Raw genomic sequence first — 54575 nt, 5'->3', positions numbered from 1 at the left:
GCCGCTCCTGCTCGTCCCAGAACCGGATGGCCAGCGCGATCACCTCCTCGCCCGATCGAGTCAGGATCAGGCGTCGGAGACGGGCGTCGGCCGGGTCAGCCTCGACCATCACATAGCCCAGGGCGATCAGCTCGTCGGCCATCTGCTTGCCGGCCTGACGGCTGACGCCGAGGTGAGCCGCCAGATCCGCCGCCGTCGCTCCGCCGGTCGATGCGATCAGCTGGAAGGCGAACCCATGCGCCGGCCGCACCGCCGGATGGCCTTCCGCGGCCAGCGCCTCATGCACCGCCCCGGTCATGACCCGGGAGCTCATCAACAGCAGGATTGCGAGGTCCATCCGTCATTCTGTCAAGTTACTTGACAAGGTTCAATGGCGCCGAGAATGTCAAGTTTCTTGACATTATAGGGGAGGCCGCGATGGCCCAGTTGCGCCGGGAACATGCAGCGGTGTTCGAAACGCCGAATGGCGTCATGCTGCAGATCGTCAGTCCATCGGCCCTGTCCACCGACGTGGCGGTCTGGGAGGTCGAGATGAAGGCGGGAGCCGCGGGGCCCGAGCATCGAATGTCCCGCGATCAGGTCCACCGCTCGCTTCGCGGTCGCTGGCGAGTCGTCGTGGATGGCCACACCGAGCTGGTCGAAGAGGGCGAAGCCATCTTCATCCGCGCGGGAACGCTGCGCCGGATTGCGCCGGAGGGAGAAGGCGGAGCGCGAGCGTTGGTCGTCGGCCTGGCGGGCGGGCGAGCCACGATGCCCGACGGCCAGGATCGGGGCGTTCCGCCCTGGAGCGATTAGCCGCCCGAACTCCCGGATGTGGCTTGAAGCGGGGGATGCAACGCCTACCCTGTCGAAATGAACGCTCGATCTCCCACCGCCGCCGTCCTGATCATCGGCGACGAGGTGCTGTCCGGACGGACGCAGGACACTAATCTGAACACCATCGCCCGGTTTCTGGCGGCGCTGGGAATCGACCTGATGGAGGCGCGGACGGTCGGAGACCGGAAGGCGCAGATTATTGAGGCGCTGAACGCTCTGCGGGCTGGCCACGACTATGTCTTCACCACCGGCGGGATCGGGCCGACGCACGACGACATCACCGCCGACGCGGTGGCGACGGCGTTCGGCGTGGGACTGCCGGAGCATCCGGAGGCGCTGGCGATCCTTGAGCGGCGCTATGGAGCGGAGTTCAACGCGCCACGGCGGCGGATGGCGCGGATTCCGGAGGGTGGAACCCTGATCGCCAATCCGGTGACGGACGCGCCGGGCTTCCAGATCGGCAATGTCTTCGTCATGGCCGGGGTCCCGAAAATCATGACGGCCATGCTGGAGGATGTGGCGCCGCGGCTGAGGACCGGCGCGGTGGTGCATGCGCGGACCGTCCGGGTGACGGGCGTGGGCGAGGGGAGCGTGGCCGACATACTGAGCGCGGCGGCGCGGGCGAACCGGGACATCAGCTACGGCAGCTATCCGTTCGGGCACGGGTCCGTGGGCGAGATCGGGACCAATCTGGTGGTGCGGGGCCGGGACGCGGAGGCGGTCGAGGCGGCTGTGGCGGCGTTGCTGGAAGACCTGGAGACCGCGGGCATCGAGGCGGCGGCTGTCTAGGCTCCGGCGCGGCCGGTGAAGGCCTCGACCACCGCCTGATACGCCGGGTTCGGCCGCCCCTCGGCGTCGAGGAGGAGAGCGCTTTCGTCGGGGCGGTTCTTGCCTTCTTCGCGGACCAGCCAGCTGTCGTTGTCGCGCAGGCCCCAGGTGGTGAAGGCGTAGCGCTGGCGTTCGGGCAGGGTCATGAAGGCCTCGGCCAGTTCGCCGACGCGGGCGACCTGTTGGGCGCGGCGTTCGGCGGTGGAGCGCAGGTCGGGTCCGCGCCCTCCGTCGCGCTGCATCGGGAAGTCCAGCTCGGAGACGTGGATCGGCAGGCCGAGGGAGGCTGCGTCGCGGAAGAAATCGCGGATCTGTCCGGCCGGGATTTCGATGTTCAGGTGCGACTGGGTTCCGATGCCGCCGATCGGGGCGCCGAGCTTCAGCAGGCGTTCGACAAGGCGGAGGAAGGTCGTTCCCTTGGCCGGGATGTTCTCGAGATTGTACTCGTTGAGGAACAGGAGGGCGTCGGGATCGGCGGCATGGGCCTGTTCGAAGGCGCGGACCATGTAGCCGTCCATGCCGAGGGCGCGGCTCCAGTGGCAGTCGCGCAGGCCGTCGCCGTCCTCGGCCACCGGCTCGTTGACCACGTCCCAGCCGGCCATCCGGCCGCGATACCGGCCGACGAAGGTCGAGATGTAGCGGTCGTATTCGGCGGCGAAGCGGGCGCGGGGGAGGTCGTCGTTGAAGACGTCCGACCCTTGGGAATACCAGATCACCGTGTGGCCGTGGACGCGCAGGCCGTTGTCGCCCGCGAAGGCGACCATGCGGTCGGACGGCTCGAAGTCGTAGGAGAAGCCGGGGCCGAGGGTGCGCTCCATCTTCTGCTCCCATTCGGGCGTCAGCTGGGAGCAGTGGCGCAGTATCTGCTCGACCCAATCGGGCTGGTCGAGCTGCCCGGTCATGCCGGTCGCGCCGAAGGGAGCGGGGACGAGGGACTTCAGCGGCGGGGCGAGGGGACCGGCCGCCGGCTGGATGGCGGCGAAGCGGTCGCAGGCGGCCAGCGCGATAGGGGCGGCGAGGAGGGCGCGGCGATTCAGGCGGGGCGGGTCAGCCCGCACGGCGCCTCAGGCCCAGTTCGTCGAAGGCGGCGGTTTCGCGCTTGCCGGCGGCGATGACGCGGTTGAGCCGGGTGGTCTCGGCGACGTGCTCGAACTTCTTGAGCTCCTCGAAGGCGCCGGTGAGGGCGTCGCGGGCCCCTTCTTCCTCGGCCTCGATCTCGACAACGTCGGCTTCGGCGGCGGATTTGCGCAGTTTCCAGCCGTTCAGATAGGCCTGCAGCAGCAGGCCGGCCTCGGCGTCCTCGCGGGCGCGCTCCTGTTCGATTTCGGCCTCGGCCTCCAGCACGGCGATGCGCATTTCGGCGGAGGCGCGGCGGGCGGTGATCTCGGCGAGGCGCTTCTGCAGCGTTTCGACCTCATAGTTGGAGATGCGGATCAGGGATTGGGCCCATGCGGTCATGTTGCGTCTCCGGTCATTGGACCATTCCTTGATTCAGAATGGTTTCCAGACGGTCAAAGGAATCGGCCAGTCGCGTCACGTCGTGGTGATCCTGGCCGAGGAAGGCCTCGAGGGCGGGGTTCAGGGCGATGGCGCGGTCGACGATCGGGTCCGCCCCGGTGCGGTAGGCGCCGATCTTGATCAGCTCTTCCATGTTGGCGTAGGCGCTGAGGCACTGGCGGGCGCGGCGGTTCAACTCGCGCTCGGGCGGGGTCTGGCAGCCGGGCAGGGTCCGGCTGACCGATTTCAGCACGTCGATAGCCGGGAAGCGGCCGCGTTCGGCGATCTTGCGGTCCATGACGATGTGGCCGTCGAGGATGCCTCGCACGGCGTCGGCGATGGGCTCGTCATGGTCGCCGCCGTCGACCAGCACGGTGAACAGGGCGGTGATCGGGCCGGCGGTGGTGCCGTCCGGACGGACGGGGCCGGGGCCGGCGCGCTCCAGCAGCTTGGGCAGTTCGGTGAAGACGGTCGGGGTGTAGCCCTTGGTGGTCGGCGGCTCGCCGGCGGCGAGGCCGATCTCGCGCTGGGCCATGGCGAAGCGGGTGACCGAGTCCATCAGGCACAGGACCTCGAGGTCCTGGTCACGCAGATACTCGCTGATCGCCATGGTCATATAGGCGGCCTGTCGGCGCTTCAGGGCAGGTTCGTCGGAAGTGGCGACGACGACGATGGCGCGGCGCAGGCCTTCCTCGCCCAGGGTCTCCTCGATGAACTCACGGACCTCGCGTCCCCGTTCGCCGATCAGGCCGACGACAACGACATCACAGGTCGCCTGACGCGCCAGCATGGACAGCAGCACCGACTTGCCGACGCCCGAGCCGGCGAAGATGCCGAGACGCTGGCCGCGGCAGGTGGTGGTGAAGACGTCCATCGAGCGGACGCCGAGGTCGAGCCGTTCTCCGACCCGGCCTCGTGAATGGGCGGGGGGCGGAGGCGCGCGCAGGGGGTAGGCGGCGGGGCCGACGGGCAGGGGCCCCTTGCCGTCGATGGGCTGGCCGAAGGCGTCGATGATCCGGCCCAGCCATGCGGTGGTCGGGCGCACGCTGGCGGCCGAGGAGACGATGCGGATGTCGGCCCCGGGCGCGACGCCCTCCACCGGGCCGAACGGCATCAGCAGCGCCTTGGCGTCGCGGAAGCCGACCACCTCGGCGGGGAGGGGCGACAGATGGCGGCGTTCGATCTCGGCCCGGGCGCCGACGGAAAGGCGGGAGAGGCCGCCCCTGGACTCAATCAGCAGGCCGTTCACGCCGGCGACCTTGCCGGTCACGACCAGCGGATCGATCGCTTCGACGGCGGCGGCTAGATTGCGCAAGTGAAGGCCCCGGAACAGGCGTTCAGGGATGCGTGATCGTGGTTAATGGGTGGTGAAGACGAGGGGGCGGCGACTAGACCTCGACCTCCAGCGTCACGCGGGGGCAGTCGCCGGCAGAGAGCCCTTCGCGGCGTCGGACGTCCAGCTTGACCGGGAGGACAAAGGCCCCGCGACCCTTGTCCGGAAAGATGGATGTCCGCCAGCGGGTCTCGCCGATTCCGGCCAAGACGCGCATCGATCCGAAATTCCGCGCCGGCCCCCGCAGAACCCTGAGACCCTCGCTGATGTCGGGCGGCACGGTGATGAAATGCCAGCCGCCGGTCCCGGCGGTGTAGAGCCAGACCTCGGCCTCGAATTCGTAGATCATGCGGCCCCCAGGTCGGCCTGACAGCGTTGAGGCGGGATCCGGTCAGGGTCAAGACGGTTGCGCCCCACTTGCGGCCGCCGCATTCGACCTATCTTTAGAGGCCACCGCACGGAGATCCGCCATGTCCGCCGCCTACGATCCGTCCCGCCACCTGAAATCCGGACGGGGCAAGGTCTATCCGTCCATTCTCGACACCATCGGCGACACCCCGCTGGTGGGACTGCCGCGGCTTTCGGCGGAGTACGCACCCAGGGCCACGGTGCTGGCCAAGCTGGAGTTCTTCAATCCGATCGGATCGGTGAAGGACCGGATCGGGGTGGCGATGATCGATGCGCTCGAACAGGCCGGAAAGATCGGGCCGGGGGCGGTCCTGATCGAGCCGACCAGCGGAAACACGGGCATCGCCCTGGCCTTCGTGGCCGCGGCCAAGGGCTACCGTCTGATCCTGGTCATGCCAGAGAGCATGTCGATCGAGCGGCGCAAGATGCTGGCGCTGCTGGGGGCCGAGCTGGTGCTGACGCCGGCCGAGAAGGGCATGAAGGGCGCCATCGCCATGACGCAGGAGCTGCTCGACAGGACGCCGGGCGCGGTGAGCCCCTCGCAGTTCGAGAACCCGGCCAATCCGGCCATCCACCGCGTCACCACGGCCGAGGAAATCTGGAACGACACGGCCGGCGGGGTCGACATTGTCATCTCCGGCGTCGGCACCGGTGGGACCATCACCGGGGTCGGCCAGGTGCTGAAGGCGCGCAAGCCCTCGGTGCGGATGATCGCGGTCGAGCCCACGGCCTCCCCCGTGCTCTCGGGCGGGGAGCCGGGGCCGCACAAAATCCAGGGCATCGGCGCGGGCTTCATTCCGGCGATCGTCGACCGCTCGGTCATCGACGGCGTTGAACAGGTGTCGAACGAGGACGCTTTTGACATGGCCCGCAAGGCGGCGCGCGTGGAGGGGATTCCGGTCGGCATCTCGTCTGGGGCCGCCCTGGTCGCGGGCTTCCGGCAGGCGGCGCTGGAAGAGAACGCCGGCAAGACCATCGTCGTCATCATCCCCAGTTTCGCGGAACGCTATCTGTCCACGGCGCTGTTCGAGGGACTTTAGGGCGATTGTTGCGGCGGTGTTTCGGTCCGGTTTCAGCGGCGGGGCCGAAGGCAGGCGCGACCTGACTGAAGCTTAACTTGCCAGAACGACCGCGGCGCGGCGCACTGAGGGCTCGTCCCGATGGAGCCGTCATGCGCATTCTGACCGCCTGCCTCAGCCTGCTCGTCGCCACGCCCGTCATCGCCCAGTCCCCCGACGATCTCACGTCCCTGTCGGATGAGTTCGATGGGACCGGCCTGACCGGCTGGACCCGGTTCGACGAGGCCATGGGCTGGCCCGACAAGATCAAGGCGATCGACGTCGGCGCGACGACGCCGGGCGCGCTGCACATCGAACCTTACCACTCGGCCTGGGTGCGCGACCTGAACGCGCCCTTCCTGTTCCGCGAGGTGCGGGGGGATTTCGACGTGCGGGCGCGAGTGCGGGTGCGGGGCCGCGCGGGCGAGATACCGGGCGGGACCTGGTCGCTGGGCGGGCTGATGGCGCGCGTGCCGAACCGGTCGAGCGCGGGGCAGTGGGCGCCGAGAGCCGAGAACTGGCATTTCATCACCACCGGCGTGGGCGCGGTCGCCGGCGAGCCGATGACCGAGACCAAGGGCACCTACAACAGCTATTCCTCGCTGAAGCTGAGGCCCTTCCCGAGCGGCTGGGTCGAGCTGCGGCTGGTGCGGGTGGGCATGGTGCTGATCGCCCTGGCGCGACCCGAAGGCGAGACGGAATGGCGAGTGCGCGACCGCTTCTACCGGATGGAGAACAATCCGGTGATGCAGGTCGGACTGATCGCCTACACCACCAGCGACGACGTCCCGCCGGGACCGGAGAACCCCGAGGTGATCAACCGCGAGGTCAATCGCGAGGCGGCGGTGGACATGATGCTGGAGGCCGACTGGATCCGCTTCAGTCGGCCGCGCCCGCAGGTGTCGCCGGACTGGTACGGCCAGGTCAGCGCCCATCCCCTGGCGGACCCGAACCTGCCGGAGGCCGAGCTGCTGGCCCTGCTGGGTGACTGACGATCAGTTGAACGGTCGTTCAAAAGACTGTTGAGTCGGCCCTGGGCCGGCCCGCTGCGGGCCGGCTATGGGAGACCCCTGATGAACCGGTCCATGCTCGCCCTTCTCGGCGCCCTGAGCCTGCTGACGGGCGCCGGCGTGGCGGTCGCCCAGGTCGCGCCCGTGCCCGAGGCGCAGTCAGGTCCCGCCGCCTATGCGCCGTTCGAGGCGATGATCGGCAAGAGCTGGCGGGGCGCCGGCACAGGCGGCGCCGGCGTCGAGGACATCCAGCGCTGGGACTGGGCCCTAGGCGGCCATGCAGTGCGAGTGGTGCATTCGGTCAAAGGCGGCGCCTATGCCGGGGAGACGCTGATCTTTCGCGACAAGGACAGCGGCGATTACATCTTCCACTACTTCACCACTGGCGGCTTCCACACGACGGGAACGATCAGACCCACGGGTCCGGGCGCCTTCGCCATCGACGAGACGGTGCACGGCGCGGACGGGATCGAGCGCCTGAGGTCGACCACCGCCCTCGGCGCCGACGGCGTCTATCGGGTCCGCTCCAGCATGGAACGGGACGGCCAGTGGGTCGAGGCGGGCGGGTTCGACTATCGCGAGGATCCAACGGCCACCCCCGTGATGCCGCCGGCGCCGCAGGTGAACGACGGCGATTCAGACGTCACAGGCGGTTAACCGGCGAGGCTTAACCTTCGCGCCGACATGTCCGAGCCCGCTCCCACGCCCGAGGAGGCCGCGCCGCAAGGCAGCTTCCGCGCGCGCCATGCGCTGCTGAAGCGCCTGGCCGACGTGGTTTCCCTGCCGACCAGCCGCGTCAACGCCTTTGAGCGCGCCGTGACCGGCGATCTGCTGGTGGAGATGCTGCGCCTCGCCTCGCCGGAAGACCGCAAGCGCGTGGCCGCGCGGCTGGCGCCCCTGGCGGAGCTGCCCAACGCCCTGGCCCGGATGCTGCTGCGGGACGAGCCCGACATCGCCGGGCTGCTGATCGAGCAGTGCGCCTCGCTGTCGGACGCCGATCTGGTCGCCTGCGCCCGCGACGCGAGTGTCGAGCACCGCTTCCTGATGGCCAACCGGCGCGCCCTGTCGGAAGTGGTCACCGAGACCCTGCTGAGCTTTGGCGAAAGCCAGGTGATCGAGGCTGTGCTGAGGAACACCTCGGCGCGGTTGAGTCAGGTCGCCGTCGAGGGGGTGGTCAGTCTGAGCCGCGCCGACCGTGGGCTGTGCGCACATCTGCTGAAGCGGCCGGAGCTGAGACCGTCGGGCGCCTATGTGATGTTCTGGTGGAGCGGGCCGGACGATCGGCGCACCATCCTGCAGAGGTTCGCCGTGTCCCGGGAAGTCATGCAGGAGGTGGCCGAGGACGTCTTCGCGATGGCCGCCGAGGAGAACTGGCAGGACCCGGTGTCGCGCAAGGCGCTGCAGTTCATCGAGCGCCGGCAGAGAAACCGGGCGGCGATCGACAAGAGCCCTTACAGTAGTCTGGAACAGGCGGTCGAAGCCGCCGCGACCCACGGCCTGACCCGCGAGGTGGCGACGGAGATCGCCTATCTGTCGGGGATCAAGCCGCTCACCGGGGCCAAGATTCTGGGCGATTCCGGCGGCGAGCCGCTGGCCATACTGTGCAAGGCCACCGGGCTGGCGAAGTCTGACCTGGCGGGCCTCTGGCGCTCGATGCGGCGGCCCGAGACGGCAGCCGATGGTTCGCCCGATCCCGCCTGGGAAAGGGTCCAGGTCACCTATGAGATGCTGGCCGTGGATCGGGCCCAGACGGTGCTGCGATACTGGAACTGGTCTTTGTCCTCGGCGCTGACGCCGGCTCTACTCAGGGCGATTCGTGAGGGCGAGGAAGACGGCGTCGACGACTATTCGGCCCCCGAACGGGCGGCGATGCTGGCGCTGGCGGAGAACTTCGGTCGCTGATCGCGACGCCTATTCCCGGGCGTCTAGTCTGATAAGATGCACAGTCCAGACTAACGAATACGCTATTGCGTGAATCGTGGTTCGTCTCTATTCACCCGCTCCACGGGCTGACGGTCGACGTTCGGCTGAAGCGATCAGATCACAAAGGTGAGGCCGCGCGTATGGAAGACAATTCGCAACTGCTCGAGATGACCGCCGATATCGTGTCGGCCTATGTCGGCAACAATAATGTCCAGGCGACCGAAGTCCCGGGCCTGATCTCCAGCATTCATGCGGCGCTGTCGCAGGTTTCGAGTGGCGCGGTCGAGCCCGAGCCCGAACCCAAGGAACCGGCGGTGCCGGTGCGCAAGTCGATCACGCCGGACTTCCTGATCTGCCTGGAAGACGGGCGCAAGTTCAAGTCGCTGAAGCGTCACCTGCGCACCAAATACAACATGAGCCCCGAGGAATATCGGTCCAAGTGGGGCCTGCCGAAGGACTATCCGATGGTCGCGCCGAACTACGCCAAGGCGCGCTCGGACCTGGCCAAGCAGATGGGTCTCGGCCAGGGCGGCCGCAAACCCGCCCGCGCCGCCGGCCGCGCCGCCAAGAAATAGACCGGTCCCAGGACGGACTGGAGCGCCCGCCCCGACCACGGGGCGGGCGTTTTGCTGTGCGACGTCAGGCCGCCTGGGCCCCGCGGCGCATGCGCCAGAAGCGCAGGGTGCGAAGGGCGGCCTCGCGGGTCAGTTCGGCGTACATGCGAGCGTAGGAATGGGCCTTGGCCATCGCGTCGCCGTCGTCGTTCAGCAGCACCACCGCATAGGTGAGGAACAGGGCCCGATCGAGATCGGCGGCCTTGCAGACCACGGCGAGGGCGTCGAGTTCGCGTCGCTCGACGATCTGGCGAGCCGTGTGGAAATCGATGTCGGCCAGTTGGGCCAGGGCGATCAGGAACGACGTCCGGCCGCCGCTCCTGTCGCCCGAGCGCAGGAAGCGGGCCAGCATCTGCGGCGTGAGCTGGCCAGCCGCCCTGAGTTCCTCGACATAGGCGGAGCACTCGGCGTAGTCCGCGGGCAGGGCGCCGTCGTCGGTGGCGACGCGGGCCCGGCCGGCGGCCAGGGCGCTCTCCAGCAGGGCGGTGTCCATGCTGGCGTTCTGTTCGAGAATGCGGCTGCGGAGGCGCGCCTCGACGACGAAATACATGTCGTTCAGCAGGTCGGCGGGGAGGCTGGCGCGCGAGACGGTGGCTTCGTGCAGGGCCGGATTGACCTTGGCGCGTTCGACGGCCGCTTCCGAGGCCTTTCGCGACAGCCGGGCGCCGTCGTTGCGCAACAGCGTCCCGAGGGTTTCGTCGTCACCGCGCTCGACGATCACGTCGGAGACGGCCTCGGACACCGACGGACGGGCGGAGACGGCGCGGAGATGATCCTGGCCGTGGCGGCGGACCACGCCCAGCAGATCCTCGTCGGTCAGCACGGGCGACGCGGCGAGGACGGCGCCGGCGACGGCGGCCTCGTCGTTCGCCAGGCGGCGGATCAGGGTGTGCGGAGCGTCCGGCGCGTTGGCGAAGCGGGCGGCCAGCTCAGCCCGCACCGCGGTCTCCATGTCGTCGGCCAGCTTGACCAGGACGGCGTCGTAAAGGGTGTCCTCGGCCGCCGTGCGGGCCGAACCGCCGAAGAAATGGTCGGTGAGCTCCCGCAGCAGGGCGCGGCGCTTCTCGCTGGAGTCCTCCTCCGCGAGGGCGATCAGGTCCGGGAGACGCGACAGGGTCGGCGCGTCCGTCACTGGTGATCCCCGTCCGACGCCGCGGGCATGGCCCGCATGTTGCCGTTGCGGTCGCGGATCAGTGTGGGGCCCTGGTCCGGCTCGGCGAGGTCCTGGGTGGCCGGGGTCTCCGTCATCGACACGACGAGGGCGTCGACATAGGTCGGCTCGGGCATGACCAGGGCGTCCGGCTCGCGTCCGTTCTGGCGGTGGACGGAGTAGTAGCGGGCTCCGCCTCGGGGGGGCTGCTGGCCGGAGTTGGCCACGTCCGCGACGCGGGTCGGTTGGGCCGTGGCCGGGGCCTGAGCCGGGGCTTCGGCGCGCGGGGCGGGTTCGGGTGAGGAGGTCGCCGGAGCCGGGGGCGGAGTCGAGCGCTGGAGATTGAAGATTGGAGCGTCGCGGCGCGGGGCCATCGGGTCCGCCGGGACGCCGGGGGCGGCTTCGCTCGCCGGAGGGGCGGCCGGATAGATGGCCTCGGCGGGGACCGGCTGGCCGCCGCTCCGATCCGGCACGTAGGCAGGCGCGGGACGGGTTGGGGACGGCGCGGGCGGGGGCGCGGACAAGGCCATGGCGACCGCGGGAGCCAGGGCCGGTTCGGGGGGCGGGGCGGCCGGCCGGAGCCAGGCGTTCGCCGGCGTCAGGGTTCGCCGCGCCGGTCCGGGCGCGGGGGTCAGGCCCGAGGGAGCCGGGGCGGGCGCCGCTGCGCCGCCGTGCGGAATGACCGGATTGGGGCGGCGCAGTTCGCGGCCAACAGGGATGGGGGCGGGGACGGGCGCGGTCGGGACGCGGGCGTCGACCGGCGTCGCCTCGCTGCGTCCCGGCCAGGAAAGGGTTCGCGGGCCGGATTGGGCCGCCGCGGCGTCGGCCAGCAGCAGGCCGCCGGCGGCGGCGAGGATGACAGGGAGTGTCGAGGCGCGGCGCAAGGGCAGGCTCCGGGCGCGGGAACTGGATCGACACGGTAGCGGTCCGGGACTTAACCCCCCGCTAACGGGGCGCGACGCTTCAGGCCATTCGACGGCGCACGGCGCGCTCGAGGGCGCCGACCGCTGCGTTGAGTGCCAATCCCATGACCATCAGGCAGACGAGCGCCGCGAGCATGTCGGCCGTGCGCAGGCGGTTGCCCGACTCCAGAAGCCGCCACGCCAGACCCTGGGTGGCGCCGGAGCCGGAGACGAACTCGGCGACCACCGCCCCGATCACCGCCAGCCCGGCGGCGACTCCGAGACCCTCCAGCACGAAGGGCAGGGCGACGGGGAGGCGCAGCCGGATCAGCCGTTGAACGGGCGAGGCGCCGTAGAGGTCAAACAGCCGCTCAAGGTCGGGATCGGCGGACCGGAGCCCGGTCAGCACACCGGAGAACAGCGGGAAGAAGGCCACAGCCGCCGCCAGCGCGACCACGGCGCGGTCGGCGTGATCCAGCCCGGCCCAGATCAGGACGAGCGGCGCAATGGCCACGACCGGCGTGACCTGCAGGGCGACGGCGAGCGGGCGCACCGCCTGTTCGGCGGAACGGTTGAGCGACACAGCCAGCGCCAGGCCGCCGCCGAGAACGAAGGCCAGCAGCAGGGCCTGAAAGGCCATCCAGAAGGTGGCGGCGGCGGAGGAGAGCAGCAGCGGCGCCCGATCGACGAGCGCGAGGCCGACGGCGCTGGGCGGCGGGAGCAGGTAGGCGGGCACGTGCAGCACGCGGCAGGCGATTTCCCATGTCGCCAGGAGGAGGGCGGTCAACAACAGGGGCGGAAGGAGGCGGGTCATGCGTTGCTCCCGGCAGAGGCGGTCATGCTGCGGGCGAGTTCGGCGGCGAGCCGCTCGACCGTCGAACGATACGCCTCGTTCCCCCGCCAGTTGTCCGGTCGCGGCAGGGGGCCCGGGAGGGAAAGGCTGGCCGCCACTCGGCCGGTCCCGGAGTCGAGCACCACGGCGCGATGCGCCAGATAGACGGCTTCCTCGATATCGTGGGTGACGAACACCATGGCCGGACGCGGCGAGCGGCCGGTCCACAGCCGGTGCAGGTCCTCGATCAGCCGGCGACGGGTGATGCTGTCGAGGGCGGCGAACGGCTCGTCGAGCAACAGCAGGTCCGGCTCGGTGACCATGGCCCGCGCCAGCGAGGCGCGCATGGCCATGCCGCCGGACAACTGTCGCGGGCGGGCGGTCAGGCGGTCGCCGAGGCCGACGGCGGCCAGCTGCGCCGCCGCCTGGCGTCTGGCCTCTTCGCGAGGGACGCCAGCCAGATCGAGGGGCAGGGCCACATTGGCCTGGATGTCGGCCCAGGGCATCAGGGTGGCGCTCTGGAAGACGAAGCCCGTGCGACCCCGTCCGGCGCCGCCGGCCACAGCCCCCTCGGAGGGCGATTCAAGGCCGGCGAGCAGTCGCAGGATCGTGGACTTGCCGGCGCCCGAAGCGCCGACCAGGGCGAGGATCTCGCCGGGAGCGACGGCCAGGTCGAGCGGCCCCAAGGGCGGCCGGCCCGGGTAGCGGACGACGACGTTGCGCAGCGCCCCCGCGAACGCCGCGTCGGTCTCAGCCACGGCCGGGCAGATACTGGGTCGTGAAGGCCTGACGCCAGTCGAGGTTGGGCGGATAGACCCCAGCTTCAGACGTGACCTCGAAGAAGGCCTGCCAGCGTTCGGCGGTCATGGTCCCGAGGCCGTAAAGCGCCGCGTCGCCGCCGTCGACGATGCCGTTTTCCTTCAGCCGGGCCCGGGCCTGATCGAGCACGTCCTGGGTCATGTCCGGATTCTCGCGGCGGATCAGGGCGTCCGCGGCCTTGCCGTCGCCCTGGATGTAGTCACGCCAGCCCTCGGCCGAGGCGGCGATGAAGCTGCGCAGGGCGCGGGCGTTGTCGCGGGCGAAGGCGGTCGGGGCGAGCACCATGGTGGCGTAGGAGGGATAGCCCTCGTCGGCCAGCAGGAAGACCTTCGGCGTGAAGCCGGCCTCCTTCTCGATCGTATAGGGCTCGCTGGTCAGATAGCCCTGCTGGACCGCCCGCTCGTCGGCGAGGAAGGGGGCGAGGTTGAAGGTGTATTTGCGGACCTGATCGTCAGTGAAGCCGTATTTCGCCTTGAGCCAGACCCAGAAGGCGTTGATCGAGGCGTCGGCCAGCAGGATCGGGCGGCCGCGCAGGTCGGCGATGGAGTTGAGCGACGGATCGGGATGGGCGATCAGGACCTGGGGGTCCTTCTGGAAGAAGGCGGCGACGGCCTTCACCGGGGCCCCTTCGGCGACGAGGTTCATCGGGATGAAGCTGTTGGAGCCCATGCCGAGTTCGACGGCGCCCGAGGCCAGCAGCTGGGGCACGTTCACGTTCGGCCCGCCCTGGATGATCTGCACGTTCAGGCCGCGCTTCTCATAGGCGCCCGAGGCGAGGGCCTGATAGAAGCCGCCATGCTCCGCCTGGGCGCGCCAGTCGGTGGCGAAGCGGAGCCGCACCCGGCCGTCGTCGTCGACGGGGGCCTCGGAGCGGCCGCAGGCGGCGAGGGCGGTCGTGGCCGCAAGCGCGCCCGCGCCGGCGATCAGGGCGCGGCGATCGGGCAGAGAGATGCGATTCCCGCGACGGTTCATGGCCTTGGTTTACGGCCGGGCCGGAGGGAAGGGAAGGGCGGTGAAATCCGGGCCGGCCTAGGGTCGGGCACGGACTTCCTGCACCAGCCGTCCGGCGAGTTCGCGCAAGGCGATGGGCCGGGGATCGGCATTCTGGCCGCCGCCGAAGAAGCTCGACATCATCTGCATCGCCATGAGTCCGCCCTGGGCCGCGGGGTCCTTGGCGGCCTTGAGTTCCAGCTCGCCTGTGACGGGGTCGACGACGGCGCCGGCCAGCCAGTCGTCCTCGGGCGCGACTTCCGCGCCCTGCTGCATCTCGCGAAGCATGGTCAGGGTGTTGGTGCTGCGCGCGTGGCGGGCGGCCGTCTCGACCGGCCCGGCGCACAGGTAGTCCATCAGGAAGGCCGCGGCGTCGGCGGCCCCGGTGCTGGCCCGGACGGCGTCGGCCGCATTCTGGCGCAGGCAGGCCTCGGCGTTCTTCACAGCCGGCGGCGGCTCCGCTTGCCGGGCGGCGGCGGGCGTTGACGCCAGGACGGCGGCAAGGGTCAGGATCAGGCGCATAGGAAGGGTCCCCCTCGAGCAGGGATAACCTAGGCGGGAAGGTTTCAGGTTGTCGACGGGATTCGTGAGTCCGGCATGCGCCGGAATTGAGCGAGGGGACGAAGGTCCCCGCAAGCGGTTCTCCTCGTCCCCTCGCCAAGTCCGGGTTGGACTTGGCCATTGAGGTTCAGGACCCTGGCGTCAGCATCAGCGAGGCGAACCTCGACGATGGTCGGCTGTATCCTGTCGCGCTCCTGGTCTCCGGCGTTCCACGAGGTCGAGCCCCGCGCCGTCCATCGATCCCGATCCGGTTCCCTCCGGTCTTCCAGGGCCGAAGCCTTTCGAAGGGTCCTTTGGGCCTTGATCCTGTCTCCCGTCCGTTAAGGTCGAAACCCCCCGGTGCGTTCGATCAGAGAGCCGGGTCGGTCCGCTTTGAGCCCCGGGTCTCCCCGGATTTCCGCGCCGCCGTGTCCCTCGGCCTGTTGACGTTCGCGCCAAATCCGTTAGACGGCAAGCGCCCGAATCCGGCCGGCTGTGCGGAACCGCTGCGGCCCCGGTGGACAACCCTGTGCATATCTGTGGGCGGACCAAATTCGCGGAAGCGAATCAGGGGTTTGATTTATCCACAGAAAGCGGGCGTCAGGCGCCCAGCGCTTCCCGTTTCGCCTCCAGCTCCAGCCATTCCTCCTCGGCGGCGGCCAGCAGGGTGCGGGCGCGCTCGGCGTTGGCGGTGGCGCGGTCGAAGGCCTTGCGATCGCGGGCGTACAGGCCGGGGTCGGCGAGGGTCGCCTCGTGGCGGGCGATGTCGGCGGGGAGAGTGGCGAGCAGCCCCTCCAGCTCCTTCAGCCGGTGGGTGTCCTTGAAGGTCATCTTGCCCGGTTTCTTCGGGGCGGCCGGCGCGACCGAGGCCGGCGCGGGCGCGGCCTCCGCCCGGCGCGCCGCTTCCTTGTCCTGCGGGCGCGGATTGGCTCCGGGCTTGAGGAAACCGGGGTTCTGACGAATGAAGTCGGTCCATCCGCCGGGCGTCTCGACGATGTCGCCACGGCCGTTCATGGCGATGGTCGAGGTGGCGAGGCGGTCGACGAAGTCGCGATCGTGGCTGACCAGGATCAGGGTGCCGTCGTAAGACTCCAGCAGCTCTTCCAGCTTGTCGAGGGTGTCCATGTCGAGGTCGTTGGTCGGCTCGTCGAGGACCAGCATGTTGGCCGGCTTGGCCAGGGCGCGGGCGAGGAGCAGGCGGTTGCGCTCACCGCCGGACAGGGTCGAGATCGGCTGGCGCAGCTGGCCTTCCTGGAACAGGAAGTCCTTGGCGTAGGCGGCGACGTGTTTGGACACGCCGCGCACGAGGATGGAGTCGCCGCCCCCGGGGGTCAGGGCGTCCCACAGGGTCATGTCGGACCGCAGGCCCTCGCGGGACTGGTCGAGGTAGACCGGGTCGAGGTTGGCGCCGAGGCGGACCGTGCCGGAGTCGGGTTGGATCTCGCCGAGCAGGATCTTCACGAGGGTGGTCTTGCCGGCGCCGTTGGGGCCGACGATGGCGAGGCGGTCGCCGCGGATGACGCGGGTGGTGAACGGCTTGATGACCGTGCGGTCGCCGAAGGCCTTGGTCACCCCCTTGAGATCGGCGACCAGCTTGCCCGACGCGGCGCCGGAATCGACGCCCAGATTGAGCTCCCGGGGCAGGTCGCGGACGCGTTCGGCGCGGTCGGCGCGCATGGCGTTGAGAGCCCGGGCCCGGCCCTCGTTGCGGGTGCGCTGGGCCGTGATGGAGCGGTAGAAGGTATAGGTCTCGCGCTCGATGGCCTTGTTCAGGCGGCGCAGGGACTCGGCCTCCTCTTCCATGACCTTGTCGGCCCAGTCGTCGAAGGCGGCGAAACCCTTGTTGAGGGTGCGGACCCGGCGGCCCTCCAGCCAATGCACCGCCTGGGTGGTGCGGTTCAGGAAGGCGCGGTCGTGGCTGACCACGAGCACGGCGAAGCGGGCGCTGAGCAACTCGTTCTCGAGCAGTTCGATCGCGAGGATGTCGAGGTGATTGGTCGGTTCGTCGAGGAGCAGGAGGTCTGGCTCCTCCGCGAAGGCCCGGGCCAGGGCGGCGCGGCGGATCTCGCCGCCCGAAAGATTGACGGCGGCCTTGGCCGGATCGAGGCCGAAGGTGGTCAGCCAGGCCTCGGCGGTCCACGGCTGGGCGCCGCCAGAGATGGCGTAGTCGAGTAGGGTCTCGCCGGTGATGACCGGCTCCTGCGGCACATAGGCGAAGCGGGTCCCGGCCTGCACCGATCGGTCCCCGGCGTCGGGCTCGATCAGGCCCATGACCAGCTTCATAAGGGTCGACTTGCCGGCGCCGTTGCGGCCGACGAGGGCGGCGCGGGTGCGGGGCTCGATGGCGATGTCCACCCCGTCGAACAGCGGGCGTGGCCCGTCCTGCAGGCGGACGTCCTTGAGCGCGACGAGAGGGGGTCTTCCGGGGGACTTGGCGGCCATGAGGCGGGGGCTATAGACCGGGCGAGGCGGGTTCGCCACCCGCCAGAGCGCCGCTCGGCCGAGGCGACCGGCGACAGGGCGGGCCGATCGGCGTATGAGGCCGCCCATGGAACGACCCTTCTGGCAAACCAAACGCCTCGAACAGATGACGCGCCCGGAATGGGAAAGCCTGTGCGACGGCTGCGGCCTGTGCTGCCTGGTGCGGTTCGAGGACGAGGATACGGGCAAGGTCGTGCCCACGCGGGTGCACTGCAAGCTGTTCGACCCGGTTCGTTGCACCTGCTCCGACTACGCCAACCGCAAGCAGCATGTGCCCGACTGCATCAAGCTGACGCCGTGGAACATTGAGGCGCTGGAGTGGATGCCGAAGTCCTGCGCCTACCGCCGCATCCACGAGGGTCGGGGTCTCGCCGGATGGCACCCGCTGGTGTCCGGGGATCCGGAGAGCGTGCACGAGGCCGGCGTGTCGGTGCGGGGCCAGACGATCTCGGAACTGGTCCTGAAGGATCCGGAGGACGCGCTGGATTTCGAGGCGCCGGAGTGGAACGAGGAGCGGGGCGGCGAGCCGCGCTGACCGAACGGCCGCACTGCGCCCGGCCCGCGTGACGCTGTGCTGGCAATTCCTGGATTTATAGTCGGATTGGCGAGAAATAGCCCGGCGTTATCAGCTGGATGGCATTTTCTCGAAGCTGTTTTCCATCCGGGCAACGCTGCCGGGGTATGATGTGGGCAGGTCGGAAAGCCAGCTGAACCGCCGCGGGAAGCGGGGGACGGTTCGAGGCAGGGGGCCGGCCTGATCGGCGCTTCGCCGGCTCTTCCTGGAGATCACCATGCTGAATTGGCGGCGGCCCTTCGGGGGACGACGGGGCGTTGTCGCGCCCGAAATCAAGGACAGTCGGGCCGGTCCCCTGATCGCCCTGACGAGTGCGGGCCGCCCGCGGTGGACGCCGCGGGACTATGCGAACCTGGCCACCGAGGGCTTTGGTCGCAACGCGATCGCCTATCGCTGCGTCCGGATGGTCGCCGAGGCCGCGGCCTCGACGCCGCTGACCGTGTTCGTCGACGGGATCCGGCAGGATGACCATTCGCTGGTCCGGCTGCTGGCCCGGCCCAATCCGGAGCAGTCCGGCGCGGAGTGGCTGGAGGCGCTGTATGGCGCCCTGCAGACGGCGGGGAACGCCTATGCCGAGGCCGTGGGCGACGACGCGCCGGTCGAGCTGTGGACCCTGCGACCGGACCGGGTGAAGGTCGTGCCGGGGCGAGCCGGCTGGCCCGACGCCTATGAGTATTCGGTCGATGGCCGCGCGATCCGGATCGGCCGTCAGCCTGACGGCTGGATGCCGGTGATGCATCTGAAGCTGTTTCACCCGAGCGACGATCACTACGGATTCTCGCCGCTGGAGGCGGCGGCTTCGGCCATCGATGTGCACAACGCCTCGGGCGCCTGGAACAAGGCGTTGCTGGACAATTCGGCGCGCCCGAGCGGGGCGCTGGTCTACGGGGCGAAGGATGGGGAGCGGCTGACGGTCGAGCAGTTCGAGGCGCTGAGGGCGCAGATCGGGGACGCCCACGGCGGATCGCTGAACGCCGGAAGGCCCATGATCCTGGAGGGCGGGCTTGACTGGAAACCGATGAGCTGGACGCCGGCGGACATGGACTTCATCGCCGGCAAGCATGCGGCGGCGCGCGAGATCGCCCTGGCCTTCGGGGTGGCGCCGCAGCTGCTGGGGATCCCCGGCGACGCCACCTATTCGAACTATCGCGAGGCCAACGCCGCCTTCTGGCGCGGCACGGTGGTTCCGCTGGTGAGAAAGACGGCCGCGGCGCTGACGGGGTGGCTCGGAAACCGGTTCGGGGACGCGAGGATCGAAGCCGATCTGGACGCCGTACCGGCGCTGCAGCCCGAGAGGGACGCGCTGTGGGCGCGGCTGGAGGCGGCCAGCTTCCTGACCGACGAGGAACGGCGACGGATGGCGGGAGTGGGCGCGTGATGGAAATGATGCGGAAGGTTCCGGTGGCGGTGATCGCGGCGCTGGCGGTGCAGACAGCCGGGGCGCTGGTCTGGGCCGGTGGGGCGGCGGCGCGGATCTCGGCGCTGGAGGGACGGATGGGCGAGCACCGGCAGGTGGCGGAGCGGCTGGCCCGGCTTGAGGAACAGAGCAAGGCCACCCGGGCGGCGGTCGAACGCGTCGAGAGGCGGCTGGAGCGCGGCCGATGAGCGGGCGTTCGCCGGAGGCCGGAGCCGCGAACCGGGCCGACGCTCTCCGCGAGGCGGGCGGATTGCCGATCGAAGGGTACGCGTCGTTGTGGGGCGTGGCCGATCTGAACGGGGACGTGGTGGCTCGGGGCGCGTTTGCGAACACCCTGGCGGTTAACGGAGCGCCGGGCGTTCGCATGCTGCACCAGCACGAGGGCCGCGCGCCCGTCGGCGTCTGGGACGAGATGCGCGAGGATGATCGCGGCCTGTGGGTGCGCGGGCGGATCATGGACTGGTCCGCGGAGGCGCGGTTCGCAACGGCGCTGTCGATGGCCGGGGCGCTGGACGGGCTGTCGATCGGCTTCCGCAGCCAGAGGGCCCGCCGGGAGGGCCGGCTGAGGGTGCTGGTTGAGGTGGATCTCTGGGAGGTGTCGCTGGTGACGTTTCCGATGCTGCCGGCGGCGCGGTTCAGCGTGACTTCGCGAGGCGTCGAGCGGACGTAACCCGGGTGCTCACATGCTGGAGCGCCGCGTGAGGCTCAGAACTGGGACGGGCGGACCTCGAACCCGCCAAGGGTTTTGGCCGCCCCGGCGAGGGCGCGCTTGGCCGCCGGCTTTCGGAGCAGGGCGCCCAGCCAGAAGGCGCCGATCAGCACCAGAACAACGGAGACGCGGGCGAACACCACGGCCAGGAGCGCGACCACGGCGGCGGCCACCCAGATTCCGATCAGGAGCGATTTGGTCGCCTCGCGATCGGCGTCGGGCTGCGGCGCTTCAGGGGCGACACCCTTCACCAGAGGCTGAGGCCGGTCGTCCTGAAGCCGTTCGAGCGGGCCGATATTGACGAGGCGCGGCTCCAGGGCCGGGGCCGGGTCAGGATCGTCGTGCTGGTGCAGGGCGAGCAGCGGGCTGGGGCGCATCTGGGCGGCGGGGTCGAAGGCGATCGACTCGCCCTGATCGTTGAGGGTGAAGACCTGGTCGAAAGGGATGCACTCGAAGTCGAGGGCCCGGGTGTCCTGGCCATAGGCATCGCCGTGCAGGGCGAGCAGGCGGCCTTCCCTGAGTTCGGCCTGAAAGGCGATCGGGTCGGGAAGGTCGCCGACCATGGCGTGAACCGTGCCGAACAAACCGGTGGCCCGCTCGGCCGACAGGGGACGGCGAGAGCTGACGATGATCTCGCTGAACAGGCCGGAGCCGGTGTTGCGGCGCGTGCCGGGCAGGCTCTCCTCGAACTGACCGGCGAGGTCCGGCGCGATGTGGCGCAGATCGTGAGCCAGGGCGGCCATGACCTCGCGCTCGAGCCGGGTGAAGCGGTCGCTCATGCGGGACGGCGCCGACGACCGGGCAACGAGATTCTTTCCATGGGGCTGCTCACGCCCCGACCCTAACCGCAACCCGCGGTTCCTGAAAACCGGAGACACCATGAAAGAGACCAAGACGGCCTCGGGCACCCCCGAGGCGCGCGCCGCCATGCATGAGATGATGGCGGCGTTCGAGGCGTTCAAAGGGGCGAATGACGCCCGGCTGGACGAGATCGAGCGCAAGGCCTCCGCCGACACCCTGCTGGAGGAGAAGGTGGCGCGGATCGATCAGGCGGTGAGCAGCGCCCAGGCGCGGCTGGACCGGGTGGTCAGCGAGCGGCGGAGGCCGGAGCTGGGGCAGACCCCCTCCGTCCCGGCCGTCGGCCGAGCCACCTCCCCCAACGGGGGAGGATTGGAGGAGAAGTCGGCGTTTGACGGGTATCTGAAGACGGGGCAGTCGGTCGGGCTGGAGCTGAAGGCGGGCTTGTCGACGGCGTCGAACTCGGCCGGCTATGTGGTGCCGGAGCAGACCGAGCGAGCCATCGAGCGGCGGCTGATGGCCGGATCGCCGATGCGGGAGATCGCCAGTGTGCGCACCGTAGGCGCCGGCGTGTTCCGCAAGCCGGTCTCGACGGCGGGCCTGGCTGCCGGCTGGGTGGCCGAAACGGCGGCGCGGCCGGAGACGGATCCGGCCACCCTGGCGCTGCTGGAGTTCCCGTCAGCCGATCTGTACGCCAGCCCGGCGGCCACCCAGAGCCTGCTGGACGACGCGCTGATCGATCTGGACGAGTGGCTGGCGTCGGAGGTCGAGGACGCCTTCGCGGCGCAGGAGACCACGGCCTTCGTGACCGGCGACGGGGTCAACAAACCCAAGGGGTTCCTGAGCTACGACATCGTGGCCGAGAGCGCCCATGAATGGGGCAAGATCGGCTATGTCGCCTCGGGCGCGGCAGGGGCGTTCGCGCCGTCCAGCCCGACCGACCGGCTGATCGACCTGGTCTATGCACCCAAGGCCCGGTACCGGCCCAACGGCCGCTTCGTGATGAACCGCAAGACGGTGTCTGCGGTGCGCAAGTTCAAGGACAGCGACGGGGCCTATATCTGGCAACCGGCGCAACGACCCGGAGAGACCGCCAGCCTGCTGGGCTATGCGGTGACCGAGATCGAGACCATGCCCGACGTGGGCGCGGACGCGGCGGCCATCGCCTTCGGCGACTTCCAGCGCGGCTATCTGATCGTCGACCGGGCCGGCGTGCGGGTGCTGAGGGATCCGTACTCGGCCAAGCCCTATGTGCTGTTCTACACCACCAAGCGGGTCGGCGGCGGCGTGCAGAATTTCGACGCCATCAAGGTGATGAAGTTCGCCGCGAGCTGAGGGTCGAGGCCACAGGCAACAGGCAACAGGGAGCGGTTGGGCTGGGGGGGACTCCGCCGCCTGCACCCTGACGCCTGTTGCCTTTCCTTCCACAGACAATCGAGGTTTCCCATGACCGCACCCGTCCTGCTGGCGGAGGCGAAGCTGTTCCTGCGCGTCGAGCACGACGCCGAGGATGCGCTGATCCAGACCCTGATCGACGCTGCCCAGGCGAGGGTCGAGGGCGATGTGGGGCTGACGCTGGAGTCGACATCGCCGGCGCCGCTGCGGCTGGCGGTGCTGATGCTGGTACTGCGCGCCTATGAGCGAGGCGACCCCGACATGTCCATTCAGCCGGTGGAGGCCTGGATCGCCCCCTATCGCGGGGTCCGGCTGTGAGGGTGCTGGCGGCCCTGTTCGAGGGCCTCGAAAGCCAGACGCCCTATGGCGGACGGGCGGTGAGCTGGGAACCGGTCGGATCGGCCTGGCTGAAGACGGGCCCGCGTCGGCGGCGAGAGAACAGCGAAGCGGGCGGCGCGCGCATCCTTGAGGCCATGACCGCGGAAGCGCGGGCCGACGCGCGGCTGACGGCGGGGCGAATGCTGCGCTTCGGCGGGGGCGACTGGCGCATCCGCTCGGTCGAGACGGTCGGCGGGCAGGCCATCCTCAATCTGGAGCGAGTTTGATGAGTCACGAACTGGCGCTGCAGAAAGCGCTGATCGCGCATCTGGCGGGCGACCCGGGCCTGGGGGGGCTGCTGGGCGAGCCGCCGCGGATCTGGGACGCGTCGCCTGACAGACCGGGCTTTCCGCATCTGCTGATCGGCCGTTCCGAGAGCCGGCCGGTCGCCGCGGAGGGAGGCGGCGTCGAGCACGCCCTGACCCTCACGGTGGTTTCGCAGTTTCGCGGAACCGAGGAGGCCAAGGCCGTGCTGGCCGCGCTGCGGCTGAGCCTCGCCGACGCGGTCCTCGCCGCCGACGGGGTGCGGACGGTCAGCCTGAGATTGGCGTTTGCGGACGTCTATCCGGCCCCGGACGGGAAGAGAACATTTGCGGTGCTGCGGGTGCGCGCCGTGACGGAGGAGGACTGAGATGGCGGCGCAACGCGGCAAGGACATTCTGTTGAAGATGGAGGGCGCGCCGGGGGTGTTCACAACCGTCGCCGGGCTGAGGGCGCGGACGATTTCGCTGAACGCGCGGACGGTGGATGCGACGGATGGCGACAGCGCGGGACGCTGGCGCGAACTGCTGGGCGGCGCCGGGGTGAAGTCGGCGGCGGTGGCGGGGCAGGGCATCTTTCGGGACGCGGCCTCGGATGCGTTGATCCGCGAGGCCTTCTTCGATCAGTCGGCTCGGACATGGCGGTTGATCGTGCCGGATTTCGGCACGCTGGAGGGGCCGTTCCTCGTCGCCGCCCTGGAATACGCCGGCGAGCACGAGGGCGAGGCGACCTTCGCCATCAGCCTCGCGAGCGCGGGCGAAGTGACGTTCGGAGCGGCGTGATGGACGCCAACGGAGCGAGGGGCGAAGTCGTGGTCTCTCTGGCCGGCGCGGAGCGGCGCCTGTGTCTGACGCTGGGCGCGCTGGCCGAGATGGAGACCGCCTTGGGCTGTGACGGCTTGGCGGGGTTGGCCGAGCGGATGCGGGCCTTGTCGGCTCGGGACCTGATCCCGGTGCTGGCGGCGCTGTTGCGGGGCGGGGGCGAAAAGGCGCTGGCGAGCGCGTTGGAGGAAGCGGCGGTGGATCCGCGGGAGGCGGCGGAGGCGGTGGCGAAAGCCTTCGCGGCCGCGACGTGAAAACGCCCTGGGGGCCGATGCTGCGCGGCGCGGCCCGCGCCGGCGTGACGCCTCCGGATTTCTGGAGGCTGTCGCTGAAGGAATGGCGGCTGCTGGCCGAGGCGCCGGTCGACGGCCTGCCTCTGGGGCGGCGGGAATTCGAACGAATGGCGGAGGCCTGGCCCGATGACCGATGAGCTGGAAACCAACGGCGTCGATTCGGTCCCGCGTCGCGCGGCCGAGGCGGCGGCGGCGCTGGAAGGGCTGAGGGAGCCAGCCCAGAGGGCGGCGGCGTCGATCGAAGGCGCGTTCGACCGGGCCGGCGCCAGCCTGAGCCGGTCGCTGTCCCGGGCGGCCGCGGATGGAGAGATATCGCTGGCCGAACTCGCGCGTGCGGTGCTCGGCGCAATCAACGCCGCGGCGGGGCGAAGCGCGGGTGGTCTGTCCGGAGCCATCGCCCAGGCCGCGGGGGCGCTGTTCTCCGGTGCACGCGCCGACGGCGGGCCGGTGAACGCGGGCGGCGCCTATCTGGTCGGCGAACGGGGACCCGAGCTCTTTCGCCCCTCGGGGCCCGGCGTCGTAGAGCCGGTCGGCGCGCCTGGGGTGACGGTCAATGTGCGGGTCGAAGGGGGCGCCGAGGGCCTGTTGAGATCCGAGGCGCAGATCGCCCAGGCGCTGGCCCGGGCCGTCTCGCTCGGCGCGCGCCGGCTGTAGGCAGCGTCACGACCAATCCCGAATTTCCGGAGTTCAATCATGGCCTTTCATGAGGTGAGGCTGCCCGCGCGCCTGGCGTTCGGGTCGACCGGGGGCGTCGAGCGGCGCACCGAGATCGTGACGCTGGGTTCTGGGTTCGAGCGTCGCTCGACGCCCTGGGCGCAAGGGCGCCGGCGCTATTTGATCGGCGCGAACCTGAGGTCGCTGGACGACATGGCGACGTTGACGGCCTTCTTCGAAGCTCGCCGTGGACGGCTGTACGGGTTCCGGTTCCGGGACTTCGCCGACTTCAAGTCCTGCACGCCGGGCGGCGAGGTCACGCCGTTCGATCAACCGCTCGGCCTCGGCGACGGCGTCCGGACCAGCTTCGAACTGGTCAAGCGGTACGGCGAGGTCGAGGCGAGCGCCGATCGCCGTATTCACAAGCCCGTCGCGGGGACGGTGAGGGTCGGCCTGGACGCCGCCGAGCTGGACCCGGCGGCCTTCGATGCCGAGCTGTCGACAGGCGTGGTCAGCCTGCACAGTCCCCCGGCGGCCGGCGTGACTGTCACGGCGGGGTTCGAGTTCGATGTCCCGGTCCGCTTCGACGCCGACAGGATCGACGTGACGCTGGAGAGCTTCGCAGCGGGGCGGATGGCGGCGGTTCCCCTGATCGAGGTGAGAGTCTGAGATGCGCCCGGTTCCGGAAGAGCTGGCGGCCCGCATCGAGAGCGGGGCCTCGACGCTATGTCACGTCTGGCTGCTGAGGCGGGTCGACGGCGTGGCGGCGGGGTTCACCGACCATGACCGAGATCTGGAGATCGACGGCGTTCGGTGCCGGGCCGCGAGCGGCTGGACCCTCGGGGCGGCGGACAGCGGCGTCGGCCTGACCCCGGGGGCGGCCGTTGTCGCCGGCGTCCTGGATGACGACGGGATCCCGGAGGCCGATCTAGAGGTGGGCCTGTTCGACCACGCCGACATCGCCCTGTGGCGGGTGGATTGGCGACGACCCGATTTGAAGGTGCGGTTGTGGGTAGCGAAGCTCGCCCGGGTGCGGCGAGAGGGCGACCGGTTCACCGCGGAGCTGGAAGGCCCGCTGGCGGCGCTGGAGCGGGTCGTGGGGCGCACCTACGGCCGGGATTGCGACGCGCAACTGGGGGACGGCCGGTGCCGGGTCGACCTCGCGAGTTTTCCCGGCGCCTCGTGTGACAAGCGCTGGGCGACCTGCCGGCACGTGTTCGGCAACGCCGCCAACTTCCAGGGCTTTCCCGACATTCCCGGGGATGACTTTCTGGCGGCCGCACCGGTTCAGGGCGGGCGTAACGACGGCGGGAGCCGGCGATGAGGGGCCGGGTCGTGGCGGTTGCCCGCACCTGGCTGGGCACGCCATATCAGCACCAGGCGAGTCTGCGCGGCGGGGGCGCGGACTGCCTCGGGCTGTTGCGCGGCGTGTGGCGCGAGGTGTTCGGCGCCGAGCCGGAGCCGACACCTCCCTACAGACCGGACTGGGCGGAGGTCGGGGGCGAGGAGACGCTGTTGCACGCCGCCCGGCGCTGGCTGACCGAAATCCCCGTGGAGGCGGCGCGCGCCGGCGACGTGCTGCTGTTCCGCATGGCGCCGGGATCGCCGGCCAAACACTGCGCCATCCTCAGCGCCGGAGCCGTGGCGGACGACCGTGAGCCGCGGATGATCCACGCCTACTGGGGCCGGTCAGTGGTCGAGAGCTGGATGGGCGTGTGGTGGCGGCGACGGCTGGTGGCGGCCTTCGCCTGGCCACGCCGTCGGAAGGACCGGGAGATCGACTGATGGCGCAGGTGGTGCTGGGCGGCATCGGGACGGCCGTTGGCGGAAGCGTCGGTGGCGTCATCGGGGCCACCCTCGGCGGGATTCTGGACAGCAGCCTGGTGGCGGGGCTGGAACCCCCGCGCCAGAAGGGGCCCCGGCTGAATGCACTGGCCCTGCAGGGGGCGGCGGAAGGCGCGCCGATGGCCTGCGTCTTCGGTCGCGCCCGAGTCACTGGGCAGGTGATCTGGGCGGCCCGGTTTCTGGAAGGACGAAAGACCTCCGCGGCCGGCAAGGGGGGACCGCGCACGGTCGAGTACGACTATTCCCTGAGCTTCGCCGTAGCGCTTTGCGAAGGGCCGATAGACGGCGTCGGGCGGATCTGGGCCGACGGGCGGCCGATGGACTTGGGTGGGATCACGATGCGATTGCATCACGGGACGGACGGTCAGGCGCCGGATCCGCTGATCGAGGCCGTCGAGGGATTAGCTCCGGCCTACCGCGGCACGGCCTATGTGGTGTTCGAGGACCTGCCGCTGGGACCCTACGGCAATCGACCGCCGCAGCTCGCTTTCGAGGTGTTTCGCCGGCCGCAGGGCCCGGAACCGACCCTGGAGGATCGGCTGGAGGGCGTCTGCCTGATCCCCGGAGCGGGAGAGTTCGTGTTGGCGACCGAGGTGATCATGCGTCGGGAAGGCCTGACGCGGACAAGCCCCGACAACGTGCATTCCGGCGCCGGGCGAGTCGATCTCGCCGTGTCTCTGGATCAACTTCAGACCCAGCTGCCCAATCTGAAGCGGGTGAGCCTGGTGGTCGGCTGGTTCGGCGATGACCTGCGCGCCGGTCACTGCGCCATCCGGCCGGGCGTGGAGCGCCGGGACAAGCCGACTGAACCGGCGAGTTGGTCGGTCGCGGGTCTGGTCCGTGAGGACGCGCACCTGATCTCGCAGAGCGGGGGCGGGCCAGCCTACGGCGGCACGCCTTCGGACGGGAGCGTTCGGCAGGCGATCGCCGAGTTGAAGAGCCGGGGTCTCGAAGTGACGCTCTATCCCTTCGTCTTCATGGATGTGCCGGCAGGCAATGGTCTGCCGGATCCGTACGGCGGGGCGGAGCAGGCCGCCTATCCATGGCGCGGCCGGTTGAAGGGCGAGCACGGCGCGGCGGCGAACGGGGACGTCGCGGGGGTCTTCGGCGACGCCGATGGCTGGGGACTGCGCCGGCTGGCCCTGCACTACGCCGCGCTGGCGGCGGAGTGCGGAGCCCACGGGCTTCTGATCGGATCGGAGATGCGGGGTCTGACATGGACGCGCGACGCCGATGGTCATTTCCCCGCGGTTGACGCTTTCCGGGCGCTGGCGGCGGAATGCCGGGCCATCGTCGGATCCTCGGCGAGGCTGTCCTACGCCGCCGACTGGTCCGAATATTCCGGCTGGCGCGACGGCCCCGACGTGGTCTTCCACCTGGATCCGCTGTGGGCCGACCCGAACGTCGATTTCGTGGGCGTCGACTGGTATCCACCGCTCGCCGACTGGCGGGACGGAGATGGTGGTCTGGACGGCGGCGTATTCCGGGGGCCGGACGATATCGACAGCCTGGCCGCGCAGGTCGCGGGCGGCGAGGGTTTCGACTGGTTCTATGCCTCGCCGGCGGATCGGGCCGCTCAGGTTCGGACGCCCATCGCCGACACCGCGCACGGCGAGGACTGGGTGTTCCGGCCCAAGGACCTGAAGGGCTGGTGGTCGCACGCTCATCATGACCGGCCCGGCGGCGTGAGGAGCGCGGCGCCGACGGCGTGGGTCGCGGGAATGAAGGCGGTCCGGCTGACCGAGTTCGGCTGCGCTGCGGTCGACAGGGGCGCCAATGCACCGAACCTCTTCCAGGACGCGAAGAGCGCCGAAGGCGGGCTGCCGCCGTTCTCCACGGGGGGCCGCGACGACCGCATGCAGCGACGTGCGCTCGAGGCCGTTCTGGCCCATTTCGCCGAGCCTTCGAACAACCCGGTCTCGGCGGTTTACGACGGGCCCATGCTTGAAGCCGCCGACGCCTGGTGCTGGGATGCCCGCCCGTGGCCCGAGTTTCCGGCCCGGCCTGATGTCTGGGCCGATGCCGGGGCGTGGCGGACGGGGCACTGGCTGAACGGGCGGCTGGGCGGGGGAACCCGTAATCTGCTTGCAGAGATCCTCAAGCGGGGCGGCCTGTCCGAGGCTGAGTTCGAGATCGGCCAGCCAGAGGGCGAGGCGCAGGGCTACGTCATCGACCGCCCCATGCGCACGCGTGACGCCCTCGAGCCGCTGATGGCGGCTCTCGGCATGGTCGCCGCGGAGCGCGGGGGCCGCGCCGCGGTCTTCGGGAACGAACCCGGCGTCCTGAACCTGACGCCCGAAGGCCTCGCCATTCCCGCAGAGGGCGGTGGCCTGCGGGCGGACCGGATGCTGGAACCGCGCCCCGGCGCGGCCCGGGTGCGGTTCATCGACGGCGACGCCGACTACCAGACCGGCTCCGTCGTCGTTCGGACGGCGGGGGAGGGAAGCTCTGTCGACGCGGACCTGCCGGCCGTCTGCTCCCGATCACTGGCGAAAGCCGCGGCGGAGAGAGCTCTTGAAACCGGGCGGCAAGACCGGCTTACGGTCCTGCTCGGCTCGCTGGAGGCGCTCCTTCTCGAGCCGGGGGACACGGTGTCGGTTCTCGGCGACGACCGGGCCTGGAGAACCATGCGGATCGACCTGGACGAAACGCCATCCGCTGTGCTGGAGCCCGTTTCCACCGTGCGGCCGGGGGAGGACGATGGAATCCCGACCGGGGGTGATGGCTCGGTCGTGGCGGGCGCGCCGTTTTTCCGGGTGATCGACCTGCCGCCTCTCCTGGACGGCGGCGGCGATTCACGGCCGATCGTGGTGGTTGCGGCGGACCCGTGGCGGCCGATGCGGGTTTTCGCGGGGGCGGACGCCGCGAGCCTGACGGTGCGCGGGGATGTCGCCGAGGCCGCAACTGTCGGGCGGCTGGTTGGTGAATTTGGCCCGGGGGTCCGGCATCGCTGGGACGAGGTCAACAGCCTTGATGTCCGGGTCGAGGGACGGCCGCCCCAAAATCTGTCGACAGCCGCTGTGCTGGCGGGCGGCAACGCCGTGGCGATCGAGACCTCGGTGGGCTGGGAGATCGTGCAGTTCCGGAACGCCGAACTAATCGCGAGCGAGACCTGGCGTCTGACCGGGCTGCTGCGCGGACAGCAGGGCACGGAGGAGGCGACCGCGGCGGGAGCCGCCAGCGGTGCGATCGTCGTTTTTCTGGACCCGGGGCTGGAGCGGGTGGCGTCGCCGCCGGCCGAGCGGGGACTGCCGTTGCTCTGGCGAGCGGCTCCTGCTGGAACGCCGCCCGGCGGCGCGGCCGCCAGCGAACTGATCTTCGCGCCGGTCGGTCTGCATGACCGCCCGTGGAGTCCGGCGCACCTGCGTTGCACCCCGCGTCCGGATGGCGGCTTCGACCTGTCCTGGACGGCGCGCCTACGCCTGGGCGGTGATCGATGGGACGGGGAAGCGCCGGCCGTGGACCCCCTGCGTTTCCGCGTCGAGGTCCTGAATGAGGAGATCGCGATCCGGACGTTTGAGGTCGAGGGCGAGGCGGCGATCTATCCGGACGCTCAGGCAGCGGCGGATTTCCCGGACGACTTCGACAACGCTGATGTGGCCGTGGCGCAGTGGAGCGACGGCTACGGTTGGGGCGTTCGCGCCCGCACCGCGCTGATCTGAACGGGGTTGAAACGCAGATTTGGGACAGGCGGCTTTGCGCGAAGATGCGAATGCCCTAACTGACGGACTGGACTTGGTACGGCAGGAGCGAACTCGAACGTGGCGGGCGATCCCTACAAGGAACTGGGCGTTTCGAGGGGCGCGAGCGCGGACGAGATCAAGAAGGCGTTCCGCAAGCTCGCCAAGGAGCTTCACCCGGACAAGAATCCCGGCAATCGCGAGGCGGACGAACGCTTCAAGCGGGTGACGGCGGCGTTCGATCTGCTCGGGGACGCCGAGAAGCGCGCCAAATTCGACCGAGGCGAAATCGACGCGGACGGCCGCGAGCAGTTTCGCGGTTTCGGGGGCGGGGGCGCGCGGGGCGGCCCCGGCGGGAGCCCGTTCGGTCAGGGTGGTCAGCGCGGCGGCTTCGAGAACATCGATCTGGACGAACTGTTCGGCGGCATGTTCGGCGGCGGGGCCCGCCCCGGCGGACCGCGCGGCGGCTTCTCCGCCCGCGGCGCGGACGTCAAGGCGACACTGGAGATCAGTCTCGAGGATTCAATTTCGGGCGCGACCCGGCGGATCCAGTTCTCGGACGGGCGCACGCTCGATGTGACCATCCCCAAGGGGGCGGCCGATGGGCAGGTCATCCGCCTGCGAGGCCAGGGCGCGCCGGGCGCCGCGGGCCGCAGCGAGGCCGGCGACGCGCTTATCACGCTGAAGATCGCCCCCCATCCAATGTTCCAGCGGGACGGCGCGGACCTGACCATGGACCTGCCGGTGTCGCTGCCCGACGCCGTACTGGGCGGCAAGGTTCCCGTTCGAACCCCGGAGGGCACGGTCAATATGACCATCCCGCCCGGTTCGAACTCCGGCAAGGTGCTGCGTCTGAAGGGACGGGGGGCTCATGTGGGCGGCAAGCGCGGCGATCTGCTGGCCAAGCTGATGATCCTCCTGCCGGACAGCCCGGACGAAGGCCTCACGAAGCTCGCGCAGGACATGCGTGACCGGGGCGCCTACCGACCGTGGCGCGACTGATGGCGGGAAAGCCGAATATCAAACCGGACCGGCCGTGGTTCTCGTCGGGCCCGACGGCCAAGCGCCCGGGCTGGTCCAGCCAGGCTATTCCGCATGAACTGCTGGGTCGCGGCATCCGCGCGCCCGAGGTGGTGGAGCGTTTCGCCCATGGCCTCCAGCTCACCCGGCGGCTGCTGCAGGTCCCCGCGGCCTGGCGGCTGGTCTATGTGCCGGGGTCCGACACCGGCGCCGTCGAGGCCGCGCTGTGGTCGATGCTGGGCGAGCGGCCGGTTCAGGTACTGGCGTTCGAGAATTTCGGACAGGTCTGGGCCACCGATATTCGGGACCACCTGAAACTTGAACCCGAGATCCTGACCGCGCCGTGGGGCGCCTTTCCGGACGTGTTGAAAGTCGACCCGGCGAAGGACCTCGTCTTTCCCTGGAACGGGACGACATCGGGGGTGAAGGCCCCGGATGACGACTGGATCGCGGCGGATCGGGAAGGCCTGGTGATCTGCGACGCCACCTCGGCGGCCTTCGCCATGCCCCTGCCATGGGACCGGTTGGATGTCGTGACCTTCAGCTTCCAGAAGGCGCTGGGCGGCGAGGCGGGACTGGGTGTCGCGGCCCTGTCGCCGAGGGCCGTCGATCGGCTTGATCGCTACACGCCCCCCCGCCCTGTGCCCAAGGTTCTGCGGCTGAGGAATGCCGAGGGCTTCGACGCCGCGCTCGCGTCCGGCTCGATGATCAACACCTTCTCCGTCTGGACCATCGAGGACTGGATCGACGCCGCCGACTGGGGCCTGTCGGTTGGTGGGCTGCCCGCGCTGATCTCCCGCACCGAAGCCAATGCCGCGGCGCTTGACGGCTGGGTCCGGCAGACCGACTGGATCGACTATCTGGCCACGGATCCCGCCACACGCTCGACGACGTCGGTCTGCCTGAAGTTCGTCGATCCGCGCGTGACGGCCATGGATGAGTCCGCACGCCAGGCGCTGGTCAAGCGGATGAAGGCGCTGGTCGAGGGCGAAGGCGCGGCCTTCGATATCGAAAGCCATCGCAATGCGCCGGCCGGGCTCCGCATATGGTGCGGCTGCACCGTCGAGACCGCGGATGTCGAGGCGCTGACGCCGTGGCTGGGCTGGGCCTACGAAACGGCGCTGGCGGAATAATCCGCCGCTCCGGGCGACACCGCTCGATTCCCCCGCTATAGGCTGCGCCCGCATTCGAAAGTCCCGGTAGCGGAGAAACGTCTTGGCGAACGTCGCGGTGGTCGGCGCCCAGTGGGGCGACGAAGGCAAGGGCAAGATCGTCGACTGGCTGTCGAACCGGGCAGACGTGGTCGTGCGTTTCCAGGGCGGCCACAATGCGGGCCATACCCTTGTGGTCGACGGCAAGGTCTACAAACTGGCCCTGCTGCCCAGCGGCGTGGTCCAGGGCAAGCCCTCGATCATCGGCAACGGCGTAGTCGTCGATCCCTGGCATCTGGTCGGCGAGATCGAGAAGATCGTGGCCCAGGGCGTCGCCATCAGCCCCGAGGTGCTGATCGTCGCAGACAACGCCTGCCTGATCCTGCCCATCCATCCGGCGCTGGATGTGGCCCGCGAGGCGGCGGCCAGCGCCCCTGGAGCCCGCATCGGCACCACGGGACGCGGCATCGGCCCGGCCTATGAGGACAAGGTCGGTCGCCGCGCGATCCGCGTCTGTGACCTCGCCAGCGCCGAGGACCTGAAGGTCAAGATCGACCGTCTGCGGGCGCACCACGATCCGTTGCGGGCCGGTCTCGGGCTGGAGCCGATCGATCCGGACGCCTTGCTGCAGCAACTGCTGGAGATCGCGCCGAAGATCCTCCCCTATGTCCAGCCCGCCTGGCGTGTCCTCGACAAGGCGCGCCGCGACGGCAAACGGGTGCTGTTCGAGGGGGCCCAAGGCGCCTTCCTCGATGTCGATCACGGCACCTATCCCTATGTGACCAGTTCCAACACCGTGGCCGGTCAGGCTGCAGCCGGCGCCGGCATCGGGCCGCGGGGAGTCGGCTATGTGCTGGGCATCGTGAAGGCCTATACGACCCGCGTCGGCGAGGGGCCGTTCGCCTGCGAGCTGAACGACGAAGTGGGGCGGCACCTGGCTACCGTGGGCCGGGAGGTTGGGGTCAACACGGGGCGCGCACGCCGCTGCGGCTGGTTCGACGCCGTTCTGGTCCGGCAGTCGGTGGCCATCAACGGCATCGACGGCATCGCCCTGACGAAGCTGGATGTCCTCGACGGACTGGACACCCTGAAGATATGCACCGGCTACCGCATCGGCGGCGAGGTGCTGGATTACCTGCCTTCCAGCCTGAAGGCGCAGGCCGCGGCGGAGCCGGTGTTCGAGGAGCTCGAGGGCTGGAGCGAGAGCACCGCCTCGGCGCGCAGCTTCCGCGACCTCAACGCCAACGCCATCAAATACGTCCGTCGGATCGAGGAACTGATCGGCGCACCGGTGGCCCTGTTGTCGACCAGCCCTGAGCGGGACGACACCATCCTGATGCACGACCCGTTCCAGGGGTAGCCGGTCCGGGGGGGCGAAATCTCAGCGTTCAACGGGTCTTAACCGGCCACGGTTAAGCATGACGGCTCCATCTGGAGGCCGTGTCTTGTTTGCTGTCGATCCTCGCGTGCTGGCGAAGCTGGCTCCGGTGCTGAGGCGGGTTCTCGTCGTCGATCCGAACCCCCATGCCGCCCGCCTGCTGACCGAGATCATCAAGGGGATGGGCGCGGGCGAAATCGTGGTCGAGCCGAGCCAGCCGCGGGCGCTGCAGGCGGCGGCGGCGCTGGAGCCGGGGATCATCTTCACCGAACGGAACGGTGACAACCTCGACGGCGAGGCTTTGGCGCGCGCGATCCGGCGGTCAAGCTTCGCCTGCCGCCGTGCGCCCATCATCATGGTCACCGCCGATGCGACAGCCAGCACGATCATCGGCGCCCGCGACAGCGGGGTGCACGAGTTTCTTCGCAAGCCGTTCACGAGCGCCGATCTGCTCAAGCGGGTCGAGAACGTCGCCCTGAAGCCCCGCGACTGGGTCGAGGCGGTCGGCTACGTCGGGCCGGACCGGCGGCGCTTCAACTCGGGAGAGTTCACGGGCGACCGCAAACGCCGGGCCGACAAGCCGGCCAGCGGCGCGGCCGCGGTGGCCGCCGCGAAGGACCAGGCCATGCGAATCCTGGCCGCGGCCCTCGATCAGTTCGACAACGATCCCCTTCAGGCCGTCCGGGCCATCCGCGAGCAGGCTGCGACCCTGAAGTCGCTGGCCATGAAGGTTTCGGACTCCCGTCTCGCCGTCGCTGTCGGCGCGCTTGAAGTAACCCTGGCTTCGGGCCCGCCCTGCAAGGCGACGCTCGCAGCCCCGATCGGATCGCTGCTGGCCATGGCCCCGCCGGAGCCGCTGAAGAAGGCCGGCTGAAGCCGGTCGGCCCCGCCGACCTCCTCCGCGTCAAGCGTCGACCAGGTTCCGCTCTTCCGCCGCCGCGCGCATGGCTTTCTGCAGCTTCTCGAAGGCGCGCACCTCGATCTGGCGCACGCGCTCGCGCGACACGCCATACTGCCCGGCCAGCTCTTCGAGGGTCACCGGATCGTCCTTCAGGCGGCGCTCGGTGAGAATGTGCTTCTCGCGGTCAGTCAGCTCCTGCATGGCTTCCTCCAGAAGGCCCATGCGGATCGATTTTTCCTCGTCCTCGGCGAGCTGGGTCTCCTGCGAGACCGCCGTGTCGTCGGCCAGCCAGTCCTGCCATTCGCTCTCGCCGTCGGCGCGCAGAGGCGCGTTCAGCGAGGCGTCGCCGCCGAGACGGCGGTTCATGTTGGTGACCTCTTCCTCGGACACGCCCAGCTTGGTGGCGATGGCGGAGAGGTGTTCCGGACGCAGGTCGCCTTCCTCGAAGGCCGAGATCTGGCTCTTGGCCTTGCGCAGGTTGAAGAACAGCTTCTTCTGCGCGGCCGTGGTGCCCATCTTCACGAGCGACCAGCTGCGCAGGATGTATTCCTGGATCGAGGCGCGGATCCACCACATGGCGTAGGTCGCCAGGCGGAAGCCCTTGTCCGGATCGAATTTCTTGACGGCCTGCATCAGGCCGACGTTGCCCTCGGAGATCACCTCGCCGATCGGCAGGCCGTAGCCGCGATAGCCCATGGCGATCTTGGCCACGAGGCGCAGGTGAGAGGTCACGAGACGGTGAGCGGCCTCGGGGTCCTGATGCTCGGTCCAGCGCTTGGCGAGCATGAACTCCTCGTCCTTCGCCAGCATCGGAAATTTGCGGATTTCAGTCAGGTATCGCGAAAGCCCCTGTTCAGGCGACATCACCGCGAGCGATCTGGTTACAGCCATATGGTCCCTCCGACCGTCAAAACGAGCGGGTTCTTCGGAAGCGGCCACCCGATGTGCGCCGTCGCCTCACCCCTCAACCGATGAAATAGGGTCGGGTTTCCGCATTTGTCAGAGGCGGATCGTCACACGGAAGCATGACCGTTGCCCCGGCGCCACTGCACCGAACGAGTGGCTGTATAGCGCAGAGTCAGTCCTTTATCAAGACGGACTATGTAAGGCCCAGAATCTGGCGATACGTCGGATGAACCACATCGACGTGCTCGGGATGCTTCTGCAGCCAGGCCGCGAAGAATGGGCAGACCGGCAGGATCAGCAGGCCACGACGCCGCGCGTCTGCGACCACATGCTTCACCAATCGGCTGGCGATCCCCTGGCCCTCAAGCGCCTCGGGCACGAGGGTTTCGGTGATCATCAGGTTCTGGCCGGACAGATTGTAGGTCACGACGGCCACATCTCCGCCGACCGGCAGTTCGTAACGATGGGCGTCGGCGTTGTCCCTGATGCTCTCGTCGGTCATGCGGCCTCCCTTACGGATGTGGGACTCTAGAGGGCCTGCAGCAAGCGCTCGAGGGCGCTCATGTCCGCCGGCGGCGCGGTCTCGAAGCGAAGCTCAGCTCCAGTGACCGGGTGTCGGAACCCCAGAACCGACGCGTGCAGGGCCTGACGCGCCAGACCCGCCTCTGCGATCGCGGCCCGGACCGCGGCGGCAGGGCTGCCCGAGCCATAGGTGGCGTCGCCAAGGATCGGCGCGCCTTTCGACGCCAGATGCACCCGGATCTGGTGCGTCCGGCCGGTGTGCAGGGTGCAGGCGACCCGCGCCGCCATAGGGGCGCCGCCAGCCCGGGACGGAACCCCGAAGACATCCTGGACGACATAGTCGGTGATGGCGACACGCCCCCCGCTCCTGAGCACCGCCATCTTCTTCCGGTCCGAGGACGATCGCCCGATCAGGGTCTCGATCCGGCCGTTGGCCGGACTGGGCGCCCCGCGGGTCAGGGCGATGTAGGTGCGTTCGATGTCGTGGGCCGCGAACAGGGCCGACAATCCAGCGTGGGCCCGATCCGACTTGGCGGCGACCATCACGCCTGATGTGTCCTTGTCCAGTCGATGCACGATGCCCGGGCGCGCAACGCCTCCGATCCCGGACAGCGAGCCGCCGCAGTGGGCCAGCAGCGCATTCACCAGTGTTCCGGTCTCGCAGCCCGGAGCGGGATGCGCGGCCATGCCGGCCGGCTTGTCGATGACGATCAGGTCGGCGTCCTCGAACAGCACGGTCAGGGGGATCGCCTCGGGAGCGGGGGTCGCCGCGACCACCGGCGGCAGAGTGACGGTGTAGAGCCCCGCCTGCGCCTTGGCTGATCCGCTCACGACCGCCTGACCGTCCCGGCTCACCGCGCCTTCCGCCAGAAGCGCCTGCAGACGGGCACGCGACAGCTCCGGAAAGATGTCGGTCAGCGCCTTGTCCAGCCGAACCCCGCCTGCCGCGAGCTCCGCCGTCAGGACCGCAGGCTCGTCGTCTTCGATCAGAGGTTCGTCGGACACCGGGCGCTCCGTCGCCGGAAACGGCGATGGTCGCATCTAGCACGAGGTCGCGCGGCGTCGCCAAGGCGCAAGCTTGGCTGTACCGGCGAGTATGATAAGGTTAACGCGGCCGTGAAGGGGGAACCGAGCCATGAGACATCTGATCATCGCAGCTGCCGCGGTTGGCGCGGGGCTCGCCCTCGGCAGCTGCGCCACCATGAGCGCCGAGCAGTGCATGGCGGGCGACTGGTCCGGACAAGGCTACATCGACGGCCAGCAGGGCTTGACCATGAGCCGGCTGGACGACCACGCCGAGGCCTGCGCCAAACATGGCGTCACGCCGGACGCCGCCGCCTATGCGGCCGGACGACGGCAGGGCCTGGTGAGCTACTGCACCCCCTACAAGGGTTTCGAGGTCGGACGCAGCGGTTCGGGCTACGCGGGCGTCTGCCCGTCCGAGCTGGAAGCGGACTTCATGTTCGCCTACCGGGACGGCCAGGTGGTGCATGCCGCGGAGCAGGCGCTGTCGGACGCGCGGGGCCGGGTCGACAGTCTCGGAGCCCGGCTCGAGGAACTGGATGACAAGATCACGGCCAAACAGGCCGAGGCCCGCGCCGACGGTCTTACCGACGAACAGCGGGACCAGATCCGCAACCGCATCCAGGAAATCCGCCGCGAGCGCGCCGACACCGAACGCGACTGGCGCCGCGCCCAGGACGAGGTCGACGACGCCGAGCGTGACGTCCGCGACGTCCGCTGGCGCTTCCGCGACCAGTACGGCAGCTGGTGAGCGACCGGCCGGCGCGTGGCGCGCCGGCCGTGAGGCCTTACGCGGCCTTCTTCTCGAGCTTCTTCTCCCACTGGCCCAGGGAGGCCAGGCCGTTCATGCGGGCGCGGTGGTGGAAGGCGGACTGGCAGGCGACGGCGTTCTCGGCCTTGCCCGACCAGGCCCGCTGCGGCGCGGCCTGAAGCGCGCGGCCGTACGAGAAGGTCATCTTCCACGGGAAGCCGCCGATGCGGTTCATGGCGTCGAGGTGGGCCGTGGCCTGCTCGTCCGTCTGGCCGCCCGACAGATAGGCGATGCCCGGGACAGCCGACGGCACGGTGGCCTTCAGCGCGGCGATGGTGCGTTCGGCCACTTCATGGACGGTCGCCTGCCGAACGCTGCCCTTGCCCGAAATGACCATGTTCGGCTTCAGGATGACGCCTTCCAGCGCCACGCGTTGTTCGTACAGCTCCTGGAAGACGGTCTGCAGCACCCAGCGGGTGACCTCGTCGCAGCGGGCGATGTCGTGCGAGCCGTCCATCAGCACTTCGGGCTCGACGATGGGCACGATCTGCTCCTGCTGGCAGATGCGGGCGTAGCGGGCCAGGGCGTGGGCGTTGGACTTCACCGCGCCCCAGGTCGGGACGCCGTCGGCGATGTCGATGACGCCGCGCCATTTGGCGAAGCGGGCGCCGCGCTCGTAGTGGGCGCGCAGGCGCTTGGACAGGCCGTCCAGTCCCTTGGTGACGGTCTCGCCGGGGAAGCCGGCCATCTTCGTCGCGCCCTTGTCGACCTTGATGCCGGGGATCGAGCCGGCGGCCTTGATGATATCGACCAGCGGAGTGCCGTCCTTGGCGTCCTGGTACAGGGTTTCCTCGAACAGGATCACGCCCGAGATGTGCTCACGCATGGTCTGCTCGGCGCGGAACAGGCACTCGCGATAGTCGCGGCGGTTCTCTTCGGTGTTCTCCACACCGATCGCGTCAAAGCGCTTCTTGATAGTTCCGGTGGACTCGTCGGCCGCCAGAATGCCCTTGCCGGGCGTGACCATCGCCTGGGCCACCGCATTGAGCGCCGCCAGATCCATCGAGTCCTCCTGAGTGTTGTCGTTTGCGGGTCATCTAGCTCCGCCGGAGCCGGAAGTCACGCATTGTTACAGTCCGCGGCTTGGTCAGGCGGCATCCCTCGCACCGGCCGAAACTTCCCGGCCGCAGCCACCGAGAACAGCGAAGAGCCGGTCGATCTGGATCGGCTTGGTCAGGACGCCGTCGGCGCCCGCGGCCATGTATCGTTCGACATCCTCGGCGAAGGCGTTGGCCGTCAACATGTAGATCGGGGTGTCGGGCGCCATGCTCTCCGCCCGGATCCGCCGCACCGCTTCGATTCCGTCCATGACCGGCATGTTGGCGTCCATCAGGACGAGATCGAATCGTCCTCTCTCCAACTCACCCAAGGCGATAGCGCCGTTCTCGGCGAAGGTCAGGTCTACCCCGGCCGGGCCGAGCAAAACTTCCAGCACGCGGCGGTTCGCCGGATTGTCTTCGGCCGCGAGGACGCGCAGGCCGGGCGCCGCTTCCAGGTCCTCTTCAGTTGCCTCGAAAGCCTCACCGGCGGACGCGGTCTCGAACGGACAGGTGAACCAGAAACGGCTTCGTCCGCGGTCGTCGCGATCCGCGCCGATCTCGCCTCCCAGCAGCCGGACGTTGCCGGAACAGATGGACAGGCCCAATCCCGCGCCGCCCGCCTGCCGACCGGCTTCGGTTTGCTCAAAGGGCTGGAATATTCTGTCCCGATCTTCGTCGGCCACGCCCGGACCCTCGTCGATCACTTCCAGCCTGACCTGCTGACCTTCCGCGATGGCCCGAACGAGGACCTCACCGCCGCGCGGCGTGAACTTCAGGGCGTTGGAGATGAGGTTGACCAGGGTCTGTTCGAACCGTCCCTCGTCTGACCGGATGCGCTCGACCGTCAGCGCCGCGGCGTCGAGGGCCAGCGAGGCCCCCAATTCCTGGGCGTGAGGTGTCCAGATGCCGACGATCAAGCGCAGCTTGGCGCGAAGATCGAAATCGTCCATTCGCGCCACCGCCTGATCGATCCTCGACATGTCGAGCACGGCGTTGAGCAGGCGAAGCAGCATCTGGCCGGAGGCCAGGACTCCGTCGTTGAGCTCGTGCTGATCCGGGGTCAGAGGTTGGCGTTTCAGGGCTTCGGCCAGACCGAGCACCGCATTCAGCGGAGTGCGAACCTCGTGGCTGGTGACGGCGAGGAAAGCGGACTTGGCGCGGCTGGCCTGTTCCGCGGCGTCTCTCTGCGCGGCGAGATCCTGATTGTGACGATGGAGCCGGGCCGCGGCGCGATGCCGTTCCACGACCCGTCCAAGGACGGCCCCGATCTGGTCCAGGGTCTCAAGCAACTGAGGATCGGGAGGAACGGGTCGGCGTTGGAAGAACTCCAGCACGGCGGCGACCTCGTCGCCGATCAGGGCGGGGAAGGCGAACCCTGCTCGCAGGCCGCTTTCGCGCGCGCTCGCGGCCCGCGGGAAATTCTCCTCTACAGTGACGTCTTCGGCCCAGATGGCGCGGGCCTCGTTCAGGACCCGTCCCGGGAGCCCCACGCCCCGGGGAAAGGACATCGCGCGCGTCTGGACACGGAAGGGGGTGTCCTCGGCCTCCAGCGGATGCCAGACGCCCGAGGACACCAGCAGGCCGCTCACGTCCTCATCGGGAAACATCCAGACATGGCCCGTCGGCCAGCCGGCGTGGTCGCATATGCGTTCGACGGCGAACCTGAACGCATCAGCCGGATCCTCCATGTGATTGGCGGCGGCGGCCACGGCCTGGATCAATTCCAGGCGTCGCTGCTGTTCGAACAGGCTCCGGGTGCCGCCTTCCGCGATCCGTTCGGCCTCGCGGCGCGCCTCTCGCTCCCTCGCGAGGCGGCGTTCAAGGCGGGCGATGCGCTCTTCCGGGGTCGGTTCAGGCGGGGGGGCTGTCAAGCGGCTTCGTCCCGGGCCGCCATCGGCGACCATGTCAGGGCAAAGGAGCATTGCGGATCCCCCTGCTGGGTGCAGCGGAGGTGGCGGAAGTCGACCGGCTGGCCGAACCAGGCTGCCGCGCCCTCGACGAAGCCCTGCGCCAGCGCGCACATGTTGCGCGCCGACAGGTAGTCCATGATCAGATCGCCCGACGCGTCGGTATGCATGTGAAAGTGCGGACAGGCCGCGCCGGGATAGAGCTTGCGCACCTCGGCGTGGATGATGTGGTTCACGCCCTCGACGAAAGTCCGTCCGTCTTCGCTGCCCGTGAAGAAGGCGGGATAGAGCTCGGCGAGGACCGGGATTGCGTTCTGGCCGAACCAGCGCAGGACCTGGTCGCGGTCGAGGGAGAGCGCCGCCATCGCGGCGGCCACCAGCGCCTCGATCTCCTCATCCGGATAGTTTCCCAGCGAGGTGTAGACCCCGGACACGCCCGAGGCGTCGATCAGGACGTCCCAGGTCTCGGGGCCGAAGGCCCGGCCGACCGCCTCCTCCAACAGGTTGAAGACTACGCCCTTCATAAGACTCTCCCGCAAGAAGGAGGGAGACTTTAGCCGCGAGCCGACACCACAACCTTAACGCTGGCGTATGAGATTTGCCCGGGCCCTCAGGCCGACCGCAGCGCCTCGACGCCGGGCAGGGCCTTGCCTTCCATCCATTCGAGAAACGCGCCGCCGGCGGTCGAGACGAAGGTCATGTCGTCCGCCACGCCCGCGTGATGCAGCGCGGCGACGGTGTCGCCGCCGCCGCCGACCGCCGTCAGGACCCCGGCCTTGGCCAGCGCGGCTGCATGGTGGGCGACCGCGACCGTAGCCGCGTCGAAAGGGGGAACCTCGAACACGCCCAGCGGCCCGTTCCAGATCAGCGTCTTCGAGGCTGTCAGGGCTTCGACGAGGCGGGCGACGCTGGCTGGGCCGGCGTCGAGAATCTTGTCGTCGTCCGACAGCGGCTGGCCGGCGACAACGGCGCGGGCGGCGGTGCCGGGCTTGACCTCGGTCGCGACGACGAAGTCCACGGGGAGCAGGATTTCGCAGCCTCGAGCCGCGGCCTCGGTCAGGATTTCGCGAGCGGTGTCCGCCATGTCGCGCTCGGCCAGCGAGCCGCCGATATCGACGCCTTGGGCGAACAGGAAGGTGTTGGCCATGCCGCCGCCGATGGCCAGACGGTCGAGCTTGCCGACCAGGTTCTTCAGCAGGTCCAGCTTGGTCGAGACCTTGGCCCCGCCGACGATGCCGATGACCGGCTTCTGCGGCTTGCCCAGTGCAGCGTCGAGGGCGTCGAGTTCGCGCCGCATCGACTCGCCTGCATAGGCGGGCAGCCGCCGCGCCAGGCCCTCCGTTGAGGCGTGGGCCCGGTGCGCGGCCGAGAAGGCATCATTGACGTACAGGTCGCCCAGTTCCGCCAGCTGCGCCGCGAAGACCGGGTCGTTCTTCTCCTCGCCGGCGTGGAAACGGACGTTCTCCAGCAGCACCACGCCGCCGGCGTCGACATCGGCGATCATCGCCTTCGCCTCGTCGCCGACGCAGTCCTCGGCGAACCGCACCGGCGCGCCCAGCAGCCGCTCCAGATCGTCGACCACCGGCCGCAGGCTCATCGACGGCACGCGCTGTCCCTTGGGCCGGTCGAAATGCGCCAGCAGGACGACCTTCGCGCCCGCGTCGCGCAGCTTCTCTATGGTGGGGATCGCCACCCGCAGCCGGGTGTCTTCCGTCACCTTCCCGCCCTCCATCGGCACATTGAAGTCCACGCGGACCAGCGCGGTCTTGCCGGCGAGGGAGGGGGCGTCGTCGAGGGTGCGGAAGGTCATCGGGCAGTTCCTGTCTTCTCCCTGTTCGCGCTGCGAATGGGGAGGTGGCGCGACGCGGCTTCGCGTCGTGTCGGAGGGGCGGGTAGCCCCAGGCTCGGTGCAGCGGACAGCGCCACTCCACCGCTTCGCGGTCCCCCTCCCCATCGCCTTGCGACGGGGAGGAGACGCCTTGGTTAGATGAACTTCGCCATCACCAGCGCCGTATCGGCCATCCGCGTCGCGAAGCCCCATTCGTTGTCGTACCAGCTCAGCACCCGGGCCAGCTTGCCGTCGACCACCTGGGTCTGGGGCAGGGCGGCGGTCGACGAGGCGGCGATGTGGTTCAGGTCCGTCGACACCACCGGATCGGTGGTCGTCGCCAGCACGCCCTTCATCGCACCGTCGGCGGCGGCCTGAAGCGCCTTGTTGATCTCTTCCACCGTGACCTCGCGGCCGGCCACGACCTTCAGGTCGACGACCGAGACGTTCGGGGTCGGCACCCGGATCGACGATCCGTCCAGCTTGCCCTTCAGTTCCGGCAGCACCAGGCCCAGGGCCTTGGCGGCGCCGGTCGAGGTCGGGATCATCGACAGGGCGGCCGCGCGGCCCCGGTAGAGGTCCTTGTGCATCGTATCCAGCGTCGGCTGGTCGCCGGTGTAGGCGTGGATGGTGGTCATGTAGCCGCGCTCAATGCCGAACAGGTCGTTCAGCACCTTGGCGACCGGGGCCAGGGCGTTGGTGGTGCACGAGCCGTTCGAGACCACGATGTCGTCGGCGGTCAGGACGTCGTGGTTGACCTTGTAGACGATGGTCTTGTCAGCGCCGTCAGCGGGGGCCGAGACCAGCACCCGCTTGGCGCCGGCCTTGAGGTGGGCGCTGGCCTTGTCCTTCGAGGTGAACAGGCCGGTGCACTCGAAGGCGATATCGACGTTCAGATCCTTGTGCGGCAGCTCTTCCGGGTTGCGGATCGCGGTCACCTTGATCTTGCCGAGGCCGACGTCGATCCAGTCCTCGCCGCTCTCGACCGTGCCGGGGAAGCGGCCGTGCACCGAGTCATACTTCAGCAGGTGGGCGTTGGTGGCCACCGGCCCCAGATCGTTGATCGCCACCACCTCGATGTCCCGACGGCCGTGCTCGACGATCGAGCGCAGGACGAGGCGGCCGATGCGGCCGAAACCGTTGATGGCGACGCGGACGGTCATGGGGCGGGCTCCTGAAGCATGATTTGCGGTTGGCGCTTCAATGGAACCGGCGGCCCGCCGTTTCAACCCCGCTGCTGTAACAAGGCGTGATGAACTGTAACGCTTCGATTCGTCCGCCGTCAGTCAACGGGCGGTCGGCGCGATCGGCAGGTCAAGGCGTGCGGTGAGACCGCCGCCGTTGCGGGAGGTCAGGATGACGTCGCCGCCATGCGCCCGGGCTGCCTGCCGGGCCACGGTCAGGCCGAGGCCGGCGCCGCCGGTTTCCCGATTGCGCGATCGTTCGCCGCGATGGAAGGGTTCGAACACCGTCTCCAGTTCGCCCACGTCGATTCCAGGGCCGTCGTCCTCGACCTCGACGATGGCCCGGCCATCGTGGGCGAAGGTCTTCACCCGCGCCGCGCCGCCGAATTTGATCGCGTTCGAGATAAGGTTGGTCAGCGCCCGGCGCAGACTCGCGGCGTCCCCTTCGACCGGCAATGCGCGGCCGCCCCCGAAGCTCACCGCCGCGCCGGTCTCGGCGAAACCGTTGGCGCAGTCCGCGGCCAGGGCGTCCAGATCCAGAGGCTCGCGGCGCTCCGGCGTCGTCTCGCCCCGCACGAACGCCATGGCCTGGGCGATCAGGGCGTCCATCTCCTCGATGTCGGCCGCCATCCGGTCGCGGACCGCGTCGGGCGCCTGTTCGGCCCGGAAGCGCAGCCGGGTCAGGGGCGTGCGCAGGTCGTGCGCGATCGCCGCGATGGTCTGGGTTCGCTGCCGGATGTGATTGCGTAACGACGCCTGCATGTCGTTGAAGACGTGGATCGCGGTGCGCACCTCGCTCGGCCCGGACGGCGCCAGCGGTTCGGCGTCCGGGTCGGCGCCCAGCCGTTCCGCCGCCTCGGCGAAGACCCGGATCGGGCGAGTCAACCGCCGGGCCATCCACCACACGACCGGCGCCAGCAGCAGCATCGACAGCGCCAGCGCCAGGAGCATCTGGCGTTGCCACGGCGATATGAGCCCCCGCGGCGGCTCAACCGTGGCCCAGCGGCCGTCATCCAGCCTCAACGAGGCCGAGAAGGGGGCGAAGGTCAGCCGTTCGGCGATCACGGTGAAGCGACGGGATTCAGTGTCGATGATGACCGGACTCACAGCGCCGGATCCGTGCTGCGCCCGGACTTCCGTCTGCAGGCTGATCACCCCGTTGACCTTGGGCGCCGCGGTCGTCGACCCCGATGCAGAGGGTGAGGAAACTACGGCCTCGTCGCCGCGGCGGACGAAGACGAAGTTGGTCGCGTCGGCAGCCTCACCCGGGCGGGGAGCCGGTGCAACGGGCATCGGCGCGCGCTTCCTCGCGGGCCGTTCTATGGCGACCACGACCTGATCCGTAGGGACCCCCAGGCTCTGGGCGAGGCCGGCGCGGAGGGCCAGGGCCAGCGGGTTGTCCGTCTCCCGATCGCGCGAGATCATCGGCGCTTCGGAAAGCCTGCGGCGCAGGGCGCGTCCGTCGGCGGTCTCGGCCGCCTCCCCCTTCAGGGCACGGGCGGCGGTTTCGATGCTGAAGCCGGCGGGTCGAGGCTCCGGCGACAGCACAAGCACGCCGAACGCTACGGCGTGGGACAGGACGATGGCGAACGCCGCCAGCGCCGCCACCTGGATCATCACCGGCAGGGAGGAGGGCCGTCTCAAGCGGCGCCCCTGTGCCGCTCGACCCTGACATCGAACCTGTAGCCCTCGCCGCGCAGGGTGTGGATCATTTCCAGCCCGGACCCGTCGTCCAGCTTCTTGCGCAGGCGGCTGATCTGCACGTCCATGGCGCGGTCGAAGACGTCGGCGTCCGCCCCCCGCGCGTGTTCCAGCAACTGGTCGCGGCTCATGATCCGTCCCGGTCGCTCGGCGAAGGCCCTCAGCAAGGCGAACTCGCCGGCCGACAGACCCACCAGCTCTCCATCGGGCCGCGTCAACTCGCGCCGTAACAGATCCAGCCGCCAACCCGCGAAAGCGAGGCAGGGCCCCTCCGGTTGGGCCGGCTCTCGCGGGCGCCGCAGCACCGCGCGTACCCGGGCCAACAGCTCGCGCGGGTTGCAGGGCTTGGCCAGATAGTCGTCCGCTCCCAGTTCCAGGCCGATAATCCGGTCCGTATCCTCACCCATGGCCGACAGCATGACGATCGGCGGTCCCTTGCCCGCAAGGCGCCGGCACACGGACAGTCCGTCCTCACCCGGCATCATCACGTCCAGCACCACCAGATCCGGCGCGCGGACGGCCATGGCCCTGTCCATCTCGGCGGCCGTGGCCGCGCCCTCGGCTGCATAGCCGTGCTGGGCCAGATAATCGGTCAGCACCTCCCGGATGCCGGGGTCGTCGTCGACAACCAGGATGCGCGGGGCGGCTTCGGCTTGCATGACGGCCATAGTGACGTCCTGTCCTCGCGCCGTCATTTCAGGATTGAAACAATTCGGGCCCCGCCTGAAACACGGCCGAAAGCCGGGCATGGTCCAAGGGGGCAGTCCTGACCACCGGGAGCAGACCGCCCATGTTGACCCTGATCGCACTGACCGCCGTCCTGATGCAGGATCCGCCGCCGCCGCCGCCCGCGCCGCCGGAAACCCGGACCCGGGTCATGGTCATCGGACCCCAGGGTCCTGGCTCGCTCGATAAGGATGGCGACGGCCAGGTCTCCCGCGAGGAGTTCGCCGCGCCGATGAACGATCATTTCGGCCGGATGGACAAGGACGGGGACGGCCGCCTGTCGACCGACGAACTGTCGACCGGAGCCGGAATGGCCGAAGATGGAGCCGTCATGATCCGGCGCGGCGGCGACGGCCACCACTTTGAACTGCGGCGCTCCGCCGACGGTCCGGGCGGGGAGCGGACCATGGTGTTCGCCGGCGGCCCGGGCGGCGAACCGGGCGAACGCGAGATCGTCATTCACGCCCCCGGCGGCCCTGGCGCGCCCCACATCTTCCATGCGCCCGGTCACGGCGGCCCCGGCGGCCCCGGCGGCCCCGGCGGCCCCGGCGGCGATGCGCGGTTCGAGATCCGCACCATCGGCGGCCCGGGGAATGGCCCCGGCGAGATGGACAAGGACGGCGACGGCCGGCTCAGCGAGGCCGAGTTCACCGCCCCCCTGCGCGACGCCTTCGCCCGCATGGACGCCGATCACTCCGGCTTCATCGAGGAGGGCGAGCGCGGCGACGGAGATGTCCGCGTTTTCACCCATCGCATGGAGACGCGTCGCGAGGGCGAGGATTGACCGCACCCGGCGCATTCGTGATTTGAGGAACCGGGGTTCGCCGCCCTAACGTGGCGACATGAACCTCCGCCGCCTCATTCTCCGACTGACCGGATCAGCCGCGATAAGCCTTGCGCTCGTCGCGGCCCCGGCCCTGGCGCGCGACCCCCGCCCGGCGGCTGAGGCGACCGCCGCGGTCGCTCCCGCTCCGCCGTCCCGCGAGCGGGTCCGTATGAACCAGCGCGTCTTTGACCGCGTCTGGAACGAGGTTCGCGGCCAATACTACGATCCGGGACTCCATGGCGTGGACTGGGGCGAGGCTCGCCGCACCTTCCGACCGCGGGCGCTCGCCGCGCCGGACGACCGGACGCTGTATCGCGCGCTCGGCGAGATGCTGGCCCTGCTGGACGACGATCACGCCAGCGCCTCGGCCCCCGCGATCGCCCGGCGTCTGGATACCATGCGCCAGGCCCGGCCCGCCATCGGCGTCACCCTGCGTCCGGACGCCGCCGACCCCGGCTTCTATGTTGTTGAGACGGTCCGCGAGGGGTCTCCCGCCGAAGCGGCCGGCGTCGCCGCCGGCTGGCGTCTGGACACGACCCGTCCCGGCGTCTGGCACCCCGAACTGGACGTCGTCGAGGACCAGACCGTCACCCTCGTCTTCTTCGATCCCGACGGCGCGGTCCGAACCGTGACTGTCACCCCCCGGGTCATGCAGCCGCGGCCGCCGTTCGTGGCTGATCTGTCCCGCCCCGGTGTGGCGGTTCTGCGTATCGACGCCTTCGACCCCGGCCTCGGAGACTGGGTGGGACGTCAGCTGGCGGCCCTGCCGTCCGGAACGGACATCGTCCTCGACCTGCGCGGCAATCCCGGCGGGCGTCTGCTCGAGGCGGATGCGCTGCTGAGCTGTTTCCTGCCCCGGGACCTCGCCTGGGCCACCCGCACCACCCGCGGAGGTCAGGCGATCGTGCTGAAGACCGCCGGCGGCTGCGGCGAACTCGACGGGCCCGCCGCCAACGAGGTCGCCGTTCTCGTCGACGCCAAGAGCCGCAGCGCCGCCGAACTGACGCCCGCCGCCCTGCAGGAGGCCCGGCGCGCCGTGGTGGTCGGGGAACAGACCGCCGGCGCCGTGCTGATCTCGCAGGACACCCGGCTGCCGGACGGCGGCCGTCTCAGTCTCAGCCGCTCCGATTTCGTCACCGCCGGCGGGGTGCGTCTCGAGAAGCGCGGCGTGACGCCGGACCTCCCCGCGCCGGTCGTGGGCGAGGACGCGGATCAGGATCCGGCGCTTGAACTCGCCATCGCCGCCCTGTCCGGATCGGCCGAGGCGCAGGTCCGCGCCGCACAGGCTCCTGCGCTTTAGCCGACGACGGGCCTCACCCTCAACGCCGCCTCCCGGGCCCGCTCGCGCGCTTCTTCGACGGTCGCGCCCCGCGCGGTCGCCACGCCCATGCGCCGGCGCTCATAGCTTTCCGGCTTGCCGAACAGCCGCAGGTCCGCGGTCGGGATCGCCAGGGCCTCGGCCACGCCTTCGAAGGCGACGCCCGCCGCGTCCACACCTCCGTAGATGACCGCGCTCGCCCCGGGCTCGCGCTGGCTGACGTCGACAGGCAGACCCAGGATGGCGCGGGCGTGCAGGGCGAACTCGCTCATGGTCTGGGTCGCCAGGGTCACCAGCCCCGTATCGTGGGGACGCGGCGACACCTCCGAGAACCACACCTGATCGCCCTTGATGAACAGCTCGACGCCGAACACGCCCAGCCCGCCGAGAGCGTCCGTGACCTTGCCGGCGATGTCCTGCGCCGCCGCGAGCGCGGCCGGCGTCATCGCCTGCGGCTGCCAGCTCTCGACATAGTCGCCCTTGACCTGCCGGTGGCCGATCGGGGCGCAGAAGTCGGTCCGGACAGCGCCGTCTCTCATCGACCGCACCGTCAGCAGGGTGATCTCGAAATCGAAGTCGATCCGGCCCTCGACGATGACCCGCGCCGTCTCGACCCGCCCGGCCGACTGCGCATAGGCCCAGGCGTTGCCCGCATCCTCGACCGTCTCGACCATCGATTGGCCCTTGCCCGAGGACGACATCACCGGCTTGACGAACACCGGCAGTCCGATCCGGTGCGCCGCCGCGGCCAGCTCGTCCGCGCTGCCGACGAAAGCGTAGGGCGAGGTCGGCAGGCCCAATTCCTCCGCGGCCAGCCGCCGGATGCCCTCACGGTTCATGGTCAGGTGGACGGCCCGCGCCGTCGGAATGACCACGGCGTGCCCGGCCGCCTCGACCTCGACCAGGACGTCGGTGGCGATGGCCTCGATCTCCGGCACGATGATGTGCGGGTGCTCGGCGGCGATGAGGCCGGCCAGGACATGCGGGTCGGTCATCGGGATGACGTGGCTGCGGTGCGCCACCTGCATCGCCGGCGCATTCGGATAGCGGTCGACCGCGATCACCTCGACCCCGAGCCGCTGCAGCTCGATGGCCACTTCCTTGCCCAGCTCTCCGGCCCCCAGCAGCATGACGCGGGTGGCGGTGTCCGACAGGGGGGTGCCGATGCGCATGGTCAGTCTCCGGTGCGGGCGGGTTCGATCAGGTCCCAGGCGTTGCCGTACAGATCCTCGAACACGGCGACCACGCCATAGGGTTCGTGGCGGGGCGCCTCGCGGAACACCACGCCCGCTGCGGTCCAAGCCGCATGGTCGCGGGCGAAATCGTCGGTCTCAAGGAACAGCCAGACCCGGCCGCCGGCCTGATCGCCGACCCGCGCCGCCTGCCCAGGCGTCGTCGCCTTCGCCAGCAACAGGGCCGTCTGGCTACCCCGCGGTCGCACCGTCACCCAGCGCTTGCCGCCGCCCAGGTCGCTATCCTCGACCTGCTCGAATCCCAGCTTGCCGACATAGAAGGCCAGCGCCTCGTCATAGTCGCGCACCAGCAGGCTGACGGCGCCGATCCGGCTCATGAGACTAGAGCCGGGCCTTGACCGCCGCCACCACCGCCTCGGTGGTGATGCCGAACTTCTCGTACAGCACCTCGGCCGGCGCGCTGGCCCCGAAGCCGGTCATGCCGACGAAGCCGCCGTCCTCGCCGATGAACCGCTCCCAGCCCTGCTGGATGGCGGCCTCGACGGCGACCCGGACGGTGCCGCGGCCGATGACGCTGTCCTGATAGGCCTTCGGCTGCTGGAAGAAGAGCTCGAAGCAGGGGACGGAGACCACCCGCGTCGGGGTGCCTTCGGCCTCGAGGGTGTCGGCCGCCGCCAGCGCCAGCGGCACCTCGGTGCCGGTCGCGAACACGGTGGCCTTCGCCGCGCCCTTGGCGGCCCTCAGCTCATACGCGCCCTTGGCCGACAGGTTCTCCGACGCCGCGACCGTGCGCACCGCCGCCGTCTTCTGGCGCGACAGCGCCATCGCCGACGGCGCGCTCTTGTGCTCCAGCGCCAGCTTCCAGCACTCCATCGTCTCGATCGTGTCCGCGGGGCGGAACACCAGCAGGTTCGGAATGGCCCGCAGCGCCGCCAGATGCTCGACCGGCTGGTGCGTCGGCCCGTCCTCGCCCAGACCGATCGAGTCGTGGGTCAGCACATGGATGGCCCGCACGCCCATCAGGGCGCCGAGACGGATGGCCGGACGGCTGTAGTCCGAAAACACCATGAAGGTGCCGCCATAGGGGATGACCCCGCCGTGCAGCGCCATGCCGTTCATCGCCGCGGCCATGCCGAACTCGCGGATGCCCCAGTTGACGTAGCGCCCCTCATAGGTCGGCGCGTCGAGGATCGGCGTGCCCTTGACGAAGGTGTTGTTCGAGCCGGTCAGGTCGGCCGAGCCGCCGATCAGCTCCGGCACGGCGGCGAACAGCTCGTCCAGCGCCGCGCCTGACGACTGGCGCGTGGCCTGCGCCGGCTTGCTCTCGACCAGTTCGGCGATCTTCGCATCCAGCTTGGCGAAGGCCCCCTCGGGCAGGTCGCCCTTCATGGCGCGGGTGAAATCGGCCGCCTGCGTCGACGCCGCCAGCCGCGCTTCCCAGGCCTTGCGCTCCTTGGCCCCGCGACGTCCGACCTTCTTCCACGCCCTGTCGACGGCTTCCGGCAGTTCGAACGGCTCGTGGGTCCACGACAGGCCCAGCCGGGTGGCGGCGATCTCGGCCGCGCCCAAAGCGGCGCCGTGCGTCTTGTGGCTGCCTTCCATGGTGGCGGCGCCGCGACCGATCTTGGTCTTGCAGGCGATAAGAGTCGGCTTGTCCTGCCGCGTCGCCCACTGCAGGGCCGACTTGATGGCCTTCATGTCGTGGCCGTCGACCGCCTTCACCGCCCAGCCGGCGGCCTTGAAGCGCGCCTTCTGGTCGGTCGTGTCCGACAGCGACACCTTGCCGTCGATGGTGATCTCGTTGTCGTCCCACAGCACCGTCAGCTTGTTCAGCTTGTAGCGCCCGGCCAAGGCGATCGCCTCCTGAGACACGCCTTCCATCAGACAGCCGTCGCCGGCGATGACCCAGGTGCGGTGGTCGACCAGATCGGCGCCGTATTTCGCCGCCAGATGCCGCTCCGCCATGGCGAAGCCGACCGAGTTCGCCAGCCCCTGGCCCAGCGGCCCCGTGGTCGTCTCGACGCCCGGCATGTGGCCGTACTCGGGGTGCCCCGCCGTCTTCGAACCCCACTGGCGGAAGTTCGACAGCTCCTGCTTCGTCGCCGCCTTGTAGCCGGTCAGGTGCAGCAGGGCGTAGATCAGCATCGAGCCGTGCCCGGCCGACAGGATGAACCGGTCGCGGTCGGCCCAGTCGGGCTGGCTGGCGTCGAACTTCAGAAATTTCGAGAACAGCACCGTCGCCACGTCGGCCATGCCCATCGGCATGCCGGGGTGGCCGCTCTTCGCCTTCTCGACCCCATCCATGGCCAGGACGCGAATGGCGTCCGCCATCTGCTTCGGCGTGGCTTTTTCGGATACGGATTTGGCGTCGGTCACGGGGGGACCTTTCGTCGGAAGGCGGAAAAAGGGAGGCGCGCCGCTTTACCCCGACGCGCCAGCAGGTTCTATACGGATTCTGGAGGATATGATCTGCATGGACGCTGCATCGGCCGCCAAGGACCGGGTTGATCGCGCATTGGCGCTGCTCGAACGCCGCCTGATGGATCTGAAAAGCCGCGCCGCCGCCGGATCCGGCCGGACTCCGGACGACGACCTGTTCGCTCCCCAGCCCTCCAGCGAGACCGATCGCATCCGCATCCATGACCTTGAGTCCGCCGGACGCGACGCCGCCCAGGCGCTTGCCCGCGCCGCTGACGCCATCCGCGATGCGCTCGCTGAGCAGGAGAGCCGCTGATGGCGACGGTGACCGTCGAGATCAACGGCCGTCCCTACGCGGTTGGCTGCGCGGACGGGCAGGAGGAGCGGGTCCGTATTCTCGCCAAACAGTTCGACGGCCATGTCCGTCAGGTCGCCGGCGAGGTCGGACACGTGGGCGACATCCGCCTGTTCCTGATGGCCGGCCTGCTGCTGGCCGACGAACTGCATGAGGCGCGGCTGGCCAATCCGGCCTCCGAATCCGCCGCCGCCGCCTCGACGGACGGGGTGGCCGAGGCCCTGAACGCCGTCGCCGCCCGGCTGGAAAAGATCGCCCAGGGGCTCTGACCCAATTGCGGCCCAACCCTTTCGCCTTTGTCATTTGCGGAGATGTAATAGTGCTTATACATTTTCGCCCATGCCCCACTCCTTGCGCACACATGGCGTTCTTCTCCGCAGGCTGACCGAGCACCTCGATGGGGCGGTCGAGCGGTGGTACGCCCGCGCCGGGCTGGACTACCGGCCCCGCTTCACCCCCATCGTCCGCGCGCTGCTGGAGCGCGGCCCGCTCAGCCTTCGCGCCCTGTCCGACCACATCGGAGTCAGCCACTCGGCCGTCAGCCAGACCGTCACCCAGATGGGCGCCAGGGGCTGGGTCGCGCCCGGTCCGGGGCGGGATGGCCGGGAGCGCATCATCGCCCTGACGGCCTTCGCGATGGAGCGGCTGCCCCTGCTGGAACGCTGCTGGGCCGAAACCGAGACCGCCTCCCGAACCCTCGACGCCGACATCGGCCAGCCGCTCGCCGATGTCCTGATACGAGCGCTCGACGCCCTTGAATGCCGCCCCTTCGCCGACCGCCTGTCCGAGGCCTCGGCTCAGTCTTCCGGAGACAGCCTGTGAACCGCTTTCGCCTGATTCTTTCCCTGTCCGCGGCCGCCTGTCTGGCCGCGTCCCCGGCCCTCGCCCAGCAGGCCGCGCCGGTCGCGGTGGCCCGGGCGGAAGCCGCCGCCCCGCTGACCGCCGGTCAGCGGCAGGCCGCCGTGGCCTCCATCATTCAGTCGATCGAGGCCCGATACGTCTTTCCGGAACGGGCGCCCGCCATCCGCGACCGCCTCAACGAGGGCCTGGCGAGCGGACGCTACGACACCGACGACCGGAACGTCTTCGCCGAGCGCGTCACGGCCGACCTGCGCGCCGCCAGCGGTGACGGGCACGTCTATCTGACCCACGCCCCGGACCAGTACGCCGCCGCGCTCGGGGCGGAGGATGACGCGCAGGACAGCCCGGCGCTCCAGGCCATCTGGGCCGCCGCCGCCGTGCGCAGCAATCACGGCCTGACCGAGACGCGCATCCTGCCCGGCAACCTCCGCTATCTGCGGATCAGCCAGTTCCACTGGGTCCACGACCGCACCGGTCAGGCCTACGACGACGCCATGCGCTTCATGCGCGACGGCGACGCCCTGATCATCGATCTGCGCGGCAACGGGGGCGGGGATCATGCCGCCGTGCGGTACCTGCTCAGCCATTTCATGGAGCCGGACCAACTCGACATCACCTTCCTCGAGGCGGGCAAGGATCCGGTCCAGTCGCGCACGCTCGACAACCTTCCGGCGGGACGCGTGCGCGGCAAGCCGCTCTACGTCCTGATCGATCGGCGGGTCGGATCGGCGGCCGAGGCCTTCGCCTATGATGTCCAGCAGTTCCGGCTGGGAACCCTGATCGGCGCGACCACGGGCGGGGCGGCCAACAACAACACCTTCTTTCCCATCGCGCCGGGCTTCATGCTGAGCGTCTCCTACGGCCGTCCGGTCCACCCGGTGACCGGCGGGAACTGGGAGGCCGTCGGCGTCAGTCCGGATGTCGCCGTGGATCCGGAAACCGCGCTGGACGCCGCGATGGCCCAGGCGCTGCAAACCCTGCTCGCCCGCAGCGAGGCCGATCCGGTGGACCGCGCCGGCTGGGAGTGGGCCCGTGTCGCGATCGAGGCTCGCCTGCATCCGGTCCATCTGCCGCCCGAGCGTCTGAACGCCCTGGCGGGGAGCTATGGCGGACGGACCATCGTGTTCGAGGACGGCCGCTTGGTCTGGCGTCGCCCGAACGGCCGGACGGCCGCCCTGTCGCCTCTGACCGCCGATGGTCTGTTCGCCGTCGAGGGAACCGACGACCGGCTGCGCATGCGCCTGACCGGGGACGCGCTTGAAGTACAGCGGATTGACGAGCCCGCCCCCTCCCGTTTCGCACGGGATTGACGCGGCCCGCCATTGTTCCGCCCCGCCCGAACGACTATCTTGCCCGACGGCGGGTCCTGCTGCGGCCCTCGTCGAAGGCAACATTTCCTCGCGACCTTAATTCACTCGAAGGGAGCTGTCCCTGATCAGGCCCGTGGGCCTGGGCACACGGCGCCCACCTGGCTACCCAG

At 69.7% G+C, this 54575-nt stretch carries 60 protein-coding genes (1 of these 60 running past the window's edge); 34 read left to right on the top strand and 26 right to left on the bottom strand.

Annotation, left to right across the window (positions count from 1 at the left end; translation table 11 throughout):
* Nucleotides 1-337: the 5' portion of a MarR family winged helix-turn-helix transcriptional regulator gene (locus tag V6M45_RS01355; RefSeq protein ID WP_332653474.1), read on the bottom strand. Its footprint begins 116 nt before the window's first position; the window shows 337 of its 453 coding nt (coding positions 1-337); its start codon is at nt 335-337; its stop codon lies off the left edge, out of view.
* Between the two features lie 80 nt (nt 338-417).
* Here V6M45_RS01355 and V6M45_RS01350 point away from each other — a divergent pair, with 80 nt between their 5' ends.
* Both V6M45_RS01350 and V6M45_RS01345 read left to right on the top strand, forming a co-directional pair.
* On the top strand, nt 418-795 hold the full coding sequence (locus V6M45_RS01350; protein ID WP_332653473.1) for a cupin domain-containing protein: 378 nt from the start codon (nt 418-420) through the stop codon (nt 793-795).
* A gap of 57 nt (nt 796-852) precedes the next feature.
* Nucleotides 853-1605: a competence/damage-inducible protein A gene (locus V6M45_RS01345; RefSeq protein WP_332653472.1), complete on the top strand. Its 753-nt coding sequence runs from the start codon at nt 853-855 to the stop codon at nt 1603-1605.
* Here the strand turns inward: V6M45_RS01345 and V6M45_RS01340 are convergent.
* The 4 genes from V6M45_RS01340 to V6M45_RS01325 form a co-directional block, all read right to left on the bottom strand.
* Complete coding sequence (locus tag V6M45_RS01340) at nt 1602-2702, bottom strand: endo-1,4-beta-xylanase (RefSeq protein WP_332653471.1); 1101 nt, start codon at nt 2700-2702, stop codon at nt 1602-1604. The two genes, V6M45_RS01345 and V6M45_RS01340, sit on opposite strands and share 4 nt — an antisense overlap.
* Entirely contained in the window at nt 2692-3102 is a 411-nt protein-coding gene (locus V6M45_RS01335; protein WP_332653470.1) for a flagellar export protein FliJ, read from the bottom strand. The genes V6M45_RS01340 and V6M45_RS01335 overlap by 11 nt, the downstream gene beginning before the upstream one ends.
* Nucleotides 3103-3115: 13 nt before the next feature.
* Nucleotides 3116-4456, bottom strand: a complete 1341-nt coding sequence (gene fliI, locus V6M45_RS01330) for a flagellar protein export ATPase FliI (protein WP_332653469.1) — start codon at nt 4454-4456, stop codon at nt 3116-3118.
* A gap of 73 nt (nt 4457-4529) precedes the next feature.
* The gene (locus V6M45_RS01325; RefSeq protein ID WP_332653468.1) at nt 4530-4823 is read right to left on the bottom strand and encodes a DUF1905 domain-containing protein; all 294 of its coding nucleotides are present in this window, start codon (nt 4821-4823) and stop codon (nt 4530-4532) included.
* 121 nt (nt 4824-4944) lie between these two features.
* On the opposite strand from V6M45_RS01325, the gene cysK reads away from it, so the two are divergent.
* The 5 genes from cysK (at nt 4945) to V6M45_RS01300 (ending at nt 9448) form a co-directional block, all read left to right on the top strand.
* On the top strand, nt 4945-5922 hold the full coding sequence (cysK, locus tag V6M45_RS01320; RefSeq protein WP_332653467.1) for a cysteine synthase A: 978 nt from the start codon (nt 4945-4947) through the stop codon (nt 5920-5922).
* Nucleotides 5923-6053: 131 nt separating this feature from the next.
* The gene (locus V6M45_RS01315; RefSeq protein WP_332653466.1) at nt 6054-6932 is read left to right on the top strand and encodes a hypothetical protein; all 879 of its coding nucleotides are present in this window, start codon (nt 6054-6056) and stop codon (nt 6930-6932) included.
* Between the two features lie 81 nt (nt 6933-7013).
* Nucleotides 7014-7607 carry a hypothetical protein gene (locus tag V6M45_RS01310; RefSeq protein ID WP_332653464.1) on the top strand — a complete coding sequence of 198 codons (594 nt, stop codon included), beginning with the start codon at nt 7014-7016 and terminating at the stop codon, nt 7605-7607.
* A gap of 27 nt (nt 7608-7634) precedes the next feature.
* Nucleotides 7635-8852, top strand: coding sequence for a DUF2336 domain-containing protein (locus V6M45_RS01305; RefSeq protein WP_332653463.1), 1218 nt, complete (start codon nt 7635-7637; stop codon nt 8850-8852).
* Between the two features lie 161 nt (nt 8853-9013).
* Nucleotides 9014-9448 (top strand): MucR family transcriptional regulator, encoded by a 435-nt coding sequence (locus V6M45_RS01300; protein WP_332653461.1) that lies wholly within the window; start codon nt 9014-9016, stop codon nt 9446-9448.
* Nucleotides 9449-9512: 64 nt separating this feature from the next.
* Here V6M45_RS01300 and V6M45_RS01295 read toward each other — a convergent pair whose 3' ends face one another.
* The 7 genes from V6M45_RS01295 to V6M45_RS01265 all read right to left on the bottom strand — a co-directional run bounded on the left by V6M45_RS01295 (nt 9513) and on the right by V6M45_RS01265 (nt 17162).
* Nucleotides 9513-10619, bottom strand: coding sequence for a DUF2336 domain-containing protein (locus V6M45_RS01295; RefSeq protein ID WP_332653460.1), 1107 nt, complete (start codon nt 10617-10619; stop codon nt 9513-9515).
* Nucleotides 10616-11521, bottom strand: coding sequence for a hypothetical protein (locus V6M45_RS01290; protein WP_332653458.1), 906 nt, complete (start codon nt 11519-11521; stop codon nt 10616-10618). The genes V6M45_RS01295 and V6M45_RS01290 overlap by 4 nt, the downstream gene beginning before the upstream one ends.
* A gap of 79 nt (nt 11522-11600) precedes the next feature.
* Nucleotides 11601-12353 carry an ABC transporter permease gene (locus V6M45_RS01285; protein WP_332653457.1) on the bottom strand — a complete coding sequence of 251 codons (753 nt, stop codon included), beginning with the start codon at nt 12351-12353 and terminating at the stop codon, nt 11601-11603.
* Nucleotides 12350-13129 (bottom strand): ABC transporter ATP-binding protein, encoded by a 780-nt coding sequence (locus tag V6M45_RS01280; RefSeq protein ID WP_332653455.1) that lies wholly within the window; start codon nt 13127-13129, stop codon nt 12350-12352. Before V6M45_RS01280 ends, V6M45_RS01285 begins: the two co-directional genes overlap by 4 nt.
* Entirely contained in the window at nt 13122-14162 is a 1041-nt protein-coding gene (locus tag V6M45_RS01275) for an ABC transporter substrate-binding protein (RefSeq protein WP_332653454.1), read from the bottom strand. The genes V6M45_RS01280 and V6M45_RS01275 overlap by 8 nt, the downstream gene beginning before the upstream one ends.
* Nucleotides 14163-14219: 57 nt before the next feature.
* Nucleotides 14220-14702, bottom strand: coding sequence for a hypothetical protein (locus V6M45_RS01270; RefSeq protein WP_332653453.1), 483 nt, complete (start codon nt 14700-14702; stop codon nt 14220-14222).
* Between the two features lie 618 nt (nt 14703-15320).
* Nucleotides 15321-17162 (bottom strand): ABC-F family ATP-binding cassette domain-containing protein, encoded by a 1842-nt coding sequence (locus V6M45_RS01265; protein WP_332653451.1) that lies wholly within the window; start codon nt 17160-17162, stop codon nt 15321-15323.
* 106 nt (nt 17163-17268) lie between these two features.
* Here V6M45_RS01265 and V6M45_RS01260 point away from each other — a divergent pair, with 106 nt between their 5' ends.
* The 4 genes from V6M45_RS01260 (at nt 17269) to V6M45_RS01245 (ending at nt 19862) form a co-directional block, all read left to right on the top strand.
* On the top strand, nt 17269-17736 hold the full coding sequence (locus tag V6M45_RS01260; RefSeq protein ID WP_332653449.1) for a YcgN family cysteine cluster protein: 468 nt from the start codon (nt 17269-17271) through the stop codon (nt 17734-17736).
* A 256-nt stretch (nt 17737-17992) separates the two neighbouring features.
* Nucleotides 17993-19153: a phage portal protein gene (locus V6M45_RS01255; protein ID WP_332653447.1), complete on the top strand. Its 1161-nt coding sequence runs from the start codon at nt 17993-17995 to the stop codon at nt 19151-19153.
* Nucleotides 19153-19380 carry a hypothetical protein gene (locus V6M45_RS01250; RefSeq protein ID WP_332653446.1) on the top strand — a complete coding sequence of 76 codons (228 nt, stop codon included), beginning with the start codon at nt 19153-19155 and terminating at the stop codon, nt 19378-19380. The genes V6M45_RS01255 and V6M45_RS01250 overlap by 1 nt, the downstream gene beginning before the upstream one ends.
* Nucleotides 19377-19862 (top strand): HK97 family phage prohead protease, encoded by a 486-nt coding sequence (locus V6M45_RS01245; RefSeq protein ID WP_332653444.1) that lies wholly within the window; start codon nt 19377-19379, stop codon nt 19860-19862. The genes V6M45_RS01250 and V6M45_RS01245 overlap by 4 nt, the downstream gene beginning before the upstream one ends.
* A 35-nt stretch (nt 19863-19897) precedes the next feature.
* Here V6M45_RS01245 and V6M45_RS01240 read toward each other — a convergent pair whose 3' ends face one another.
* Nucleotides 19898-20680, bottom strand: a complete 783-nt coding sequence (locus V6M45_RS01240; protein WP_332653443.1) for a hypothetical protein — start codon at nt 20678-20680, stop codon at nt 19898-19900.
* Between the two features lie 100 nt (nt 20681-20780).
* Here V6M45_RS01240 and V6M45_RS01235 point away from each other — a divergent pair, with 100 nt between their 5' ends.
* The 16 genes from V6M45_RS01235 (at nt 20781) to V6M45_RS01160 (ending at nt 34449) form a co-directional block, all read left to right on the top strand.
* Nucleotides 20781-22034, top strand: a complete 1254-nt coding sequence (locus tag V6M45_RS01235; RefSeq protein WP_332653442.1) for a phage major capsid protein — start codon at nt 20781-20783, stop codon at nt 22032-22034.
* Nucleotides 22035-22145: 111 nt separating this feature from the next.
* Nucleotides 22146-22412, top strand: a complete 267-nt coding sequence (locus V6M45_RS01230) for a head-tail connector protein (protein WP_332653439.1) — start codon at nt 22146-22148, stop codon at nt 22410-22412.
* A 2-nt stretch (nt 22413-22414) separates the two neighbouring features.
* Nucleotides 22415-22699 (top strand): phage head completion protein, encoded by a 285-nt coding sequence (locus V6M45_RS01225; RefSeq protein ID WP_332653437.1) that lies wholly within the window; start codon nt 22415-22417, stop codon nt 22697-22699.
* The gene (locus V6M45_RS01220; protein ID WP_332653436.1) at nt 22699-23103 is read left to right on the top strand and encodes a DUF3168 domain-containing protein; all 405 of its coding nucleotides are present in this window, start codon (nt 22699-22701) and stop codon (nt 23101-23103) included. The genes V6M45_RS01225 and V6M45_RS01220 overlap by 1 nt, the downstream gene beginning before the upstream one ends.
* Nucleotide 23104: 1 nt before the next feature.
* A complete protein-coding gene (locus V6M45_RS01215) occupies nt 23105-23515 on the top strand; it encodes a phage major tail protein, TP901-1 family (protein WP_332653435.1) in 411 nt (136 codons plus the stop codon).
* On the top strand, nt 23515-23808 hold the full coding sequence (locus tag V6M45_RS01210; RefSeq protein WP_332653433.1) for a GTA-gp10 family protein: 294 nt from the start codon (nt 23515-23517) through the stop codon (nt 23806-23808). Before V6M45_RS01215 ends, V6M45_RS01210 begins: the two co-directional genes overlap by 1 nt.
* A complete protein-coding gene (locus V6M45_RS01205; RefSeq protein WP_332653431.1) occupies nt 23805-23984 on the top strand; it encodes a phage tail assembly chaperone in 180 nt (59 codons plus the stop codon). Before V6M45_RS01210 ends, V6M45_RS01205 begins: the two co-directional genes overlap by 4 nt.
* Nucleotides 23974-24501 (top strand): phage tail tape measure protein, encoded by a 528-nt coding sequence (locus tag V6M45_RS01200; RefSeq protein ID WP_332653430.1) that lies wholly within the window; start codon nt 23974-23976, stop codon nt 24499-24501. Before V6M45_RS01205 ends, V6M45_RS01200 begins: the two co-directional genes overlap by 11 nt.
* 39 nt (nt 24502-24540) lie before the next feature.
* On the top strand, nt 24541-25170 hold the full coding sequence (locus V6M45_RS01195; protein WP_332653429.1) for a DUF2460 domain-containing protein: 630 nt from the start codon (nt 24541-24543) through the stop codon (nt 25168-25170).
* 1 nt (nt 25171) lies between these two features.
* Nucleotides 25172-25825, top strand: a complete 654-nt coding sequence (locus V6M45_RS01190; RefSeq protein ID WP_332653428.1) for a baseplate hub domain-containing protein — start codon at nt 25172-25174, stop codon at nt 25823-25825.
* Nucleotides 25822-26286: an NlpC/P60 family protein gene (locus tag V6M45_RS01185; RefSeq protein ID WP_332653426.1), complete on the top strand. Its 465-nt coding sequence runs from the start codon at nt 25822-25824 to the stop codon at nt 26284-26286. Before V6M45_RS01190 ends, V6M45_RS01185 begins: the two co-directional genes overlap by 4 nt.
* Nucleotides 26286-30008 (top strand): baseplate multidomain protein megatron, encoded by a 3723-nt coding sequence (locus tag V6M45_RS01180; RefSeq protein WP_332653425.1) that lies wholly within the window; start codon nt 26286-26288, stop codon nt 30006-30008. The genes V6M45_RS01185 and V6M45_RS01180 overlap by 1 nt, the downstream gene beginning before the upstream one ends.
* 99 nt (nt 30009-30107) lie before the next feature.
* A complete protein-coding gene (locus V6M45_RS01175; protein WP_332653422.1) occupies nt 30108-31028 on the top strand; it encodes a DnaJ C-terminal domain-containing protein in 921 nt (306 codons plus the stop codon).
* Nucleotides 31028-32179: a phosphoserine transaminase gene (locus V6M45_RS01170; protein WP_332653421.1), complete on the top strand. Its 1152-nt coding sequence runs from the start codon at nt 31028-31030 to the stop codon at nt 32177-32179. The genes V6M45_RS01175 and V6M45_RS01170 overlap by 1 nt, the downstream gene beginning before the upstream one ends.
* Nucleotides 32180-32261: 82 nt before the next feature.
* Complete coding sequence (locus V6M45_RS01165; protein ID WP_332653419.1) at nt 32262-33557, top strand: adenylosuccinate synthase; 1296 nt, start codon at nt 32262-32264, stop codon at nt 33555-33557.
* 85 nt (nt 33558-33642) lie between these two features.
* Nucleotides 33643-34449, top strand: a complete 807-nt coding sequence (locus V6M45_RS01160; protein WP_332653417.1) for a response regulator — start codon at nt 33643-33645, stop codon at nt 34447-34449.
* A gap of 30 nt (nt 34450-34479) precedes the next feature.
* Here V6M45_RS01160 and rpoH read toward each other — a convergent pair whose 3' ends face one another.
* From rpoH to V6M45_RS01145, 3 genes are all read right to left on the bottom strand, one after another.
* Entirely contained in the window at nt 34480-35367 is an 888-nt protein-coding gene (rpoH, locus tag V6M45_RS01155; protein WP_332653415.1) for an RNA polymerase sigma factor RpoH, read from the bottom strand.
* Between the two features lie 208 nt (nt 35368-35575).
* Complete coding sequence (locus V6M45_RS01150) at nt 35576-35884, bottom strand: GNAT family N-acetyltransferase (RefSeq protein WP_332653414.1); 309 nt, start codon at nt 35882-35884, stop codon at nt 35576-35578.
* A gap of 26 nt (nt 35885-35910) precedes the next feature.
* Nucleotides 35911-36909 (bottom strand): RluA family pseudouridine synthase, encoded by a 999-nt coding sequence (locus tag V6M45_RS01145; RefSeq protein WP_332653413.1) that lies wholly within the window; start codon nt 36907-36909, stop codon nt 35911-35913.
* A 130-nt stretch (nt 36910-37039) separates the two neighbouring features.
* Between V6M45_RS01145 and V6M45_RS01140 the strand changes: the two genes are divergently transcribed.
* The gene (locus tag V6M45_RS01140) at nt 37040-37678 is read left to right on the top strand and encodes a DUF2799 domain-containing protein (RefSeq protein WP_332653411.1); all 639 of its coding nucleotides are present in this window, start codon (nt 37040-37042) and stop codon (nt 37676-37678) included.
* Nucleotides 37679-37715: 37 nt separating this feature from the next.
* On the opposite strand, the gene V6M45_RS01135 is transcribed toward V6M45_RS01140, so the two are convergent.
* The 7 genes from V6M45_RS01135 to V6M45_RS01105 form a co-directional block, all read right to left on the bottom strand.
* Nucleotides 37716-38741 carry a class I fructose-bisphosphate aldolase gene (locus V6M45_RS01135; protein ID WP_332653409.1) on the bottom strand — a complete coding sequence of 342 codons (1026 nt, stop codon included), beginning with the start codon at nt 38739-38741 and terminating at the stop codon, nt 37716-37718.
* Nucleotides 38742-38825: 84 nt separating this feature from the next.
* Nucleotides 38826-40649: a response regulator gene (locus V6M45_RS01130; protein WP_332653407.1), complete on the bottom strand. Its 1824-nt coding sequence runs from the start codon at nt 40647-40649 to the stop codon at nt 38826-38828.
* Entirely contained in the window at nt 40646-41209 is a 564-nt protein-coding gene (locus V6M45_RS01125) for a heme NO-binding domain-containing protein (RefSeq protein WP_332653405.1), read from the bottom strand. Before V6M45_RS01125 ends, V6M45_RS01130 begins: the two co-directional genes overlap by 4 nt.
* Nucleotides 41210-41295: 86 nt before the next feature.
* The gene (locus tag V6M45_RS01120) at nt 41296-42495 is read right to left on the bottom strand and encodes a phosphoglycerate kinase (RefSeq protein WP_332653402.1); all 1200 of its coding nucleotides are present in this window, start codon (nt 42493-42495) and stop codon (nt 41296-41298) included.
* Nucleotides 42496-42668: 173 nt separating this feature from the next.
* Complete coding sequence (gene gap / locus V6M45_RS01115; protein WP_332653400.1) at nt 42669-43676, bottom strand: type I glyceraldehyde-3-phosphate dehydrogenase; 1008 nt, start codon at nt 43674-43676, stop codon at nt 42669-42671.
* 123 nt (nt 43677-43799) lie between these two features.
* Nucleotides 43800-45341 carry an ATP-binding protein gene (locus V6M45_RS01110; RefSeq protein ID WP_332653398.1) on the bottom strand — a complete coding sequence of 514 codons (1542 nt, stop codon included), beginning with the start codon at nt 45339-45341 and terminating at the stop codon, nt 43800-43802.
* Nucleotides 45338-46066 (bottom strand): response regulator, encoded by a 729-nt coding sequence (locus V6M45_RS01105; RefSeq protein ID WP_332653397.1) that lies wholly within the window; start codon nt 46064-46066, stop codon nt 45338-45340. Before V6M45_RS01105 ends, V6M45_RS01110 begins: the two co-directional genes overlap by 4 nt.
* Nucleotides 46067-46188: 122 nt before the next feature.
* Between V6M45_RS01105 and V6M45_RS01100 the strand changes: the two genes are divergently transcribed.
* Together V6M45_RS01100 and V6M45_RS01095 are read left to right on the top strand one after the other, a co-directional pair.
* Complete coding sequence (locus V6M45_RS01100) at nt 46189-46908, top strand: hypothetical protein (RefSeq protein ID WP_332653395.1); 720 nt, start codon at nt 46189-46191, stop codon at nt 46906-46908.
* A gap of 211 nt (nt 46909-47119) precedes the next feature.
* Complete coding sequence (locus V6M45_RS01095) at nt 47120-48250, top strand: S41 family peptidase (protein ID WP_332653394.1); 1131 nt, start codon at nt 47120-47122, stop codon at nt 48248-48250.
* Here V6M45_RS01095 and purT read toward each other — a convergent pair.
* From purT to tkt, 3 genes are read right to left on the bottom strand one after another with little or no spacing between them, the layout of a single operon-like run.
* Complete coding sequence (gene purT / locus V6M45_RS01090; RefSeq protein ID WP_332653392.1) at nt 48247-49440, bottom strand: formate-dependent phosphoribosylglycinamide formyltransferase; 1194 nt, start codon at nt 49438-49440, stop codon at nt 48247-48249. The two genes, V6M45_RS01095 and purT, sit on opposite strands and share 4 nt — an antisense overlap.
* A 2-nt stretch (nt 49441-49442) precedes the next feature.
* Entirely contained in the window at nt 49443-49838 is a 396-nt protein-coding gene (locus V6M45_RS01085) for a VOC family protein (protein ID WP_332653390.1), read from the bottom strand.
* A 4-nt stretch (nt 49839-49842) separates the two neighbouring features.
* Nucleotides 49843-51837, bottom strand: coding sequence for a transketolase (gene tkt / locus V6M45_RS01080; RefSeq protein WP_332653388.1), 1995 nt, complete (start codon nt 51835-51837; stop codon nt 49843-49845).
* Nucleotides 51838-51934: 97 nt separating this feature from the next.
* Between tkt and V6M45_RS01075 the strand changes: the two genes are divergently transcribed.
* From V6M45_RS01075 to V6M45_RS01060, 4 genes are all read left to right on the top strand, one after another.
* Nucleotides 51935-52195 carry a hypothetical protein gene (locus V6M45_RS01075; protein ID WP_332653386.1) on the top strand — a complete coding sequence of 87 codons (261 nt, stop codon included), beginning with the start codon at nt 51935-51937 and terminating at the stop codon, nt 52193-52195.
* The gene (locus V6M45_RS01070) at nt 52195-52503 is read left to right on the top strand and encodes a cell division protein ZapA (protein ID WP_332653384.1); all 309 of its coding nucleotides are present in this window, start codon (nt 52195-52197) and stop codon (nt 52501-52503) included. Before V6M45_RS01075 ends, V6M45_RS01070 begins: the two co-directional genes overlap by 1 nt.
* A 70-nt stretch (nt 52504-52573) precedes the next feature.
* Nucleotides 52574-53056: a MarR family winged helix-turn-helix transcriptional regulator gene (locus tag V6M45_RS01065; protein ID WP_332653383.1), complete on the top strand. Its 483-nt coding sequence runs from the start codon at nt 52574-52576 to the stop codon at nt 53054-53056.
* Nucleotides 53053-54405: a S41 family peptidase gene (locus V6M45_RS01060; RefSeq protein ID WP_332653381.1), complete on the top strand. Its 1353-nt coding sequence runs from the start codon at nt 53053-53055 to the stop codon at nt 54403-54405. Before V6M45_RS01065 ends, V6M45_RS01060 begins: the two co-directional genes overlap by 4 nt.
* The last annotated feature ends 170 nt before the right edge of the window (nt 54406-54575 follow it).

Origin of the sequence: Brevundimonas sp. (genome assembly GCF_036676055.1) — a bacterium.
Classification (GTDB): Bacteria; Pseudomonadota; Alphaproteobacteria; order Caulobacterales; family Caulobacteraceae; genus Brevundimonas.
The sequence above is the reverse complement of the archived record's forward strand: the minus strand, read 5'-3'. Positions and strand labels throughout refer to the sequence as shown.

Bases quoted from the DNA above. Each gene is read 5' to 3' on its own strand.
- V6M45_RS01350 (WP_332653473.1), top strand. From the start codon at position 418: ATGGCCCAGTTGCGCCGGGAACATGCAGCGGTGTTCGAAACGCCGAAT.
- V6M45_RS01345 (WP_332653472.1), top strand. From the start codon at position 853: ATGAACGCTCGATCTCCCACCGCCGCCGTCCTGATCATCGGCGACGAG.
- V6M45_RS01335 (WP_332653470.1), bottom strand. From the start codon at position 3,102: ATGACCGCATGGGCCCAATCCCTGATCCGCATCTCCAACTATGAGGTC.
- V6M45_RS01325 (WP_332653468.1), bottom strand. From the start codon at position 4,823: ATGATCTACGAATTCGAGGCCGAGGTCTGGCTCTACACCGCCGGGACC.
- cysK (WP_332653467.1), top strand. From the start codon at position 4,945: ATGTCCGCCGCCTACGATCCGTCCCGCCACCTGAAATCCGGACGGGGC.
- V6M45_RS01315 (WP_332653466.1), top strand. From the start codon at position 6,054: ATGCGCATTCTGACCGCCTGCCTCAGCCTGCTCGTCGCCACGCCCGTC.
- V6M45_RS01310 (WP_332653464.1), top strand. From the start codon at position 7,014: ATGAACCGGTCCATGCTCGCCCTTCTCGGCGCCCTGAGCCTGCTGACG.
- V6M45_RS01305 (WP_332653463.1), top strand. From the start codon at position 7,635: ATGTCCGAGCCCGCTCCCACGCCCGAGGAGGCCGCGCCGCAAGGCAGC.
- V6M45_RS01300 (WP_332653461.1), top strand. From the start codon at position 9,014: ATGGAAGACAATTCGCAACTGCTCGAGATGACCGCCGATATCGTGTCG.
- V6M45_RS01285 (WP_332653457.1), bottom strand. From the start codon at position 12,353: ATGACCCGCCTCCTTCCGCCCCTGTTGTTGACCGCCCTCCTCCTGGCG.
- V6M45_RS01275 (WP_332653454.1), bottom strand. From the start codon at position 14,162: ATGAACCGTCGCGGGAATCGCATCTCTCTGCCCGATCGCCGCGCCCTG.
- V6M45_RS01270 (WP_332653453.1), bottom strand. From the start codon at position 14,702: ATGCGCCTGATCCTGACCCTTGCCGCCGTCCTGGCGTCAACGCCCGCC.
- V6M45_RS01265 (WP_332653451.1), bottom strand. From the start codon at position 17,162: ATGGCCGCCAAGTCCCCCGGAAGACCCCCTCTCGTCGCGCTCAAGGAC.
- V6M45_RS01260 (WP_332653449.1), top strand. From the start codon at position 17,269: ATGGAACGACCCTTCTGGCAAACCAAACGCCTCGAACAGATGACGCGC.
- V6M45_RS01255 (WP_332653447.1), top strand. From the start codon at position 17,993: ATGCTGAATTGGCGGCGGCCCTTCGGGGGACGACGGGGCGTTGTCGCG.
- V6M45_RS01250 (WP_332653446.1), top strand. From the start codon at position 19,153: ATGGAAATGATGCGGAAGGTTCCGGTGGCGGTGATCGCGGCGCTGGCG.
- V6M45_RS01245 (WP_332653444.1), top strand. From the start codon at position 19,377: ATGAGCGGGCGTTCGCCGGAGGCCGGAGCCGCGAACCGGGCCGACGCT.
- V6M45_RS01240 (WP_332653443.1), bottom strand. From the start codon at position 20,680: ATGAGCGACCGCTTCACCCGGCTCGAGCGCGAGGTCATGGCCGCCCTG.
- V6M45_RS01235 (WP_332653442.1), top strand. From the start codon at position 20,781: ATGAAAGAGACCAAGACGGCCTCGGGCACCCCCGAGGCGCGCGCCGCC.
- V6M45_RS01230 (WP_332653439.1), top strand. From the start codon at position 22,146: ATGACCGCACCCGTCCTGCTGGCGGAGGCGAAGCTGTTCCTGCGCGTC.
- V6M45_RS01220 (WP_332653436.1), top strand. From the start codon at position 22,699: ATGAGTCACGAACTGGCGCTGCAGAAAGCGCTGATCGCGCATCTGGCG.
- V6M45_RS01215 (WP_332653435.1), top strand. From the start codon at position 23,105: ATGGCGGCGCAACGCGGCAAGGACATTCTGTTGAAGATGGAGGGCGCG.
- V6M45_RS01210 (WP_332653433.1), top strand. From the start codon at position 23,515: ATGGACGCCAACGGAGCGAGGGGCGAAGTCGTGGTCTCTCTGGCCGGC.
- V6M45_RS01200 (WP_332653430.1), top strand. From the start codon at position 23,974: ATGACCGATGAGCTGGAAACCAACGGCGTCGATTCGGTCCCGCGTCGC.
- V6M45_RS01195 (WP_332653429.1), top strand. From the start codon at position 24,541: ATGGCCTTTCATGAGGTGAGGCTGCCCGCGCGCCTGGCGTTCGGGTCG.
- V6M45_RS01190 (WP_332653428.1), top strand. From the start codon at position 25,172: ATGCGCCCGGTTCCGGAAGAGCTGGCGGCCCGCATCGAGAGCGGGGCC.
- V6M45_RS01185 (WP_332653426.1), top strand. From the start codon at position 25,822: ATGAGGGGCCGGGTCGTGGCGGTTGCCCGCACCTGGCTGGGCACGCCA.
- V6M45_RS01180 (WP_332653425.1), top strand. From the start codon at position 26,286: ATGGCGCAGGTGGTGCTGGGCGGCATCGGGACGGCCGTTGGCGGAAGC.
- V6M45_RS01170 (WP_332653421.1), top strand. From the start codon at position 31,028: ATGGCGGGAAAGCCGAATATCAAACCGGACCGGCCGTGGTTCTCGTCG.
- rpoH (WP_332653415.1), bottom strand. From the start codon at position 35,367: ATGGCTGTAACCAGATCGCTCGCGGTGATGTCGCCTGAACAGGGGCTT.
- V6M45_RS01150 (WP_332653414.1), bottom strand. From the start codon at position 35,884: ATGACCGACGAGAGCATCAGGGACAACGCCGACGCCCATCGTTACGAA.
- V6M45_RS01140 (WP_332653411.1), top strand. From the start codon at position 37,040: ATGAGACATCTGATCATCGCAGCTGCCGCGGTTGGCGCGGGGCTCGCC.
- V6M45_RS01135 (WP_332653409.1), bottom strand. From the start codon at position 38,741: ATGGATCTGGCGGCGCTCAATGCGGTGGCCCAGGCGATGGTCACGCCC.
- V6M45_RS01125 (WP_332653405.1), bottom strand. From the start codon at position 41,209: ATGAAGGGCGTAGTCTTCAACCTGTTGGAGGAGGCGGTCGGCCGGGCC.
- V6M45_RS01120 (WP_332653402.1), bottom strand. From the start codon at position 42,495: ATGACCTTCCGCACCCTCGACGACGCCCCCTCCCTCGCCGGCAAGACC.
- gap (WP_332653400.1), bottom strand. From the start codon at position 43,676: ATGACCGTCCGCGTCGCCATCAACGGTTTCGGCCGCATCGGCCGCCTC.
- V6M45_RS01105 (WP_332653397.1), bottom strand. From the start codon at position 46,066: ATGGCCGTCATGCAAGCCGAAGCCGCCCCGCGCATCCTGGTTGTCGAC.
- V6M45_RS01100 (WP_332653395.1), top strand. From the start codon at position 46,189: ATGTTGACCCTGATCGCACTGACCGCCGTCCTGATGCAGGATCCGCCG.
- V6M45_RS01095 (WP_332653394.1), top strand. From the start codon at position 47,120: ATGAACCAGCGCGTCTTTGACCGCGTCTGGAACGAGGTTCGCGGCCAA.
- purT (WP_332653392.1), bottom strand. From the start codon at position 49,440: ATGCGCATCGGCACCCCCCTGTCGGACACCGCCACCCGCGTCATGCTG.
- V6M45_RS01085 (WP_332653390.1), bottom strand. From the start codon at position 49,838: ATGAGCCGGATCGGCGCCGTCAGCCTGCTGGTGCGCGACTATGACGAG.
- V6M45_RS01075 (WP_332653386.1), top strand. From the start codon at position 51,935: ATGGACGCTGCATCGGCCGCCAAGGACCGGGTTGATCGCGCATTGGCG.
- V6M45_RS01070 (WP_332653384.1), top strand. From the start codon at position 52,195: ATGGCGACGGTGACCGTCGAGATCAACGGCCGTCCCTACGCGGTTGGC.
- V6M45_RS01065 (WP_332653383.1), top strand. From the start codon at position 52,574: ATGCCCCACTCCTTGCGCACACATGGCGTTCTTCTCCGCAGGCTGACC.